Consider the following 49,110-nt stretch of genomic DNA (forward strand, 5'->3'; position numbering starts at 1 on the left):
GAGGCCGGTGACAGCGGCGGCCGCGCCGGTGGAGCCCACGGTGCGGGTTCCGGCGGCCACCTTCCAGGAATCTCGACCGGACACGCGTCCGACGTGACACACGGCGGAGCCACACGACCGCTGGGCGGGCATGCGCCCGGGACCGAAGCCGGCCATGGAACCGGAGCCGCGCACGACGGCGTCGGGCGAGGGCCGGTCGCGTACGACCGGGGCCACCGCCCTGCCGCCGAGGGGACAGACGGCGATGCGGCGGCCGCGGGCGACGGCGGTGGTAGCGGCCCGGCGCGCAGTGGCGGGACGCACACGCGAGGCGAGAGCGGGCCGCGCAAGCGCGGAATAGGGGCCTGGGCGCGGCGGCTGGCCGGGGCGCGCGGGGACGCGGCACCGGAGGACGCGGGCGAGCGCGGGGAGGTGGCGGTCGCCGCCGCTCCCCTCGTCGAGACGTGGCCCGATCCGGCCGGCGTGCTGCTCACCGCCCTCGGGCCCGGGCCGCGGCTGTGGGAGCGGGGGCCGGGGCACCCCGAGGAGCTCGCGGTTCGGCTCGGTACCGCGGACCGCGCGGACACGCTCGCCGTTCCCGTCACCGTAGGACTGCGCGAGGCCGGGTCGCTCGGGCTCGCCGGTCCCCGCTCGCGGCTCACCGGACTCGCCAGATCGGTCGTGGCGCAGCTCGCCGCGCTGCACCCGCCGGGCGATCTGGAGATCGTGCTGATCAGCACGGACCGCGCCAGGTCGCTGGAGGAGCGCAGGCGCGACTGGAGCTGGCTCGGCTGGCTGCCGCATCTGCGGCCCACGCACGGGCAGGACTGCCGGCTGCTCGTCGCCTACGACCGGGACCAGGCCACCGCCCGGGCCGCCGAGCTGACCCGGCGGCTGGACGAGGGTCCGCTCGGACCGGGCTGGCCGAGCTCCGGCCGCCGCATGATCGAGGACGCCGCGGCGCGCCACACGGGTCCGCGGACCGTGATGATCCTGGACGGCGACCCCGGCTCCGCGGCGCTCCGCGAGGCCACCGCCCGGCTGGCCGGCGCGGGCGCCGCAGGGGGCATCCATGTCGTCTGCCTGGCCGAGACCCCGGCGGCCTCACCGCTCTCCCCGGTCGCGGCGACGTACGAGGAGGCGTGCGCGGCATCGCTCGCGTTCCGGGAGTGCGGGGCGGTCGCGCTGCTGAGCGGCGATGTGGCGACGGCGCTGCGGCTGCTGCGTACGGCGTCGGGACGGCCCGCCGGGCACGGCACGGTCGGCGCGGTGGACGCGGTGTCCGCGGCGTGGGCCGAGCGGTTCGCCCGGGCGCTGGCACCGCTGCGCCCGGCGGACGCGGACGGCGCCCTGGCCGGTTCCGGGACCGGCCGCGCCCACGGCCGGGCGGCGACCGCGCCGCTGCCGCAGTCGGCACGGCTGCTGGACGAGTTGGGACTGGCCAGGGCCACGCCCGCGTCGCTGATGACCCGATGGGCTTCGGCCTCGGACGGTACGGCGGTGCTGGGCGCCGGTCCGCACGGCCCGGTCTCCGTCGATCTCACGGCCGACGGCCCGCATCTGCTCATCGAGGGCCCGGCGGGCAGCGGTCGTACGGAACTGCTCCGCGCCGTCGCCGCATCGCTCGCCTCGGCCGGGCGACCGGACCGGCTCGGGCTGCTGCTCGTCGACGGCGCGGGCGGCGAGCGGGGCGAAGGGCTCGCGGCCTGTACGGAACTTCCGCATGTCACCGAGCATCTGGTCGCATCGGATCCGGTCCGGATGCGCGAGTTCGCGCAGGCACTCGGGGCGGAGCTGAAGCGTCGGGCCGAGCTGCTGGGCCGGGAGAGCTTCTCCGAATGGCACACGCGGCGCGAGGTCTCCGAGCGGCTCGTCGGCCAGCGTTCGCCCAGCCCGGCCGAATCACGCGCGGATGCACGTGCGGACACCCGCACGGACACGCGCACGGATGGCCGTGCCGAAACGCGCACCGAGCTGCGTGCCGACGGGCGCGGCGTCTCCCACGGGGAGTCACCCGGAGACTCCCGCGGCGACATCGAAGCCCCGACAGGCGGCACGCTCCGGCTCCGTCCGGCCGGTGCGCGTACGACCGTGGACGCACCACGCCCGCTCCCCCGGCTCGTCGTCCTCGTCGACGACTACGACGCCCTGGTCGCCCCGGCGCTCGGCAGCCCGGGCCGCCCCGCGGCGGGTTCCGTCGTACGGGCCCTGGAGGCCGTGGCCAGGGACGGCGAGCGGCTCGGCGTCCATCTGGTCGCGACGTCCGCCCGGCCCGACCGCACCGCGGACACGGAGCTGGCCCACCATGCCCGGCTGCGCGTGGTGCTCGACGCCCCGTCCACGTCCACGGGACCGGAGGACCCGGCCCCCGGCCGCGGGCGCCTCGGGCATCCGAACGGGCGCGTGACGCCGTTCCAGGCGGGCCGGGTGACGGGCCGTATCCCGCGTACGGCGACACAGCGGCCCACCGTCGTGGAGCTGGAGTGGGAGCGGATGGGCGACCCGCCGACCCGCCGCCCGGTCCGCGAACTGGGCAACGGGCCCACGGACCTGGCCCTCCTCGCCAGCGCCCTCGACCGCGCGGCCCGCTCGGTCGACGCCACTCCCCTGCCGCCCCTCAGCCCGGCCCGGCCCTGATCCGTCCCGCCCTCAGCCGGCCCCGCCCTCAGAGTGCCGTCCCTGCCCCCCGCCACGGCCGGCCCAGCCCCCGACGGCCCCCGACGGCCCCTGACGGCACGTCACGAGGCCATCATGATCACCCAGTTGACAGCAGAGGCGGTATTGCCTCGCCTCCGCCCCAGGCGTAGACCTGACCCCACGGGACGGGAGCGGTGCTGCCTGCGTCACGGCCGGCTGCGCCCTCCGAAGGTGCACGAGAGACGGGGCAGTGATGCGGACAGCGCGTACGACTCGTACCACTCGCACGAGGGCCATCGCGGGGCTCGTCGCCATAGGCGCCCTCGTCGCACTCACCGGCTGCAGCGGCGACAAGGACGGCGGCGGCGGAAGCACGCCGGACAGCACCGACGGCAGCGACTCGGCCCCCACCGTCCAGCTGCCCAAGCTGAACGGCGAGAAGATCGAGGTCGCCGCGGTCTGGACGGGCCCCGAGCAGGAGAACTTCACCAAGGTCCTCGACGAGTTCGAGAAGCGCACCGGCGCCACCGTCACGTTCGTCCCCGCGCAGGACCCGATCGTCAACTTCCTCGGTACGAAGATCGCCGGCGGCAGCCCGCCCGATGTGGCGATGCTGCCGCAGGTCGGCGCGATCCAGCAGGCCGTCGCACAGAAGTGGGCCAAGCCCCTCGGCCCGGAGGCCAAGGCCGAGCTCGCGAAGAACTACGCCAAGGGCTGGCAGGACCTCGGCTCCGTCGACGGCACGCCGTACGGCGTCTACTTCAAGGCCGCCAACAAGTCCCTCATCTGGTACAACAACGCGGTCTTCGAGAACGCCGGCGCCACCGAGCCCAAGACCTGGAAGGACTTCCTGACGACGGCCGAGACGATCTCCGCGTCCGGCGTCACCCCGGTCTCGGTCGGCGGCGCGGACGGCTGGACGCTCACCGACTGGTTCGAGAACGTCTATCTCTCCCAGGCGGGTCCGGAGAAGTACGACCAGCTGGCCAAGCACGAGATCAAGTGGACCGATCCCTCGGTCAAGCAGGCGCTGACGACCCTCGCCGAACTGTTCGGCAAGCCCGCCCTGATCGCGGGCGGTGCGGACGGCGCCCTGCAGACCGAGTTCCCCAAGTCCGTCACCCAGACCTTCACCGGCGGCGACCAGCCCAAGGGCGCGATGGTCTTCGAGGGCGACTTCGTCACCGTCAACATCGCCCAGACCGAGGCCAAGATCGGTACGGACGCGAAGGTGTTCCCCTTCCCGGCGGTCGGCGCCGAGCCCCCGGTGGTCACCGGCGGCGACGCGGCCGTCGCGCTGAAGGACTCCAAGGGCGCGCAGGCGCTGCTGACGTTCCTGGCGTCGCCCGACGCGGCGAAGATCTGGGCCGGGTCCGGCGGTTTCATCTCCCCCAACAAGTCCCTGGACGTGGCCGCGTATCCGAACGACGTCCAGCGCGACATCGCGAAGGCGCTGATCGCCGCGGGCGACGACTTCCGCTTCGACATGTCGGACCAGATGCCGCAGTCGTTCGGCGGCACGCCCGGCAAGGGCGAGTGGAAGGCGCTCCAGGACTTCCTCAAGAACCCGAAGGACATCGCGGGCACACAGGCGCGGCTGGAGGCCGACGCGGCCAAGGCGTACAAGAGCTGACGCGGCGATGACGGCCCCCGGAGCGTCCGACCGAGCCTCCAACGGCACGTCCTCCGAAGCGGCGGAGGACCCCGTGCCCTCCGCCACCGGCGGCGTACGCAGGCGCAAGAGCGTGACCGGCACCCGCAGGCTCGTCGCCGCCGGCTTTCTGCTGCCCGCGCTGGTGCTGCTCGGCGCCCTCGTGGTCTACCCGATCGGGTACTCGCTCTACCGGTCCTTCTTCGACAAGTCCGGCAACGCCTTCGCCGGGCTCGACAACTACGTCGAGATCTTCACCGACGACACCATCCTCACGGCCGTCAAGAACAACGCGATCTGGGTGGTCGTCGCCCCGGCCGTCGCCACCGCCCTCGGTCTGATCTTCGCCGTGCTCACCGAGCGGGTCCGCTGGGGCACGGCGTTCAAACTCATCGTCTTCATGCCCATGGCGATCTCGATGCTGGCCGCGGGCATCATCTTCCGGCTGGTGTACGAGCAGGACCCGGAGCGCGGTGTCGCCAACGCGATCTGGGTCGGCGTGCACGACACCTTCGCCGAATCGGCCGGCTTCCCGAAGGCGCATCCGCTGCCCGTCCATCCGCTCGAGGCGGCGGGCGGCGGGGCCTTCATCACCAAGGAGCCGGTCACGGCGGGCACGGCCGTCCAGCTGCCCCTCGTCGGGGTGGCTCCCGGGAAGATGCCGGACGATGCGAAGCCCGCGAAGGCGCCCGCGACCGAGCCCGGCAGGATCACCGGCACGGCCTGGCTGGACTTCACCCGGGGCGGCGGCGGAAAGCCCAACACCATCGACGCCGAGGAGCTGGGCCTCAAGGGCATCAAGGTCGAGGCGGTCAAAGACGGCAAGGTCGTCGCCACCGCCACGGCGGCCGCCGACGGTACGTTCTCGCTCCCCGCGGAGGCGGAAGGAGCGCAACTCCGGCTCCCGGAGAGCAACTTCCGGGAGCCGTACAACGGAGTGAACTGGCTCGGCCCGTCGCTCGTGACCCCGGCGATCATCGGCTCGTACATCTGGATGTGGGCGGGCTTCGCGATGGTGCTGATCGCCGCTGGGCTGGCGGCCGTGCCGCGCGAGCTGCTGGAGGCGGCCCGGGTGGACGGGGCCAACGAGTGGCAGGTCTTCCGCAAGGTGACCGTCCCGCTGCTCGCGCCGGTCCTCGCGGTCGTCCTGGTCACGCTGATGATCAACGTCCTGAAGATCTTCGACCTGGTCTTCATCATCGCGCCCGGCTCGGCCCAGGACGACGCGAACGTGCTGGCACTGCAGCTCTACCGCTCGTCGTTCGGCACCGACGCCCATCTCGGCGTGGGCAGCGCGATCGCGGTGCTGCTCCTGCTGCTGGTGATCCCGGTGATGCTCTTCAACATCCGGCGGATGCGAAGGGAGACGCGCCGATGAGCACCGACTCCGCCGCAAGGGCGAAGGCGAAGCCGACGCTCGCCACCCGTGTCGCCGCCCGTACCGGCGGCGGGGCCATGCGGGTCCTCCTCGTCCTGGTCGGGCTGTTCTGGCTGATGCCGACCGTGGGGCTGCTGCTGTCCTCGCTCCGCTCGCCCGCCGACATCAACGCGAGCGGCTGGTGGGAGGTCTTCACCGAGCCCGCCCGGATCACGACCGAGAACTACTCCAGGCTGCTGGAGAACGACACCATCACCGACTCGCTGCTCTCCACGGTCCTGATCACCGTTCCGGCCACGGTCCTGGTCGTCGTGATCGGCTCGCTCGCGGGATACGCCTTCGCGTGGATGGAGTTCCCGGGCCGTGACTGGTGGTTCCTGGTCGTCGTCGGACTGCTCGTCGTCCCGGTCCAGGTCGCTCTCGTCCCCGTGTCGAAGCTCTTCGGCGACATCGGGATCTTCGAGACGACGGCCGGAGTCGTGATCTTCCACGTCGCTTTCGGCCTTCCCTTTGCGATCTTCCTCCTCCGGAACTTCTTCGCGGAGATTCCGCGGGAGCTGCTGGAGGCGGCCCGGCTGGACGGGGCGGGCGAAATCAGGCTGTTCACGCGGGTCGTGCTGCCGCTCGGCGGGCCGGCGATCGCCTCGCTCGGGATCTTCCAGTTCCTCTGGGTCTGGAACGACATGCTCGTCGCGCTGATCTTCGCGGACTCCGAGTCACCGCCGATCACCGTGGCGCTGCAGCAGCAGGTACGGCAGTTCGGCAACAACATCGACGTACTGGCGCCCGGCGCGTTCGTGTCGATGGTGATTCCGCTCGCCGTCTTCTTCGCGTTCCAGCGGCAGTTCGTGTCCGGCGTGATGGCGGGCGCGGTCAAGTAGCGCTCGCCGGCCGTCGCGGGGATCGCACGCTCGGTCGAGCCCTCGACCGAGCGTGCGTACACACGGGAGCACCCCACGAGAATCATCGGCACCTCACCCGCCCGCAAACCCTTCGACACCTTCGGGGAGTAGGACCGGGGCATGACTTTCGTCGACTCCCGCGACTCCCTCCAGGCGCCGGAGAAGTGGCGTACGCCGGCCTTCAGACGGATACCCGGCCACGCGTCGAGCGTCTGCGAGGCGGCCGCGCCGCGCACGTCCGACGCGCCCGCGACACGTGCCTGACATACGCCGCGCTGCGCGCCCGGCCCACCGCATCCCGCTCACGAACGCGAGTACCAGCCCTCAGCCGAAGCCCCATCCTCACCCTCAGCCTCAGCCTCAGCGTTCCCGCTCATCGCCGAGTCCCGAGAGAGAAGACATCCATGGCACAGACGAGTGCACCGGCGCAGTCCCCCGCCGAGTCCCGCGTCGAACTCCCCCAGCCCACCCGACTCGATGACGTCAAGGGCTGGTTCCGGCCGGTCGACCAGCTGCTCTTCGACTGGTTCCTGACCCGCCAACGTGACCAGGGCGAGGCGGGTGACCTGCTCGAACTCGGCGCGTACATGGGCAAGAGCGCGATCTTCCTGGGCATGTACCTGCGGGACGGCGAGGAGTTCACGGTCTGCGACCTCTGGGACTCGCCCGCCCCCGACGCCTCCAACAGCGCCGAGATGAACCGGTCGTACGCGACGCTCACCCGTCGCGCCTTCGAGGCCAACTACCTGTCCTTCCACGACGAGCTGCCGACTCTCGTCCAGGCGCCCACCTCCGTGATCTCCTCCCGGGTCCGCGCGGCAAGCTGCCGCTTCGTCCACATCGACGCCTCGCATCTGTACGAGCACGTCAAGAACGACATCGAGGCCGCCCGGGAGCTCCTCACCACGGACGGACTCGTGGTCCTCGACGACTTCCGGGCCGAGCACTGCCCGGGTGTCGCGGCCGCCGCCTGGGGAGCCGTCGCCACCTCGGGGCTGCGGCCGGTCTGCATCACCGCCACCAAGATGTACGGGACCTGGGGCGACCCGGAGAAGATGGGCGACGCGCTGCTCGCCTGGCTGAGGACGCGGACGGACCTCGTGCATGTGGTGGAGGAGGTGGCCGGGGCGCCGCTGATCCGTATCGACGGCAAGAAGTCGGCCAGTCCGGCGCAGCCGGAGTCCCGTCACCGGCCCGGGCCGGCGACCGGGGCCACGGCCGTGCCGGCGACCGGCGCGGCTCAGCGGCGGCGGGCCCCGCTCGCCCGCCGTGTCGCACGGGACCTGCTGCCGCCGATCCTGACCCGCGCCCTCAGGCGGGTCGTGCGCGGCCGCCGCTGAGCCGGCGCCCGGGCAGCCCGACGGGGGAGACGGCGACGACCAGCCCCCGGGTGCCGTCCGCGGCCACGTTCAGCCGGTACGGGCGCAGGCCGCGCAGACCGTGGGCGCGCCGGGGCGGGGCCCCGGCGGGCACGGCGGCCAGGTGCTCGGTACCGAGGAATGCCGTGCGCAGGCCGATCCGGGTGCGACCTGGCGGAAAAGCGTCGGCGGGGATGCGCACCTCGATCACCGTGCCGCCGCCGTCGGGGGCCGGGCGCAGCAGGATCCGGCCGGCCTGCGGGCCGGTGCCGGTGAGCCGGACCGGAGCCGGGTCGAGTGCGGCCAGGCGGGGCAGTGGGCTGCGGGCGGTGACGACGAGGGTGTGGCGGGCGGGGCCGGTGCGCCGCCAGTTCGCGGAGACGAGGTGGGTGCGCAGGGGCGGTACCCCGTGGCCGACCTCGTAGCGGATGACCGAGAGGAGTCCTGGCAGGTCGCCGGTGCGTACGTACGACAGGCGCAGGCGCAGTCCCGGCCGCAGCCGGGCGAGCACGGCGTCGCTGAGGTGGTCCGTGACGAGCCTGCGCAGCCCGGCGAAGACCCGCCGCCGCACCGGCTCGGCCGCCTCCAGGAGGCCGGGGCCGGTCAACCGGTCGGCCTCGTCGGCGAAGTGGCGGAGGTGGAAGCCGTCGCGGAGCGGGCCGGGCTCGGTGAACCGGGCCGTCACGGCCATCGCGGCGGCCGTCCCGCGCAGCAGGTCCTCGATCGCGGGCGCCTCGGGGCTCGGCTCGGCACCGAAGCAGTAGTCGTAGTCGGCCAGTACGGAGATGCCTCGTCCCCGGAAGAGGGCTTCGAGGGTGAACGCCTGCTCGGCGAGGGCGGCGGGGATGTCCTCGTGGAATCGCAGGCCGTGCGGCTCCACGGCCGCCTCCCGGCGGAACAGCTTGGTGCACGACAGCTCCCAGGGCAGCCCCGGGGCGTCGAACGGTACGCCGTGCTCGGTGCGGGCGAAGACGGCGCCCGACGCACCGCTCGCGCCCGCGGTCTTGGCGTACACGACGTCGGAGCCGTAGGCGTCCGCGGCGCCGACGAGACGGGCCAGCGCCTCCCGGCCGAGGAAGCCGTCGGCGCGGAGGAAGAACAGATGGCGGCCGCGCGCACGTGCGAGGGCCTGGTTGCGGGTGCCGGGGCGGGGGAGGACGGTGCACAGACCGGGATGGTCGGCGAAGAACCGTTCCAGCTCGGCCGGGCTGCCGTCGGCGATTCCGTCGTCCACGACGAACACCTCGATGCGGTCCTCGCCGATGGTCTGGCCGGTGAGTGACTCCAGGCACCGGTGGAGGTGCGGCTCCGCGTCACGGACCGCCTCGTGGAGCGTGACGATGACCGTGACGTCGGGGACGTCGGGGGCGTCGGGGACGTCGGGGACGTCGGCGACGGGGACGTCGGGGACATCGGGGGTGCCTGCCGTGCCCGGTGCGCTCATGGGGTGACCTCCACACGCCTCGGGCGTGCCGTCCGCCCGCTCGACACAGCAACGACGCTCCGCCCATTCGGGCTACGCACCCGCGGCGGCGGTTCGCCCACTCGGCCGAGCGCACACAGCGACCGTGCGCCGTGCCACATGCCGCCCGCATGCCGCCCGTACGCGGCACGCAGGCGGCCCGTAGGCGCGACCTCATCCGCGTCTCGGCAGGTCAGCGCGTCAGTGCCGCCACCGCGGAGGCCGCGAGGTCGTCGAGGTATCCCTTGGGCAGATCGCTGCGCACCACGACCAGTCGCCAGTACAGCGGTCCGATGATCACGTCCAGCGCGCGGTCCGGATCCGTCGACGCCGGAAGCTCGCCGCGCGCGACCGCGTCGCGCACCACCAGCGCGGCGACACCCTGCTGGCTGTCGAACAGGGCGGCTTTGATCGCGTCGGAGATCTCGGGATGGCGGGCGGCCTCGACCAGCAGATCGGGGATGACCTGGGACGCGACCGGGTGGCGCAGGGCGTGCGAGGCGACTTCGAGGAGCGCGCGGACGTCCCCGTACAGCGAGCCGGTCGCCGGCGCCGGCAGCCCCCGCGCGGCGAAGGCCGAGACCAGGTCGAGGACGAGGGACAGCTTGGACTTCCAGCGCCGGTAGACCGCGGTCTTGCCGACGCCCGCCCGGCGCGCGATGCCCTCGATCGACATCCGGGCGAAGCCGACCGCGGCCAGTTCCTCGAAGACGGCGGCGCGAATCGCTTCGGTCACGTCCTCCCGGAGCACAGCGGCTCCCGCGGGGGCGCGTCGTGGGGTTCCCGGGTCCGTGGCGGTCATGTCCAGAGCATACCCGTGACGACGAGACGGTTGCGTTGCGACGCCATTCCGTCCTACCCTCCCCGTAGCGACGATACGGGTCCGTTCCGTCGTGAACGATCCACTCCTCCCCTCCCTCCCCCTGTCTCCGGCGAAAGCGACCAGCGTGAGCAGCAGCCAGACGATGATCACGACCCGGCCACCCGCACCACCCACGGAGAGCCTCGGCGAGCTTGCCGCCCGGCACGGACTGACGGTCAGCGGGGCCCGGCCCTCGCTCGGCGCGTACATCGGACAGCTCTGGTCGCGCAGACACTTCGTCACCGCGTTCGCGACCGCCCGGCTCACCGCGCAGTACAGCCAGGCGAAGCTCGGCCAGGTCTGGCAGCTGATGACCCCACTGCTCAACGCCGCGGTCTACTACTTCATCTTCGGGATCCTGCTCAAGACCAGCCACCACGTCCCCGACTTCGTGCCGTTCCTGGTCACCGGCGTCTTCATCTGGACCTTCACCTCCAACTCGGTGATGGCGGGGACCAGGGCCATCTCCGGCAACATCGGGCTCGTACGGGCCCTGCACTTCCCGCGCGCCGCGCTCCCCATCGCGCTCTCGCTCCAGCAGCTCCAGCAGCTGCTGTTCTCCATGGGCGCGCTGACCGTCATCCTGATCGGCTTCGGGCAGTTCCCGCAGGCGTCCTGGCTGCTGGCGGTTCCGGCGCTGCTGCTCCAGGCCGTCTTCAACACCGGCCTGTCGATGGCCATGGCCCGCATCGCCGCCCGCACCCCCGACATCGCCCAGCTGATGCCCTTCCTGCTGCGCACCTGGATGTACACGTCCGGGGTGATGTTCAGCCTCTCGACGGTCCTCAGGGGCCGGGACCTGCCGCACTGGTTCGCCGTGGCCCTTCAGTGCAACCCGGCCGCCGTCTACATCGACCTGATGCGCTTCGCGCTCATCGACAGCTTCACCTCGGCCCAGCTGCCGCCGCACGTCTGGGCGGTCGCCCTCGGTTGGGCCGTGCTCTTCGGGGCGGGCGGATTCCTGTACTTCTGGAAGGCGGAGGAGCAGTACGGCCGTGGCTGATCACGTCAACCGCATCGAAGCGAGCGAGAAGACCCCCACCGTCGTCGCCGACGGCGTCCACATCACGTACACGGTCAACGGCGCGAAGACCGGCCGCGGCGCCGCCACCGCCGCCCTGGGCCGGCTTCTGTCCCGCAGACAGGACAGGAGCGGCGGCGGCCGCGAGGTCCACGCCGTCAAGGGCGTCAGCTTCGCCGCGTACAAGGGCGAGGCGATCGGTCTGATCGGCTCGAACGGCTCGGGCAAGTCCACGCTGCTGAAGGCGATCGCCGGCCTGCTGCCGACCGCCAAAGGCAGCATCTACACCCAGGGCCAGCCGTCCCTGCTCGGCGTGAACGCCGCCCTCATGAGCGATCTGACCGGCGAGCGCAACGTCATCCTCGGCGGGCTCGCGATGGGCATGACGCGCGAGCAGATCCACGACCGCTACCAGCAGATCGTCGACTTCTCCGGCATCAACGAGAAGGACGACTTCATCTCCCTGCCGATGCGGACGTACTCCTCCGGTATGGGGGCGAGGCTGCGGTTCTCGATCGCCGCCGCCAAGAGCCACGACGTCCTGCTCATCGACGAGGCGCTGGCGACGGGCGACGCGAAGTTCCAGCGCCGCAGCCGGCAGCGGATCGAAGAGCTGCGCGAGGAGGCCGGCACGGTCTTCCTGGTCAGCCACAGCAATTCGGCGATCACGTCGACGTGCGACCGAGCGCTCTGGCTGGAGTCCGGCACGCTGCGGATGGACGGCCCGGCGGAGGAGGTCGTCGCGGCGTACGAGGCCTTCACCAAGAAGAAATAGCAGGAAATCAGCGCATTACGGTCCAGGGTGCGGGTCGATGACGACCCAGCAGGTCCCCCAACAGGTCCCCCAGCAGTCCCTCACCCGGGTCACCACACGGACCCGCCACCGCCTCGCCCTCGCCGCCGTCCGGGCGGCCACCCGGTTCGCGATGATCGTCCTCCTCGTACGCGACGATCTCGGCACGGGCGGTGTCGCCCGCGAGGTGTACGTCCGCTACGCGGGCTGGTACGAGGAGCTCGTCCGGGGTTCCTTCCCCCTGGACGAAGCGACCTGGCAATACCCGCCGGGCGCGGGGGTGGTGCTGCTCGCTCCCGCGCTTCCCTGGCTCGGCTGCTTCCAGGCGTTCGTCGCCCTGACCCTGCTCGCCGACGCGGCCGTCACCTCGCCCTCGCGCGGGCCGGCGGCACCGGGCCCCGCAGCGCCTGGGCCTGGCTCTGGACCGGCGGCCTGCCGCTCCTCCTCCACATCCCGCTCGCCCGCTACGACGTCCAGGTCACCGCCCTCGCCGTCCTCGCCCTCCTCGCGCTGCGGCGCCGCCGCCCTGGTCGCCGGGTCGCTCGCGGGGCTCGGCGCGCTGGTGAAGGTATGGCCGGCGCTGACCCTGCTGGGCACGCCACGGGGGCCGTACGACCCGGGCGGCCTGGACCGCGGCGGCGGCATCGGCCACCGCGCTGCTCACCGTTCCGGCCCTCGGCTTCTCCCACACCCTGGACTTTCTGCGACAACAGGGCGGCCGCGGCGTGCAGATCGAGTCCCTGGGCGGCACGGCACTGCACCTGGCCGGGCTGCTGGGCCACCCGCACCGGGTCGCCTACCGGTACGGCTCCTTCGAGTTCCTCGGCCCCTACGCGGTGGGCGGGCCCGCCTCTCCCTCCTGCTGACCGCCGCCGCGTTCTGCCGGCTGCTGCTGTGGCGGGTGCGGGGCGCGGCGCTGGACCGCGGGGACGCCGTTGGACGCCACGCTCTGCGCCGTGCTCCTCTTCTTCACCGTCACCAGCCGCGTCATCAGCCCGCAGTATCTGATCCGGCTGCTCGGCCTGGCGGCGGTCTGCCTCACCTCACGCCGCACCACCCAGCGCCCGGTCGCGCTTCTGCTCCTGCCGGCGACGGCGCTCGGCTCGCTCGCCTGTCCGCTGCTGTACGAGCACGTCGTGGCCACCACCCCGCTGGGCGCTCTGCTCATGGTCGTACGGAACGGCCTGCTGCTGGCCGCGGCGCTGATCTCGGCCCGCCGGCTGTGGGCGGCCACGACGTAGGGGGCACGGCACAGGAAGGGGCGCCCACCACGACGGCGGGCGCCCCTCCTCCAGAACTCACCTGCTCAACTGTTCCGTTGCTCCGTTGAACAGTTGCTCCGTTGCTCCGTTGCTCCGTTCCTCAGCTGTGGGTACGCAGCAGCTGGCGCATCGTCCGCATCGCCACCGACAGGTTCGCCAGGTCGAACGTGTCCGAACCCTGGATCTCCTCCAGCGTCGTCCGCGCCCGCCCCAGGATGGCGATGTTCTTCTGCTCCCACGCCGTGAAGCGCTCCTCGGGCGACGACGAGCCGTTGCCCACGGACAGCACGTCGGCCGTGAGCGCGGCATGCGCGGCGTACAGCTCCTCGCGGATCGCGGCGCGGGCCATCGACTGCCAGCGGTCGGCCCGCGGCAGCTCGATGATCCGGTCCATCAGCGCGGTGATCCGCAGCCGGTCCGCCAGGTCGTAGTAGACCTCGGCGACGGCCAGCGGGTCCTTGCCCGTGCGGTCCGCGATCGCGACGACGTCGAGCGTCGGGAAGGCTGACGAGAACCCGGCGACACGCATGGCCAGGCCCTCCGGGACGCCGGCGGCCGTGAACTCCTCGAGCAGCCCCTGGTACCAATCCAGGTCGATACCACGGAGCATCTTCGGCAGCTCGGCCCACACCTGCTCGACGCCCGCCGCGAAGAAGTCGATCGTCTCCGTGAGTTCCAGCGGCTGCGGCCGGTTGCCGAGCAGCCAGCGTGTGCCGCGCTCGACCAGTCGGCGCGAATGCAGCCGGATCCGGGTCTGGACGTCGGCGGCGACCTTGTTGTCGAGCGCCTCGACGGCGTCCCACACGGCGCCGAGACCGAAGATCGCGCGGGCGGCGGTCTGCGCCCTGACGATCTCCTCGGTCGAGGCGCCGGTCTCCTCGCGGAGCCGGTGCAGGAAGGTCGAACCACCCGCGTTGACGGTGTCGTTGACCAGGACGGTGGTGACGATCTCGCGGCGCAGCGGGTGGCTGTCGACCGCCTCGGTGAACCTCTCCCGCAGCGGCTTCGGGAAGTACGCGTACAGCAGCTTGCGCAGATACGGGTCGTCCGGCAGCGCCGTCCCGATCAGCTCCTCCGCCACCGTGATCTTGGTGTAGGCGAGCAGGACGGCGAGCTCGGGCTGGGAGAGGCCCTTGCCGCTGTTCAGCAGCTCGCGGATCTGGCGGTCGTTGGGCAGGAACTCCAGCGCCCGGTCCAGCGCGCCGTCCCGGCCGAGCCGGCGCATGAAGCGCTGGTGGGCGTGGAGCAGGCTCGGCGACTGGGCGACGGCATTGGCCAGGGCCACGTTCTGCGCGTAATTGTTGCGCAGCACGAGCCTGCCGACCTCGTCGGTCATCTCGGCGAGCAGCTTGTTGCGCTGCTTGACGGTCATGTCGCCTTCCGCGACGAGCCCGTTGAGCAGGATCTTGATGTTCACCTCGTGGTCGGAGGTGTCCACGCCCGCGCTGTTGTCGATGGCGTCGGTGTTGATCTTGCCGCCGTTGCGGGCGAACTCGATCCGGCCGAGCTGGGTCAGGCCCAGGTTGCCGCCCTCGCCGACGACCTTGACCCGCAGGTCCGCGCCGTCGACGCGGATCGCGTCGTTGGCCTTGTCGCCGACATCGGCGTGCGTCTCGGTCGACGCCTTGACGTACGTACCGATGCCGCCGTTCCACAGCAGGTCCACCGGGGCCTTGAGGATCGACTTCATCAGCTCGGCCGGAGTCAGCTTGGTGACGCCGGGCTCGATGCCGAGGACCTGGCGGACGTGCGCGTTGACCGGGATCGACTTGGCCGTACGGGGGTGGATGCCGCCGCCGGGCGACAGCAGCGCCGTGTTGTAGTCCGCCCAGGACGAGCGGGGCAGCTCGAAGAGGCGGCGCCGCTCGGCGTAGGAGACGGCGCTGTCCGGGTCGGGGTCGATGAAGATGTGGCGGTGGTCGAAGGCCGCGACCAGCCGGATGTGCTCGGAGAGCAGCATGCCGTTGCCGAACACGTCACCGGACATGTCGCCGACGCCGACGACCGTGAAGTCCTCGGTCTGGGTGTCGTGGCCGAGCTCGCGGAAGTGCCGCTTGACGGACTCCCAGGCGCCGCGGGCCGTGATGCCCATGCCCTTGTGGTCGTAACCGGCCGAGCCGCCGGAGGCGAAGGCGTCGCCGAGCCAGAAGTTGTACGAGACGGCGACCTCGTTGGCGATGTCGGAGAACGTCGCGGTGCCCTTGTCGGCGGCGACGACGAGGTACGTGTCGTCCTCGTCGTGGCGGACCACGTCCTGGGGCGGCACGACCTCGCCCGCCACCAGGTTGTCGGTGATGTCGAGCAGCGCCGAGATGAAGGTCTTGTAGCAGGCGATGCCCTCGGCGAGCCAGGCGTCACGGTCCACGGACGGGTCCGGGAGCTGCTTGGCGACGAAGCCACCCTTCGCGCCGACCGGCACGATCACGGTGTTCTTCACCATCTGCGCCTTGACCAGGCCGAGGATCTCCGTGCGGAAGTCCTCACGCCGGTCGGACCAGCGCAGGCCTCCTCGCGCGACCTTGCCGAAGCGCAGGTGCACGCCCTCGACCCGCGGCGAGTACACCCAGATCTCGTAGGCCGGGCGGGGCGCCGGCAGGTCCGGGATGGCCTGCGGGTCGAACTTCATCGACACGTAGCCGTGCCACTCGAAGGCCTGCGCCTCCTGGAAGAAGTTGGTGCGCAGGGTGGCCTTGATGAGGGTGAGGAAGGAGCGGAGGATCCGGTCCTCGTCGAGCGAGGCGACCTGCTCCAGTGCGGCGTCCAGCTCCTCCAGCAGGGCGTCGGTCAGCTCGGTGCCGGCACGCTGGCGGTCCGGCGCCATCCGGGCCTCGAAGAGGTTGATCAGCAGCCGGGTGGTGTGGACGTTGTTGAGGAGCGTGTCCTCCATGTAGTCCTGGCTGAAGGTCGAACCGGCCTGGCGCAGGTACTTGGCGTACGCGCGCAGCACCATGGCCTCGCGCCAGGTGAGACCGGCGCGCAGCACGAGCGAGTTGAACGTGTCGTTCTCCGCGGCACCCGTCCACACGGCGGAGAAGGCTTCCTGGAAGCGCTCGCGCGCATCGTCGGCGAGGTAGTCGCCGTTGCCGCTCGGGACGGGCATGCGCAGACCGAAGTCGTAGATCCACGCGTGCGTACGGTCCGCGCAGCGCAGCTCGTACGGCCGCTCGTCGATGACCTCGACGCCGAGGCGGTTGAGGACGGGGAGCACGGCGGAGAGGGAGACCTGCTCGCCCGACCGGTAGATCTTGAAGCGGCGCTCGCCGGGGGCGGCGCCGACCGGCTCGTAGAGGGAGAGCGAGAAGTCCTTGTCGGAGCGGGCCAGCTGCTCCAGGTGGACCAGGTCGGCGACGGCGGCGCGCGGCGAGTGGTCGGCCTTGTAGCCCTCGGGGACGGCGTTGGCGTACTTGTGCAGCACCTCGGCGGCGCGCTCCTCGCCGAGCTCGGCATTGAGCGCCTCGGCGAAGCCGTCGGCCCAGGAGCGGGCGGCCTCGGCGAGCCGGGCCTCGATGCGCTCCTTGTCGACGTCGGTGAGGTGGGCCAGCTCGGTGCCGGACGCGACGCGCACGACGAAGTGCAGCCGGGTGAGCACCGACTCGGTGCTCATGAGGGTGAAGTCGACGCCGCTGCCGTTGAGCTCTTCCTTGAGGATGCCGGTCAGGCGCTCGCGGACGGTGGTGTTGAAGCGGTCGCGCGGCAGGTAGACGAGGGCCGAGTAGTAGCGCCCGTACTCCTCCTGGCGCAGGTACAGCCGCAGCCGGCGGCGCTCCTGCAGGTACAGGACGCTCGTCACGATCGACTGGAGCTCGTCGGCGGGCGTCTGGAACAGCTCGTCGCGCGGGTACGTCTCCAGGATCTGCAGCAGGTCGCGGCCGTCGTGGCTGTGCGGCGAGAAGCCGGCGCTGTCGAGGACCTCGGTGACCTTGCGGCGGATGACCGGGACCCGGCGCACGGACTCGGTGTACGCGGCCGAGGAGAAGAGACCGAGGAAACGGCGCTCGCCGATGACGTTCCCGTCGGCGTCGAACTTCTTCACGCCGACGTAGTCGAGGTAGCTGGGCCGGTGGACGGTGGAGCGGCTGTTGGCCTTGGTCAGGATCAGCAGCTTGTGCTCGCGGGCCTTGGCGCGGGCGTCGGCGGGCAGCCGGTTGAAGGAGGGGCTCACCGGGTGGCCGTGTGCGTCGTCGCCGCTGTGGTGCGGGTCGGAGCGGAGGATGCCGAGGCCGGTGCCGGGAACGGCCGCGAGCGCGTCACCGTCGACGAGGTTGTACTCGCGGTAGCCGAGGAAGGTGAAGTGGTCGTCGGCGAGCCAGCGCAGCAGCTCGCGGGCCTCGGCGACCTCCTCCTCACGGAGGTCGTCGGCGATGGGCTCGCCCGGCAGCTCGTCGGCGATGCGCAGCGCGGCGTCGCGCATCTTCTCCCAGTCCTCGACGGCCTCGCGGACGTCGGACAGGACGCGGAGCAGGTCGGTGGTGATCTGCTTCAGATCGGCGCGGTCGGTCTCGCGGTCGATCTCGACATGGATCCAGGACTCGACGAGGGCGTCGTGGGGGCGCTTGCCGCCGTTGGGCTCGCCCGGCAGCACCTCGATGAGCCTGCCGGTGACATCGCGGCGGACGACGACCTGGGGGTGGATCACGACATGGATGCCGCGGCCCTGACGGGAGAGCTCATTGGTGACCGAGTCGACCAGGAACGGCATGTCGTCGGTGACGACCTCGACCACGGAGTGGCTGGACGTCCAGCCGTTCTCCTCGACGGTCGGGGTGTGCACCCGGACGTTGGCCGTGCCCTGCGGGCGGTTCTCCGCCAGGCGGTAGTGCGAGACAGCAGCGCCGAAGATGTCGACGGGGTCGCGATCGGTGAGGTCCTCGGGGGCGGTGTGCAGGTAGTAGCGCTGGAGGTACGCGAGGACGGTGTCCTTGTCCGGACGCTCCCCGCTGTCGGACCCAGTCGGAAGTTGCCCCCCGCTTGGGCTGTGCTCAGCTACCCGGGCAGCCCTCTCGAGCAGCTCGGCCTTGGCTTCGTCCAGCTTGGTCTGCATGTCCTCTGGCTCCTGTCGCGCGCCGTTGCGTGACGTCGGTGGAAAAAATGGCACAACGCCACGACGCGGGGTGTCCGGTCGGGATCGACGCTATGCCGTGGTGAGGGATGTCCGGGCCGTTCTCGGCCATTTCCGGCAGCGGGCCCGGGCGGCGACCGCGACTGCGGCCGCGGAGAGGATCAGCTCGCACCCGGTCGCTGTGGCGTACCGGGCGCGGGCCGGGGGCTTCGCTGCCCCCACGGCATATCGCGCTGATCACGGGTCAAGGCTATCGCTCCGCACCCCTGCCCCGTCATGAGCCGTATGTGTACAAAAGCGGGGCCGGAAGTTTGACACTCTGGACAGCGACACGCATGGACTCTTGGCAAATGCCCCCCGGCGAGGCAGGTTGGCACCGTGACCTGAAGCCCAACAAATCGAGAACAAGCGGCGACAAGACGACAAATTGATACCGGGGAGCAGTAGCCATGACCGTGCAGATTCTGATCGTCACCGGCGACGCGGCCGAGTCCCTCGAGGTCCTCTACCCGTACCAGCGGCTCCGCGAGGAGGGATACGAGGTCCACATCGCCGCCCCCGCGCGCAAGAAGCTCCAGTTCGTCGTCCATGACTTCGAGCCGGGCTTCGACACGTACACGGAGAAGCCGGGCTACACCTGGCCCGCCGACCTGGCGTTCTCCGAGGTCGACCCCGGCGAGTACGCCGCGATCGTCATCCCGGGCGGCCGGGCGCCGGAGTACCTCCGGAACGATCCCGAGCTCCGCAAGATCCTGAAATCCTTCTTCGACGCGGACAAGCCCGTGGCACAGATCTGCCACGGCCCCCTGCTGACGGCCGCCATCGGCAGCCTCACGGGCCGCAGGGTCACGGCCTACCCCGCCCTCGAACTCGACATGCAGGCCGCCGGCGCCTCCTTCCGCGACACCGAGGCCGTGGTCGACGGCACCCTGGTCTCCTCCCGCGCCTGGCCGGACCACCCGGCCTGGATGCGCGAATTCCTCACGGTCCTGCGGGCCAAGGCCCCTCTGAGCTGACGCGCCCGGGCCTGCGCCCCCCGGTGGCCCGTGCCGGGGGCGCGCCGGCGCCCGCACCGCCGCCCACGGGGACGCAGCGGCCGACGGCATCGGCCGCAGGCCGGGCGCATCGCCCCGCGCGCCGCGTCCCGCAAGCGCGTCGCCCGCCGCGCGGACAGCGCGTACTACGCCACCAGCTCCTCCGCGACCGTCACGGCCTCCTGGAGGCTGTCCACCACCGGAACGCCCGCGGCCGCCAGGCTGGTCCTGCTGTGCGACCCGCCGGTGTAGAGCACCGCCCTCGCCCCCACGTGCGCCGCCGCCACCGCGTCGTCCACCGCATCCCCGATCACGACGACCCGCTCCGCCTCGACGGCCTCCAGCGCGGACAGATGGCGCACCATGTGCTCGGTCTTGCCCGCGTGCGACCCTCCGATCCGCCCGTCCACCCGCATGAAGCGCGCCTCGATGCCGTGCCGCCGCACGATCGGGATCAACTGCTCGTGCGGGGCCAGCGACAGCAGCGACTGCGTGCGCCCCGAGGACTGCCGTTCCGCGAGAAGCTCCGCCGCCCCCATGGTGAGCCCGCACGCGTCGGCCCGTACCCAGTAGTGCTTGTGGAACACCGCGTCCATGACCGCCCACTCGTCGTCCGTGGGCAGCCGGCCCATGAGTCGCTCGTAGAAGCGCGGCACGGGCACGCAGTACAGATCCCGGTACCGCTCGAGCGTGATCGGCTCCAGCCCTATCTCCGCGAAGGACGCGTTCGTCGCGTCGATGACCGCGTGGATGTCGTCGAGCAGTGTGCCGTTCCAGTCCCAGACCAGATGCGCGCTGTGCTTCCCCATGCCAAGAAACGGTACCGCCCGGGTGTGACAGCGAGGGACCGGCCGGAAACGGACGGTCGGCGCGGGCCCGGCGGGAGGTCAGCCGATCAGCCCGGGGATCTCCTGCACCCCGTACCAAAGCAGTTCATGGTCCTCCGCGCCGTCCACGACGAACTGCGCGTCGTCGTCCCCGTGATCCGCCGCCCCCAGCGCAGCCGCCGCGGCGGACACGTCGGCCTCCGCCTCGTCGGAGTCCACGTGCACCGACGCCGCCTTGGCCAGCGGCACCGCCGAGGCGATCCGTACCTCGCCGAGCGACGCGGATCCGAGCGCCTGCCCCGGGTCCGCGACCGCGGCCCCGTCCGGTACGTCGACAGCGACCACGACCCGGCGCCGCGAGGCGCCCGAGTTCCCGGCGAGCAGCCGGAGCGACGCCGCCGCGGCCCTGCTCAGCGCGGCGTACTCGAGCTCCTCGATGTCGTCGGAGACGTACCACTCGCGCAGCGCGGGAGTCACGGCGTACGCGGTCAGCGGGCCGGGGCCCAGCTCACCCGCCTTGTACGCCTCTGCGAGACCGGGGAGGGTCAGGGGTACGTAGACGCGCATGGCAGGCCGCTTTCGTCGTCGGGTGAGCACTTAAGGATACGTGCGGAGTACCCCATCGGGCTGCTTCCGGCCGCCCTTTCAGGCGTCGCCCCGGCGCGCCTCCGACTCGCCTCCGGCCCTCCTCCGACCCGCTTCCCGCAGGGCCCCGGACACCCGCCGGTCACCCGGATAGGTGATCTTCGGCGCACGCTCCCGCACGGCCCGACGGCGCTTGCGACGGCACCCGTCGCGCCCGTACAAGATCCCCACCGAAAGTTACCTGTGGGTATCGAAGGGGGCGTCAAGCCATGGACCACACCTCGGCCAGGACACGTACGAGGCCCGCCGGCCGCCACGACAGCCGCGGCCCGGGGCGCGCACCACACCGCAGCGCGCCGCCCACAGGCGGCAGGTCCCGCCTCCCCCGCTACTGGTTCGCCGAACGGCTGCTCTCGGTCCTCAGCGGCACCCGTCCGGTCCACTGGATGCTCGGCCACACCATCGGGGACGCGTACGAGCACCTCATCCGCCTCGCCCCGGGCGCCCCACTGGCGACGAACGGCCTGCGGCCGGTCGTCCGCCACTGCGACGAGTACGTCCCCCGCCCCGGCGTGATCGAGGCCTTCGCCCGCATCGGCGCAGGCGACCGCATCCGCGCCATGGCCTTCCGCCTCGAACAGGGCCCCGACCTCCGCTGGCGCTGCGCCGCAGTGGAACTGGGCGGCGAACGCCTCACCGTCGGCTCGTGACCACCTTCAGCCGCCGGCTGCCCTCAGGTGCGGCGCCCCCGGCCCATGAGGAGCCCCTCGGCGCCCCGGACGCGGCCCCGCGACGAGACCGCGCCCCCGAGCACCCACCGAGCACCCACCGAGCCCCGCAGACGGCCGTACAAGCGCAAACGAAACGGCCGTGGGGCCGGGACACCGTTACCGGTGTCCGGCCCCACGGCCGTCTGCGCCGCTCGCCACGAGGCGAAGGCGGCTCACTTCTTGCGGCGTCGCCCGCCGCTGCTCTTCTGCGCCTTGCGGCGCTCCGCGCGCGTCATCCCGTCCGATTCGGACCGCGCCGGCCCGTCACCGTTCGTGAAGTCTCCTTCCACGACGCCGCCCTCACCGTCGACGGTCGGGGCCGAGAAGTGCAGCCGGTCCGGCCGCTGCGGCGCGTCGAGGCCCTTGGCGCGGATCTCCGGACGGCCCGCACCCGCAGGCACCGCGTCCTCCTTCGCCAGCGAGGTCTTCTCGGCCGCGTCCTGCACCGGGATCTCCTCGACCTGCTGCTCGACCTGGACCTCCAGGTTGAACAGGTAGCCGACGGACTCCTCCTTGATGCCCTCCATCATCGCGGTGAACATGTCGAAGCCCTCGCGCTGGTACTCGACCAGCGGGTCCTTCTGGGCCATCGCACGCAGGCCGATGCCCTCCTGGAGGTAGTCCATCTCGTAGAGGTGCTCGCGCCACTTGCGGTCCAGGACGGACAGCACCACGCGCCGCTCCAGCTCACGCATGATGTCCGAGCCGAGCTGCTTCTCGCGCTCGTCGTACTGCTCGTGGATGTCGTCCTTGACGGTCTCGGCGATGAACTCGGCGGTGATCCCGGCCCGGTCGCCCGCCGCCTCCTCCAGCTCGTCGACGGTCACCTTGATCGGGTAGAGCTGCTTGAAGGCGCCCCACAGCCGGTCCAGGTCCCACTCCTCGGCGAAGCCCTCGACGGTCTCCGCCTGGATGTACGCGTCGATCGTGTCGTCCATGAAGTGGCGGATCTGCTCATGGAGGTCCTCGCCCTCCAGCACGCGGCGGCGCTCGGCGTAGATGACCTTGCGCTGCCGGTTCAGCACGTCGTCGTACTTCAGGACGTTCTTGCGCGTCTCGAAGTTCTGCTGCTCGACCTGGGACTGCGCCGACGCGATCGCCCGCGTCACCATCTTGTTCTCGATCGGGACATCGTCCGGAACGTTGGCCATGGCCATGACGCGCTCGACCATCTGGGCCTTGAACAGGCGCATCAGGTCGTCGCCGAGCGAGAGGTAGAAGCGGGACTCGCCCGGGTCGCCCTGACGGCCGGAACGACCGCGCAGCTGGTTGTCGATACGGCGCGACTCGTGCCGCTCGGTGCCCAGGACGTAGAGCCCGCCGAGGTCCTTGACCTCCTCGAACTCCGTCTTCACGGCCGCCTCGGCGCGCTTCAGCGCGGCGGGGAGGGCCGCGGCCCACTCCTCGACGTGCTCGACGGGGTCCAGGCCGCGCTGGCGCAGCTCCGCCTCCGCCAGGTCGTCGGGGTTGCCGCCGAGCTTGATGTCCGTACCACGGCCGGCCATGTTCGTGGCGACCGTGACCGCGCCCTTGCGGCCGGCCTGGGCGACGATGATCGCCTCACGGTCGTGCTGCTTGGCGTTGAGCACCTCGTGCTGGATGCCCCGCTTGTTGAGCTGCTGCGAGAGGTACTCGGACTTCTCGACCGACGTCGTACCGACGAGGATCGGCTGGCCCTGCTCGTGCTTCTCCGCGATGTCGTCCACGACGGCCGCGAACTTGGCGACCTCGGTCCGGTAGATCAGGTCCGACTGGTCCTTGCGGACCATCGGCCGGTTCGTCGGGATCGGGACGACGCCCAGCTTGTAGATCTGGTGGAACTCGGCGGCCTCGGTCATCGCCGTACCGGTCATGCCGGACAGCTTGTTGTAGAGGAGGAAGAAGTTCTGCAGGGTGATCGTGGCAAGGGTCTGGTTCTCGTCCTTGATGTCCACCCCTTCCTTCGCCTCGATCGCCTGGTGCATGCCCTCGTTGTAGCGGCGGCCGGCGAGAATACGGCCGGTGTGCTCGTCGACGATCATGACTTCGCCGTCGATGACGACGTAGTCCTTGTCGTTCTTGAAGAGCTCCTTGGCCTTGATGGCGTTGTTCAGGTAACCCACGAGCGGCGTGTTCACCGACTCGTAGAGGTTGTCGATGCCCAGCCAGTCCTCGACCTTGGAAACGCCGGACTCGTGGATGGCGACGGTCCGCTTCTTCTCGTCGACCTCGTAGTCGCCGGTCTCCTCGATGCCCTTCAGCGGGTTGCCCGGCTCGCCCCTGGTGAGGCGCGTCACCAGCTTGGCGAAGTCGCCGTACCACTTGGTGGCCTGGTCGGCGGGGCCGGAGATGATCAGCGGCGTACGGGCCTCGTCGACCAGGATCGAGTCGACCTCGTCGACGATCGCGAAGTTGTGGCCGCGCTGGACGAGCTCCTCCTTGGACCACGCCATGTTGTCGCGCAGATAGTCGAAGCCGAACTCGTTGTTCGTGCCGTACGTGATGTCGCACGCGTACTGCTCACGGCGCTGCGCGGGCGTCATGTTGGCCAGAATGCAGCCGACACTCAGGCCGAGGAACTTGTGCACCCGGCCCATCATCTCGGAGTCGCGCTCGGCCAGGTAGTCGTTGACCGTGATCAGGTGGACACCCTTGTCCGAGAGCGCGTTGAGGTACGCCGGGAGCGTGCCGACGAGGGTCTTGCCCTCACCGGTCTTCATTTCGGCGACATAGCCGAGGTGCAGCGCGGCGCCACCCATGAGCTGGACGTCGTAGTGACGCTGGCCGAGAACGCGCTTGGCGGCCTCGCGGACGGTCGCGAAGGCCTCGGGCAGCAGGTCGTCGAGGCTCTCACCGTCGGCGTAGCGCTCCTTGTACTCATCGGTGAGCGCGCGCAACTCGGCGTCGGAGAGGGTGACGAAGTCCTCCTCGATGGAGTTGACCTGGTCCGCGATGCGGTGCAGTTTGCGCAGGATCTTGCCTTCGCCTGCACGCATGAGCTTGTTGAAGACGGACACTGAGGTTGGTCTCCTTGCCGGTCGGGCCTGGCACTGGGTCGTGTGATGGACACTGGCGCGGGCACGGCAGGTGGGCCCCACCGCAACGGCCATGGTAAGCGAGGACCCCGCCAAGCCGGGAGGTCCTCCCCCACGGGGCTTCGCCCATGTGCGCCCCGGGCAAAGACCGACTGCCGCGCATCAGGACAACGTACGGAAAGCGCGGAAGGTGCCGCCGACCCCGAAAAGTGTTCGCACGCCGGACGGAGAGTCACCAGAATCCCTTTATGGAGCCCATCACTCTCACCACCGGGCGGCTCGCGCTGCGCACCTTCACGCCGGACGACGCGGAAGAGGTCCGTGCGGCTTGTCAGGATCCCGACATCCAGCGCTGGATCCCGGCGATTCCCGTGCCGTACGAGCGTCAGCACGCGGAGGAGTTCGTCGGCCTGATCGTTCCGGACGGCTGGCGCAACGACTCGGCGTACACCTTCTGCGTACGTCCCCGGGGAGGCGGTCCGCTCCTCGCCTCGACCAGCCTGCACCACCCGCGCGCGGGTGCGTGGGAGATCGGCTTCTGGACGGCCAAGGAGCACCGGGGCCACGGCTACGCGACGGAGACGGCGCTGGCGCTGGCCCGCTGGGCCTTCACCGAGCTGGGGTGCATCCGCCTGGAATGGCGTGCCGAGGTCGGCAACGTGGGGTCGCGTGCCGTCGCCGAGAAGGCCGGCTTCACGGTCGAGGGCATCCAGCGCGCGGGCCTGCAGAACCGGGAGACGCTCCGGGACAGCTGGGTCGCGTCGCTGCTGCCCTCGGACCTGGGGCTGGTGTCGGCGGTCCCGTATCTGCCCGCGAAGTCGTGACACAGGCAGCGCGGCGGCGCGTCGGCGCGGCGGCGGGTCGGCAACGGCGCGGGATGCCGGGCACCTGGCCATCGGGCGGCGGGCACCGGGCGCCGAGGGCCGAGGGCGGGTCCCGTCCTGATTTCGCTGGTCAGAGCACGCCTGTCAGTGCCGGCCTCTAAGGTGCGGGACATGACGACCGAGCCGCCCGCCGTTGCCGAACTGTCCGCCGACGACGCCCGCCGCATAGCGCTGCGCGCCCAGGGGTTCCTCGGTGCCCCCGACCGGCGGGGCGGCGTGCGCGGCGTGCTGCGCCACCTCGGTGCCGTTCAGCTGGACACGATCTCGGTGCTGGCCCGCTCGCACGAGCTGATCCCGTACGCGCGCCTGGGCGCGGTCGGCCGCAAAACGGTCGAAGACGCGTACTGGACGGAGACGCACGCCTTCGAGTACTGGTCGCACGCGGCCTGCATCCTCCCCGTCGAGGAGTGGCCGCACTTCGCCTTCCGCCGCCGCGCCTACCGCTCCCGTCCGCACTGGTACCACGACCTGCCTGACGGTGCCTACGACGCGGTGATCAAGCAGCTGCGTGCCGAAGGGCCGCTCACCGCCACCGAACTGGGCGGTGCGAAGAACGGTGGGGAGTGGTGGGACTGGTCCGAGTCTAAGGTCGCCGTCGAGCGGGCCCTGATGCACGGCGAGGTGGTGTGCACCGAGCGGCGCGGCTGGAAGCGGGTGTACGACCTCGCCGAGCGCGCGATCCCGGACGGGTTCCTCCACGACGAGCTGGACGACCGCGAGTGCATGCGGCGCCTGGTGCGGCTGGCCGGGCAGGCCCTCGGGGTGGGCACCCGCGCGGACATCGCCGACTACCACCGGCTCAAGGGCGAGCAGTTCGACGCGGTGATCGCCGACTCGGGGCTCGTGCCCGTCCGGGTCGAGGGCTGGGACAAGGCAGCCTGGGCCGACCCTGAGGCCCTGGCGAGCGAGCCGCGCGGACGTCACCGTACGACGCTGCTGTCGCCGTTCGACTCGCTGATCTGGGAGCGCGCACGCACCGAGCGGATCTTCGGCTTCACCCACCGCCTGGAGGCGTACGTCCCCAAGGCCAAGCGGGTGTACGGCTACTTCGCGATGCCGTTGCTCTCGGGCGGCAAGCTGCTGGGCCGCGTCGACCCGGCTCGCGAGGGCACGACCCTGGTCGCGCGGCAGGTCTCCCTGGACACCCCGAAGGCGGTCCGCCCCATGGCCCAGGCCTTGCTGGAAGCGGCGGAGTGGGTGGGCTGCGACTCGGTCCGGGTCGAACGAGTCGACCGCCCCGAGCTGACGGCCCCCCTGGTGGCGGCCCTCACCTGAGAAGGTTCGAGGATCTTCCCCCGCATCGCGCAGTGCTCTCCCCGGGGACGACCCCCGAACCCCCAGCCGGAGCCACGATCTCGCCGCCTACCGCCTACGGCTTACCGCTTACCGCTTACCGCTTACCGCTTACCGGCTGCCGACTACCGGATCTCGAGGATCTTCCCCCGCATCGCGCAGTGCTCTCCCGGGGGGACGCCCCCGAACCTCCAGCCGGAGCCACGATCTCGCCGCCGAGCGCCCACCGCCTACGGCTTGCCGCTTACCGGCTACCGGATCTCGAGGATCTTCTCCCGCATCGCATACACCACCGCCTCCATCCTGGAGTGCAACTGGAGCTTCTCCAGGATGTTGCGCACGTGGTTCTTCACCGTGTTCTCGGAGATGAACAGCTCCTTGGCGATGTCCCGGTTGTTCATCCCCGTGGCCACCAGCTTCAGGACCTCCAGCTCCCGGTCGGTCAACCGGGGCGCCGGCACCAGCCGGCGCTCGTCGGTGCGCTGGATCATCGACTTGAACTCGGTGAGCAGCTTCGACGCCATGGAGGGGCTGATCTGCGACTGACCGTCGGCCACGGCGCGGATCGCCGTGGCCACCTCGTCCGTGGAAATCTCCTTGAGGAGGTATCCCGTCGCCCCGGCCTTGATCGCGTCGTAGAGATCGGCCTCCTCGTCGCTGATCGTCAGCATGATGATCTTCGCGCTGGGGGCCACCTCCTTGATCGAGGTGCAGGCTTCGATCCCACCGCGCTTCGGCATCCGTACGTCCATCAGCACGATGTCCGGCAACAGATCGGCGGCCTTGTCGACGGCCTCCGCGCCGTCACCGGCCTCGCCGACCACCTGGATGTCCTCCTCCTGGGCAAGGACGATCTCCAGCCCGCGGCGGAAGAGCGCGTGGTCGTCCACCACGAGAACCCGGATCGGCTCCTTCCGGGAGACACTCGTCTCCGCACCGTCCGAGCTCCCTGCGTCGTCCGCGCCCTGCACCGGCCCGAAGCTGTCCGCCATCGTTCCTCCCCCTGAGGCCATGGCCCTCGTTGGTCTGCGGTCTGCCAACCGCAGTCCACGGCGCACCGGTTGGCTCGGGTCGCCATGATTCCATGCCTGCACGACAGCGCGGTGTTCCCGTGGCGGCACGGTGGTGCCCCTGGGGCGCAGAGGGCGCACCAGGGGCACCACGGAAAGGCGGGATCAGCCGCCGAGCGCCCCACCGGCGCCGCCCGACTCGTTCCCGGCGAGCGGGTCGGTCTGCAGGTGAATGACGCCGTAGTCATAGGCGTGTCGCCGGTAGACGACACTGGGCTCCTTGGTTTCGGAGTCGACGAACAGATAGAAGTCGTGCCCGACCAACTCCATCTCGTAGAGAGCCTGGTCGAGCGTCATCGGGGCGGCCACATGATGCTTCTCGCGGACCACGAGCGGTCCTTCGCCCTGCACTTCGAGCGAGCCCATCCTGGTGGTGGGAATGGCGTCGGATGCTTCCTCGGAGACGGGCTCACCGCTTCCGTTCAACTGGGCCACGCCAGGAACGACGTCCGCGACCTCCGCTGCCGACAGCCTGCCGTTGCCTCGGCGCGTGTGGCGCTTGTCGTGCTGCTTGCGCAGCCGAGCCTCCAGCTTGGCCGTGGCCAGGTCGAGCGCTGCGTACGGGTCGCCTGCCGCTGCTTCGGCCCGGATAACCGGGCCGCGTGAAAGAAGTGTGATCTCCACGCGGTCGGAACGGTCGGCCTGCCGCGGGTTGTGCTCCTTGGACACCTCGACGTCCAGGCTGATCACCTTGCCGTCGAGCTTCTGGATCTTGTCCAGCTTCAGCTTCTCGGCCACGTGCTTGCGGAACCGCTCGGGCACCTCGGTCTTGCGGCCCTTGACGACGATGTCCACGCAGAACTCCGTTCCCGGATTGCTCCGCACTCGTCGCGGAGCGTCTCCCTTTTGCACCAGGCCCCGGTGAGCACCGGAGCCTCGGACTTGGTGACTTTCACCTCCTCCTCCCCCATCGGCAAGATCCCCACCCCACCAATTTCGAGGTTCTGGGGTTCCTTCATGAACACCTGGCCTTAATCCGACCGTGCATTCGATGAGGGACAGAGTTCACCATTCCTCACAACCGAACATAGCTCGCCAGGACCGTTGTCGGCACCCGCTACCAGCGCGTACGTCCATTCAGGCGATTTCCCGCGCTCACTACCTGCAACGTTGCAAACTTCCCTGTCAGTTCCGGCTCACCCCGAAGGACAGAGGTGGTGCGGCGACCACGGCCGCACTCATCCCGGCGCATCCGGCGGTGGCGACACGCAGTGCCCGCGCCGCCTCCACCAGCGAGGCTCCGGTCGTCATCAGATCGTCCACCAGAACCGCTCTGCGGCCCTCCAGCAGCCGCTCGGCACCGGGCGCCACCTCCAGGGCCCCCGCCATGTTCGCCAGCCTCCGGCGGGCCGAGAGACCCGACTGGTCCGCCACCTCACGGCACTGCCGCAGTACCGGGAGCGCGCAGGCATGCGTCCCCGAGCGCCGGAGCACCCCGGCCGCGGCGCCCGCGACACGGCGTGCCGCGTCATGACCCCGTGCCCGCACCGCGCGCCGCGCCGACGGCATGGGCACGAGCACCAGCGGCTCCGGGCCGCCGAGCGCCTCCGGCACCGCCTCCCGTACGGCTCCCGCCAGCGCGGCGCCGAGCGGCCCTGCGAGCCCCAGCGCACCCCGCTCCTTGTGCGCCAGCAGCACGGCCCGTACGGCGTGCTCGTAGCGAGCGGCAGCGAAGACCACGGGCAGCCCCGCCGGCTCCGGACACGGCCGCACCCTCCGCGGCCCCCTGCCGGCCACCTGCCACGCGCACTCCTCGCACAAGGGCGTACGAGGACGGCCGCAGCCACTGCAGGCGACCGGCAGCACCAGCCCGGAGATCTCCCGCCACCAACCCCGCATGACGACCACTGTGCGGCGCGGGGGAACTCCCTGCCACCCCCTGTGGAAAACTCCCCCCGGCGATCCCCCGCGACTGTCGCCACGGCCGTCCACGGGCTGTGGAGAGCCGGCTCCTGAAGGCTCGCGCTACCCCGGGTAGACCGGGGACGAGCCCTTGTCGATCATCGTCTGCCAGTTCGTGGAAGGCGCGAGCCGCACCAGTCCGTCGTCGGAGACGGCCACCAGCGGCTGTTCCTCGTTCTCGGTGGCGGCGACCGCGGACACCTTGTTCAGGCCCGGCAGGCCACCTGCGGGTGACAGGGAGCCGTCGGTCTGGATGTAGCGCACCTGCTGCACGCCCCCGGCCTCCTTGCCGACCACGACGAGTCGGCTCGGACCGGCCCAGGAAACGGCCGTCACCGACTCCAGCCGGGGCGCCGCGGACTGCAGCTCCACCACGGAGGCGGTGCCCGCTCCCTCGGCGCCCACGTGCCGCTCGATCCGGCCGATCTTCAGGGTGCGCTTGCCGTCCTTGGAAAGCAGCAGCGCTATCCGTACGCCGTCTGCGGCCACCCGCAGCGACTCGATCCGGGCGCCGTCGAGCCCGTCGACCTTGACCTCCTGGGGCTCACCCTCACCGTCCTCGAGGCGCAGCAGCCTCGGGCGTGCCGGGTCGCGGTCGGCCACCCACAGATCGTTCCGGTCCCAGCTCGGCGTCGACAGCCGGTCCTGGGGCTTGCCGGCGCGGCTCTCCACCAGGGGGTCGGTGAGGCCCTCGTCGGACATGATCGAAGCCGTGTACAGGCGCAGCCCGTCGTGCGAGACGCCGGCCGCGCGCTGACCGTTGCGCGTCACGGCCACGGTGCTCAGTTGCAGCTCTCCGCTCCCGAACGGCCCGCGCACCGTGGTTTTGTCGACGGTCTTGGCCCCCGCCCCCACGACGGCCATCCGCCGGTTGTCGTCGACGAAGTACACGTTGTCCGGGCTCGGGCTCGCCGACGCCTGCTCCGGGGCCGACGCCTCCGCCTGGTCGGCGCTGAGCACGCACAGGGAGGAGCCGTCCGCACGCTGCAGCTCGACCTGCTCGACGCGGGGCGACGTCAGGTCACGCAGGGTGAGCAGCAGCTGGGTCGCCATCCGCTGGCACACCGTCCGCCCGATGTCGGACGCCTTGTCGTTGAGCGGCACCTTCAGCAGATTCTGGTCGTCGGGCGTCAGGGACGTGACGCCCTTCCTCAGTGCCGTGCCCGTGGGGAACGACGAGCCCACGACCGGCTTCAGCCAGTTCGTCGGGCCTTCGAACAGCGCCGACACCGTCTGCGCGACCGGGTCCATCCGCGTCACGGGATCCTGCCGCTGCCGGATGTACACCGGGTCCGCGACCACCGACTGCTGCCCGGACGCGAAGTAGTACTTGTTGACCGAACGGTAGTTGCGCTGGAAGTCGCTCTCCCCCAGCACAAGGCCCTGCGGGGCGGAATCGATCCGCCATTCCTTGCTCTTGCCGTCAGCCCCGTTCTGCTGCACCAGGCGCAGCGTCCCGCTGTACTGGGTGGGCGCCGCCGCCTGATACGCGTGCCGGTCCACCGTCGCGATCAGCTCACCGGACAGCGAGTAGCCGAGAGTGTCGTCCCCCGCCCCGGTTTCCGCATTCCCGGGGTCGGGCGCCTCGGTCAGCACCGTCGTCAGTTGCTCGGGCTTCCACTCCTTGGCGGCGCGCTTCGTCAGATACTTGCGTGCCGTCGCGAAGCTCGGATCGTCACTGGTCATGGCCTCCAGGAAGCCGACGACGATCTCATCGGGCACCGCACCCTCGCGGGGCGGTACGGCCAGGACGCGCACCTGCGAGTCCGCGCCCTTGGTGGCCTTCACCTGCTCCACGTCCCCGCTGTCGGGCATCGACGCACACCCTGCCAGCAGTACGGCGGCACAGGTGGGCAGCACGAGTGTCCGCGCCGCGCGCCCACCGCCGTAACCACGACGCTCAGCGCCCACGTGTCGTGTCCTCCCGCTCCGAGTTCCGTCCGGCCGTCTCGCCCTCACCCAGCCGCTCCCCGGCCTGACGTGCCACGACACGGGCCCCGCTGCCCGGCAGGGCCGTCGGGTCCACCCCCGCGGCGTGCGGGGGCACCGTTGCCCGGGCGGGCACCGGCATCGGCATCGGCATCGGCAGGCGATCGGCGCCTGGCTGCACCGGAACGGTCGTCAGCCGCTGCGCACCACTGTTCGCACCGCCGTTCGCCTCGTCGGCCGCAGCGCGCTCACGGGCGCTCCGGGAGTCCTCGGGCTCCAGCGGTATCGGCGACCCGCGCAGCGGTTCGTCCGCGGTGCGCGGCAGGGTCAGGCGGAACTGCGAGCCACCGCCCGGTTCGCCCCACGCCTGCAGCCAGCCGCCGTGCAGCCGTGCGTCCTCGACGGCGATGGACAGGCCGAGGCCCGTACCGCCCGTGGTGCGCGCCCGCGCCGGGTCGGCCCGCCAGAAGCGGTTGAACACGCGTGTCGCCTCCCCGGGCTTCAGTCCCACGCCGTAGTCACGCACGGCCACCGCGACCGCCCCGCCGGCCGAAGCCATGCGTACGACCACATCGCGTCCCTCGCCGTGCTCGACGGCGTTGACGACGAGGTTGCGCAGGACCCGCTCGATACGCCGCGCGTCGGCCTCGGCAACCACGGGCTGCTCGTCGCCGACCACGCGGATCCGGCTGCCCTTGCGCTCGGCCAGCGGCTCGGCCCCGCCGATCACCCGGCGCACGACCTCGCGGAGATCTATCGGCTCGGCCTCCAGCGCGGCCGCGCCCGCGTCGAAGCGGCTGATCTCCAGCAGATCGGACAGCAGCGACTCGAACCGGTCGAGCTGGTCCCCGAGCAGCTCCGCGGAGCGCGCCGTCACCGGGTCGAAGTCGCTCCGTGCCTCATGGATGACGTCGGCCGCCATCCGTACGGTCGTCAGCGGGGTGCGCAGCTCGTGCGACACGTCCGAGACGAAGCGCCGCTGCATCCTGGACAGGTCCTCGAGTTGCTGGATCTTGTGCTGGAGGTTCTGCGCCATCTTGTTGAAGGCCTCGCCCAACCTGGCGATGTCGTCCTCGCCGGTGACCTTCATGCGCTCCTGGAGCCGCCCGGCGGAAAGCCGCTCGGCGATCCCGGCGGCCATCCGAACGGGTGTGACGACCTGCCGCACGACCAGCCACGCGATCGCCCCGAGCAGCACGACCACGAACAGTCCGGCCGTCGCCAGCGTCCCCTTGACCAGGCTGAGCGACTCCTCCTCCTGCGTCAGCGGGAAGAGGTAGTACAGCTCGTACGCGTTGCCCGCGACGTCGTTGAGACGCTTGCCGACGACCAGCCCGGCCTCGGGCTCCTTCGGAACCGAGTACTTGATCTTGACGTACGTCTGGAACGTGCCCGTCCCCTGCGCGACCGAGCTGCGCAGGGCCTCGGGAATGCTCGTCACGTCCACGTCGCCGGACGCCCGCGGGCCCCGGCTCGTCCCGGCGTCCTCGGAGTCCGGGCTGAGCGCCACCACGTGGTAGGCGCCCTGGCCGCCACTGGCCAGCTGTTTCACGAGCTCGGACCGCCAGTTGACGGCTCCGCTGCCGGGCCTGCCGTCGGTGGCGTCACCGTCGGGGCCCCCGAGGGCGACCGCCTTGTCCTGCGCCGCCGCGAAACCGCCGGCGGCCTGGCTCAGCGCCGCCTGCTCCTTCGCGTCCAGCAGTCCGTTGCGAACCTGGCCGATGACCACGAGGCCGAGCAGCAGCACCACGCCGAGCGACATCAGCAGCGTGCTCGCGACCACGCGCAGCTGGATGTTCCGCCGCCACAGCCGCACGGCGGGCAGCAGCGGTCGCCGCACCAGGCGCACGGCCATGCGGAGCACCGGCCCACCCGGCGCCCCGTCCTGGAAAACCCGCCCCACACGTGAATGCCCACGCCCGGGCCCGGCAGCCCGCCCCGTACGGACTCCCGGCCCCCCGGGCTTCGGAGCAGTGCTGCCCACGGTCATGTCAGCTCGGTCCGGCCTTGTAACCGACGCCACGGACGGTCACCACGATCTCCGGCCGCTCCGGGTCCTTCTCGACCTTGGAGCGAAGCCGCTGCACATGCACGTTGACCAGCCGGGTGTCGGCGGCATGGCGGTAGCCCCACACCTGCTCGAGCAGCACCTCACGGGTGAACACCTGCCACGGCTTACGGGCCAGCGCGACGAGCAGATCGAACTCGAGCGGGGTCAGCGCGATCGACTGACCGTCCCGCTTCACGGAGTGGCCGGCCACATCGATGACCAGGTCCCCTATCGCGAGCTGCTCGGGAGCAGGCTCCTCCGACCTCCGCAACCTTGCCCGGATGCGGGCCACCAGCTCCTTCGGCTTGAACGGCTTCACGATGTAGTCATCGGCACCGGACTCCAGCCCGACGACCACGTCGACAGTGTCGCTCTTGGCCGTGAGCATGACGATCGGCACACCCGACTCGGCCCTGATGAGCCGGCACACCTCGATGCCGTCCCTACCGGGCAGCATGAGATCCAGCAGCACCAGATCCGGCTTGGCCTCCCGGAAAGCGGCAAGTGCCTTGTCGCCGTCCGCTACGAACGACGGCTCGAACCCTTCACCACGCAGCACAATCCCGAGCATCTCGGCCAGTGCGGTGTCGTCGTCGACGACAAGGACGCGTCCCTTCATAATCGACATCATCCCATTCTCATAACAGTGGCAGGGTCGCTGGTGGGAAAGGTCACTGGCCAGTGACGATAGTCGTACGCGGTCGTCACTGTCTGCCCCCGTCCACCGGCGTTGATGTCAGTAACGGATGTCAGCTCCCTCCCCCTGGTTGGAGGGACGCCATCGTCAGAGCGGCTTGCTACGGCCCGACACTGACCTGAAGGGATCAGAGCGTAGGCCATTGCTCGGCCCTGTGCTGACGCTGGTGGGTGTCCTTGCGGGGGCGCTGTTCGCTCCGCTGGCCACCACGCGGTTCGGCTGACAGACGTCTCGGCGAGAAGCCATCGATCACGCGATCGCGTGTGTGCGCCGAGCGCAACCCAATGGCAGACGCCTGAACTGGAGTACGCCAGCCTGCTTGGGCACCTGAAGAGGGCCCGCCGGCGGACCCTCCATCAGCTGCCGGATGCGTGGGCAAGGTCCGCCTCGGCCCAGACGACCTTGCCGCCCGGTGTCGGGCGGGTGCCCCATCGGCGGGACAGCTGGGAGACCAGGAGGAGGCCGCGGCCGTTCTCGTCGGATGTGCCCGCGTTACGCGGACGCGGGGAGAAGGCGTCGGTATCCGACACTTCGACGGTCAGGACCTGGTGCCGGGTCAGACGCAGATCGATCGGTCCGGTGCCGTGGCGGACGGCGTTGGTGACCAGTTCGCTGACGATCAGCTTCGTGGAGTCCTCAAGGCCTTCCAGTCCCCATTCGGCCAGCTGACCGGCTGCCAGGTTCCGGGCGCGGCGGACAGTGGTGTCGTCACTCGGCAGTGTCCAGGAGGCGACCTGGTTCGGGCTGAGTGTGCGGGTGCGGACCAGGAGCAGGCTGGCGTCGTCGCACGCCTCTTGACCTTGGGCGGGCTGCATCGCGCGGGTGCAGAGGTCTTCCAGAGAGGGATTCGGTTGTGCCAGGGCGGTACCCAGACGGCGCATTCCCTCCTCGATGTCGTCCTCGCGAGTCTCGACCAGACCGTCGGTGTACAGGGCGATAAGACTCCCCTCGGGCAGTTCCAGCTCTACGGCCTCGAAAGGGACCCCCAGCCCGATGCCGAGCGGGGCTCCAGTGGGAAGGTCGGGGAAGGTCACCCGGGCCTGTGGGTCGATGATCGCGGGCGGGAGGTGCCCGGCCGTTGCCATGGTGCACCTCCGGTTGACCGGGTCGTACACGGCATACAGACAGGTGGCGCCCACCACCGTGGCAGCCTGGTCCGGGTCATCGGTGTCCTCTTCCGCCAGTCGCTGGACCGTGTCGTCGAGACGGGCCAGCAGTTCGTCGGGAGGTAGCTCCATGTCCGCGAGCGTGCGGACCGCGGTGCGGAGCCTGCCCATGGCCACGGCGGCGTCGAGGCCGTGCCCGACCACATCGCCGACCACGAGGGCCACCCGGGCACCGGACAGCGGGATCACATCGAACCAGTCGCCCCCGACACCGCGGTCCACATCGGCGGGCAGGTAGCGCGAGACCGCCTCCACCGCCAAGCCTCCCCTGAGATGGTGTGGGAGCAGACTGCGTTGGACCGCGAGGGCCGCGGTGTGCTCGCGCGCGTACTGGCGCGCGTTGTCCAACGACACCGCAGCGCGGCCGACGAGCTCCTCGGCCAGGAGCAGATCGCACTCTTGGAACGGCATCGGGTTCTCGGTGCGGACGAACACCGCCGCGCCCAGTAGCGTGCGCCGGGCGCGGATGGGTACGACCATCGCGGAGTGCATGCCGGTCTCACGGATTTTCTGCGCCCGCACCGGGTCCCGGTCGATCCATGAGCCCGGAGCAGTGTTCAGGACCGGCACTATGTGTGACCTGCCGGCGCGCAGGACGTCGATGAAGGGCGAGGCGGGCGGTACGTGAACGGGCTCACCGCGCTCCCACGCGGACTCCGGCACCCCTGGGCGGATCGAAGCCAGACCGGCACGCTGGAGAACGGGGAGGCGCTCGCCGATCGAGCCGATGCAGACCGGGGGCCCCTCACCGAACGGGACCGACTGCTCCAGGTCCACGGCGACGTAGTCGGCGAACAGGGGCACGGCGAGATCGGCCAGTTCCTGACCGGTCTGCATCACATCCAGGGTCCTGCCAAGGCACGTGCCCGCCTCCCCGAGAACGGCGAGGCGCTCGCGCTCCTGCTGGCTCTCGGTGAGATCAACGCTGATGACGCACACCCCCAGTCCTCGGCCGTCGGCGCCCTGGAGACAGGAGAACGAAACCGCGAACGGGCGCTCCTCACCCCGACTCGTCGGCAGCCACGTCCGGTACTCGTGGACCTTGGTGCTACCGCTCCTCAGTACCCGCCGCATCACCGCCTCGGCCACTTCGGCCTCGATACCGGGCCACGTGTCGGTCATCCGGAATCCGAGCCGCCGGTCCCGGGAGATGCCGTTGTGGCTCTCCACCGCGTCGTTCACCCAGCTGCAACGCAGTTCCAGGTCACGGACGACGACGCCGATCGGCGCGCGGTCAAGAATCGATCCCTGTACGGATCCATTCACCACTTCCCCGGACAGCGTGCCCATGTCGGTCACGGACGCAAGCCACCGCACTGCTCCGTCCTGCCCCATCACCAACGAGATCCGCAGGCCGACGTCGAGCATGCGGCCGTCCCGGTGGCGCACCGCCGTCGCGCCCGACCAGCCGTTCCGGGCACGGCACCGCTCGACGAACGCCGACATCGCCGACGCTTCACTGAAGCATGGCAGCACGACCGCGGCAGACCGGCCGACCACCTCGCCGGCGGAGTACCCGACAAGGTGCTCGGCGGCCTGCGTCCACGCAACCACCGTCCCCTGCTCGTCGAGCAGCGCGAACGCCGAGTCGGATATGCCAGACGCGTGCATCTGCCTACCGAGTGTCACTCGGTCGGTCCTGATCGGGTTCTTAGTCATCGAACTGTCGTCCTCGGATGGCCGGAAATGGGCAACATGGGGCACAGGGGTTAATTTGCCTCTTACGTGGCAATTGACCGGATGGCGCTCTGCCCTGTGACAACGTCGCAGCCGTGGCTGATACCAGTTCGGTCGTGCAAGCCCGCTGACGGGCCGCGAGGCAGGCGCAGCGAGTGGACGGCATGCGTGCGGCAGCCCGGAAACGGCGCCCAGGAAGCGAGCACTCTCTGCGGCCACCCTCCGCGACGTTTCACCGGCAGTCGCCGCGGTCGGCTTTACCAGGTGCTTGATCTTGCCGTGGCACTGCTCGCCCGGAGATCGGCGGCCACCACTGGTCGCATACCCCTCCAACGCCGAACGGCAGGGGAGCAGACCGAGCCCTGGAGCACGTGATGTGGTCGGTGGAGTCTGATTCGAAAATCAGTCGCCTGCGCAGGTCAGACCGCTTCCGTTGATCGGAGGGAGACTTGATTAGCCGAGCATGTTGAGCTGGCTGACCAGGCGCCGTGTCTGCCGGGCCCTGCCGGTTCGCTGGACGAAGTAGTCGCCTCCGAGGTCGTGGTACTCGGTGTCGTTGGTGAGCATGTGCAGACCGAGGTCAGGATGGTGTGGCCGATGGCGACCAGGCGCGCTTCTTGCCGCGACGGACGGCGATGCGTTTGTAGCGGGCGGCTAGGTAGGTGTCCTTGCTGCGGGCGGCGGCGCTGGCGGCGAGCCCGAGTGCTCCCTTCAGCCACGGATCGCCGGGCCGGGACTTGCCGGAGGTGTGCTTGCCGGCGGATTCGTAGTTGCCCGGACACATCCCGGCCCACGAGGCCAGGTGGGCAGCGCTGGGAAAGCGGGCCATGTCCACGCCGATCTCGACCAGGATCACCTCGGCGGACTTGGTGCTGACGCCGGGGATCGTCGTCAGCAGCTCGACCTGGCGGCGAAAGGGGGCGAGCTGCCGGGCGATCTCCTCGCTGAGCCGGGTCTCGGTCGCGGTGGCAGCGTCGATGCGGTCCAGCATGGTGCGGGCGAGGAAGGCATGGTGGCTGGTGAACCGGCCGGTCAGCACCTGAGCCAGGATCTGCCGCTTGGTCCGCATGCTGGCCCGGGCCATCTCCGCCAGGACCTCCGGATCGCGTTCCCCGGCGATCAGGGCCTCCAGCATCGCGCGGGCGGACTTGCCCAGCAGGTCGGAGACCACCGCGGACAGTTTGATCCCGGCGTCTTCGAGGAGCTTCTCCAGTCGCTGGGCCTCGCGGGTGCGCTCGCGGATGACCTCGGTGCGGTAGCGGGTCAGATCCCGAAGCTGCCGGATCTCCGGCGGCGGGACGAACGAGGGCCGAACCAGGCCGTGTTCGACCATCTTGCAGATCCACTCGGAATCGGCGACGTCAGTCTTGCGGCCAGGGACGTTCTTCATGTGCCGGGCATTGAGCAGCCAGGTCTCGATGTCGTTCTCCAGCAGGTAGAACACCGGCTTCCAGTACGAACCGGTGGCCTCCATGCCCACCACCGTGATGCCCTCGGCCAGCAGCCAGTCCCGCATCTCCAGAAGATCGCGGGTCATGGTGGAGAACGTGCGAACCTCTTTCCGGCGCCGCTTTCCCGGCCCCGGAACGCGGACGCACACCTTCACGTCCGCCTTGCCGATATCGATTCCGGCGCATCGTTCGTGGACCACGTCCATGCCCCGGTCCTCCCCTCACGCGGTGTGCTGTTGTGCAGCAACCGTCCGGCGGGGACCGAGCAGGCAAAAGAATCTGATTCACATGCTCGAAGCAACACTTCCGGGTGCCTGACGAAGGGTCCCCAGCGTCCTACTCAATGTCGGGTTCCGGTGGCACCAAGACTCCGCGACGTCAGCCGGACGGCCGTGGCCCGATTTTCTCCCCTTCGGGGAGTCGCCGTCAGGAGATCGGATTACTCAATGGCCGAGTCAAGCCGTGAACGATCTTGAAAACCGTCGTGGCAGCGATGTCACCGTGGGTTCAAATCCCACACCCACCGCAGATGAACGGCCCCTGACCAGGCAAATCGGTCGGGGGCCGTTCTCATGTGCGCTGTCCGTCAATCACCGTGGTTCCCCGTCAGTTACCGGTCGAACGGGCACGGCAGGGGCACGGGCACCTTCTGATCCGTAGCTCTAAAAAGATCGGCCATTGAAGGTCGTACAGGCTTCCGGGAAGACCATGAGGGCCGATGTTGGGCGCCGCCGGTTGCTGGGGTCGCTGTAGTTCGCTGCTGTACCGCACCGCGTTCCACCGAGACCTCTTCACGGCCGGCCGTCCACCGTTTCCAGCGAGTTCCGTGCCGTCGTCACTCAACGTAACGACCAAACGCACCCTTGACCAAGACATCGCGGCAAAATGCGCGAAAATGGCTGAAGAGGCCGTTTTGGTACTTGCCAAGGAGTCTCGGATGGACGCCTCGGACGAACTCCTTCGAGGGGCTGCCCCGGCGGCTCTTCTGACGCTGGACGGTGCCATCCGCTGCCTCAACGCTGCGATGGCCACCGCGCTGGGCAGGTCGGCGGAGCAGTGCCTGGGACGTGACTTCGGTGATCTGTGGCCCGCAAGCCAGCGGATGTCGGCCGAGAGCCTCGTGGCCCACGCCGCCAGGACGAAGACGGTCGCGATGCGGGTGCTGGACTTCCCCGGGCGAGGCGGAGCACCCGTTGCCTGCTTGATCGAGGCGCGGCAAGTGAAGGATCCCGCAAGTGACGAGCGGCTGGTCTGGGTGCACGCCCTGGATGCGGGGAACGACCTGGCCAGCCTGTTGATCCCGTTCCGGCTGGCCACCACGGCCGCCGACCTCGGCCTGTGGATGTATTCGCCCCATGAGGAACAGTTGGAGTGGATCGGTGGCGCACCCGCCGTGTCCGCGCTCTTCCCGGATCCCACTGCGTCGCTGTCCAGGGTGATGTCGGCAGTGCACCCTGACGACCGGGAGGCCTTCCGGCAGCTGGTGCGCTCGGCCTCCCCTCAGTCCCCCTGGGTGAGGCTGCGGTACCTCACCCAGCACGATGGCTGGCACCAACTGGCCGCTTACACCCGGCGGATCCAGTTGGGCTATGGCGGCCCCGAGCGGATCTTCGGGGTGGTCCGCGACGACACCAGGCAGGAGAAACGAAGGGAGAAGGCGCAGGCGGCGCTTACTGCCGAGCGACAGCGTGCCAAAGACATCGCCGACTTCTCCTCCGCCTTGATCACTGCAGCCACGGAGCAGGAAATGCAGCAGGTCGTCCTGACCCGGCTCGCCGCAACCTTCGGCGCCGGCGGCGCCCTGCTCGCGCTCGTCGACGACGGCCGCCTGCGTGTCTCCACCGATGCCGGGATAGCCATGTGGGAGGTCGACGTCCTGCACGGCATGTCGCTGGACCATCCGACCCCGCTGACTGAAGCGATCCGCACCGGCAAGTCCTACTTCATCCTCGACCGGGGCGATTACATCCGCCGTTGGCCGCACGCGGTTGAATTTCGGCGGCTCGCCCGGCTCGGCTCCGACTACGCCGTCTCGGTCATGCCCCTCACCGAGCCTGGCAATCAGCCGCTCGGGGGATGGCTGGTGTTCTACGGCAGCGGACACCGGCCGTCCTTGGACGAGCAGACCCTCGTGGGTGCGCTGGCCGACCTGGCGGGCCAGGCATTGAGGCGCATCAGGTTGCAGCAGGCACGCGTCGAGCTGGCCACGGCGCTGCAGCAGGCCATGCTCCCCAGGCTGCCCGAGCACCTCGCGGGCCTGGAGGTCGCCGCCCGCTACCGACCGAGCCGGGACGGGTTGGACATCGGCGGAGACTGGTACGACGCCTTTGCCATGCCCGACGGCGCGGTCGCCATGGAGATCGGCGACGCCCAGGGGCATGACGTGGACGCTGCCGCAGCCATGGGACAGGTGCGCGCCTCCATACGTGCGATCGCCGCCCACGAGCCGGATCCCGCGACCGTGCTGACGCGCATCAACGAGTTGCTCGTCACGATGGGCGCGGATCGATTCGCCAGCTGCACCATGCTGCATCTCGACCCGCGCGACGGACGGGTCACCGGCGCAAGCGCCGGCCACGTGCCGCTGCTGTACGCGCGCAAGGACGGCAGCCACAGCATCCGCGAGCTGCCGGGCGGGCCGGTCCTGGGAGTCGTGCCCGGTACCGAGTACCGCGAGGAGACCTTCACCCTGGACGAGGACAGCGCGCTGGTCATGGTCACCGACGGCTTGGTCGAAGGACCGGGCCTCACCTTGGAAGCCGGACTGGAACGGGCCGGAACACTGGCCGGCGCGGCACTCCACGACGGACTGAACGCCGAGGAGACCGCCGACCGCATCCTCGACGCCGCGGTCGCGGTGGACCACCTCGACGACGTCGCCGTACTGGTCATCCGACGCACATGACTGCCTCAAGCTGGCGCGGGCGCCATCAATCGGTCGATGACGACGCCCACGCTGGCACAGGCTTTGAGATCTGGCCTCATCTTTATCAGGTCGGTCCGGGATCCCCGTATCGCCATGGGATGCAGTCGATACCTGCGGACCACGGCAGTGAAGTGTTCGCAGGAGAACGCTCGGATTCGCCGCCGTTGGTGTCAGTCATTGATGTCACCCGCAGTTCAGCAGGAGCCGCCTGCGGTCCGCCGTTGCGTCGGCAGTCACGGGAGCCAAGCCGCCTCTGGGTCACTGAAGAGCGTGTCAGGTGAGGCAAGGAGCACGGTACGGCGTGATGCGTCCATCCAGGCGGGATCGACTGATACCCCCATCGTGCGTTCCATCAGCGCAAAGGATACCGGACGTGATCGCGGCGGTGGGACAGCTCGATCGGCTGTTGCGGCAGCCTGCCCGCATCCGGCAGCTGGAGGCCGCTCGACCGGACTCCGAGGTCACGTGATGCAGCCGTTGATGTAGCCGTTGGATGTCACGGCCCCTCTCCCTGCGAATCGCCGCAGGTGGGAGGGGTCGCTTTCGTCGATCGGATCGACATCATCCCATTAGCTGATCGTTACCTGGCGTGACCTGGCACACACAGCTCCGCTATTCCGCCCCCGGTGACCGGGGACACGACTCCTTCTTCGGTGACGACCGCCGTCACGAGTTCCGGCGGCGTGACGTCGAACGCAGGGTTGTACGCAAGGGTTCCCAGCGGGGCGACCGGAAGCCCGCCGCCGGGCTCGGCACCCGCACTCTGCGGCGTCATGACCTCCGTCACCTCCTGCCCCGGTCGCTGTTCCACCTCTATCGACGCTCCGTCCGCGGTCCGCAGATCCACCGTGGTGGTCGGCGCCACCACGATGAACGGCACATGGTGGTACTTGGCGAGGACCGCCAGTGGATAGCTCCCCACCTTGTTCGCCACGGATCCGTCCGCGGCGATCCGGTCGGCCCCGATCAATACCGCATCCACCTGCCCCGCCGCGAACAGCGAACCCGCCGCATTGTCCGTGAGCAAGGTGTACGGCATCCCGCTCCCGGCCGCCTCGTACGCGGTGAGCCTGGCGCCCTGGAGCAGCGGTCGCGTCTCGTCCACCCACAGCGTGCGCAACCGCCCCGCCCGATGCGCGGCGAGCGCCACCGCAAAAGCCGTGCCCTCGCCTCCGGAGACCAGCCGCCCCGTGTTGCAGTGCGTCAGAATCCGGTGGCCACCGCCCGGCAGCAGCTCATCGAGCAGCGCGAGCCCATGGCCTGCCATCCGCGCACTCGCCTCGGCGTCCTCGCGGTGCAGTGCCTTCGCCTCGGCGAGCGCGGCCGCAGCCGCCTCTTCGACGCCGACGCCCCTGCCGACCGCCTCCCGGTACGCGCCGGCCACCCGCCGCACCCCGTACCCGAGGTTGACCGCGGTGGGCCGCGCCCGCTCCAGCATGGCCGCAGCCTCCGCGACGTCGTACCCACGCGCGGCAGCCAGGGCCACTCCGTACGCACCGGCGATACCGAGCAACGGCGCCCCTCGCACGGCCAGTGTCCGGATCGCCCGCACCAGCGCCGGGATGTCCGTGCAGACCAGCTCGACCTCATCGGCCGGCAGCCGGGTCTGGTCGAGAAGGACCAGTACAGGGCCTTCGGGCGGCTCGTCCCAGCGCAGCGAGGGCGGAGGCGCAGGGTCCTCGCCGACGGGTATATGAACGTGCTGATCAGCCATCCGCCCAGTCTGCCCGCTACGGCAGCGACAATGAAGGTGAGAAGGAGATCCAGAGCCCGGTCCACCGGCGGGCGGCGCGTGGCACGATGGCTGCCGGCCTTCCGCCACGCCGTGCGGACAGGCGCCGAGCCAGCACCGGCTCTCCGAGCCGGGCGCATGACCAATCCACGAGGTGGACGACTGTGAACGACACTCCGGGCTGGGCCTCGCCCGGATCCGCGCGCTCCGACGGCCAGGGCGACGGAGTGCCGCGGCCCGACGAGCCCGCCGACGCGGCCGGGCCCTCCTCGAAGTGGTCCGAGCAGCAGCCGCCGGCCGGTCAGTGGGCTCCACCGACCGCGCCCGGTGGCGGGCCTGTGCCCCCGGTCCAGGCGGGCTGGGGCGGAGGGCAGCGGAGCGGTTGGGGCGGCCCGCCGCCGGCCGCCAAGCCGGGAGTCATCCCGCTCCGGCCCCTCGGCGTCGGCGAGATTCTGGACGGCGCGGTGTCGACGCTGCGCGCACACTGGCGGCCGGTGCTGGCTGTCACGATCACGGTGTCCGTCATCTCCCAGATCGCCGACATCCTCGTCCAGCGCTACGTGCTCCCGAAGGCTCCGAGCATGGATCCGGACGCGGGCCCCGAGGAAGCCCTCAACCAGACTGTCGACGCCATGCAGTTCAGCATGCTCTCCATGGTGCCGACCCTGATCATCGCCTTGATCGCCACTCTCTTCGTCACGGCCATGCTGACCATCGTGGTCAGCCGCTCGGTGCTGGGGCGCCCGGTGACCCTCTCCGAGGCCTGGAGCGAGGCCCGGCCCCGGCTCCTCAGCCTCCTGGGGCTGACGCTGGCGATCGTGCTCATGTGCACGGCAGCGATCGCTGTGGGCGCCCTTCCCGGGATACTCCTCGGCTCCGGCGCCCTCGGCGCTCTGGGGGGCCTCACCGGCGTCGTCGTCGCCATCTGGCTCTGGGTCCGCTACGCCCTCGCCTCGCCCGCGCTCATGCTGGAGCGCCAAGGCATCGCACCGTCCATGCGCCGCTCCGCCAAGCTGGTCCACGGCGCCTGGTGGCGGACCTTCGGCATCCTGCTGCTGGTCCTGGTGCTCACCATCATCGTCTCGATGATCATCGCTATGCCGTTCGGCCTGCTCGCCTACATGGCCGACGGCGACGGACTCAGCGGACTCTTCAGCGGCACCACCCCCGAGTTCGGCTGGCCGTTCCTGATCATCACGGGCATCGGCGCGGTGATCGCCTCGGCCATCACCTACCCGATCTCGGCCGGCGTGACGGTCCTCCTCTACGTGGACCAGCGCATCCGCCGGGAGGCCCTCGACCTCGAACTGGCCCGCGCCGCAGGCGTCGCGGGCACCGGTTCCTCCGCCCCGGGCGACGACACCTCCAGGAGTTGATGCGGTGTCCATCACGGGGGGCACGATCACCGCGCGGACGCTGATCCGCGCGAACGACGACGTACCGGTGGACATCCCGCGCGTCCCCGCCCGCGAGGCGGCCGAGCGGGAACTGTCCAGGCCGATGTACCACGAGAACGATCCGAACCTCCTCGAGCGAGGCCTCGACCGCTTCTGGGAGTGGGTCGACGGCATCTTCAACTCCGCGTCCGGCGCCGCACCGGGCGGAGTGGTCGGGCTCGTCATGATCGTTCTGATCGTCATCGCCCTGGCCGCCGCGCTGTGGTGGCGGCTGGGCACCCCGCAGCGGAGCCTCACCACCGGCGACGCCCTCTTCGATGACGGTCCGCGCAGCGCCGCGGAACACCGCACCGCTGCCGAGGCGCACGCCGCCGCCGGGCGCTTCAACCAGGCTGTCCAGGAGCGGATGCGCGCCATCGTCCGCTCCCTGGAGGAACGGGCCCTCCTCGACCCGCGCCCGGGACGCACCGCCGACGAAGCCGCAGCCGAAGCCGGCCGGCCCCTGCCCGACGAGGCCGGCGCACTCCGCGCCGCTGCGCGGGCCTTCGACGACGTCACATACGGCGGCCGCACCGCCGACCAGCAGACGTATCTGCGCCTCAGGGATCTCGACAGCCGGGTGGAACGCGCCAAACCCCAACTGAGCGCCGCGGCCCGAGGAGCAGCCGAATGACCGCGGCCACCACCGGCACGACATCCACGGCCCTCACGTCCCGTCAGATCTGGACGCGAAGCCGGGGAGTGCTGCTCGCACTGGTCATCCTCGTCGGCGCCGGGATCGCCATCGCCGCCGTACGCTCCGGTGAACAGCACGGGCGCCTCGACCCCCGCTCCGCTGACGCCCAGGGCAGCCGAGCCGTGGCCGAACTCCTCAAGTCCCGGGGGGTCGACACCCGCGTGGTCACCACCCTCGACGAGGCCACCACGGCCACCGGCCCCGACACCACGCTCCTGGTCGTCACCCCGGACCTGTTGACGGGGCGCCAGCAGGAGGCCCTGCGCGCGGCCATGGTTCCTTCGGGCGGCCGCACGGTCCTGGTCGCCCCCGGCCCGCCGTCTGTCGACACCCTGGCCCCCGGCGTACGGCCGGACTCGCGTACGTCCGTCTCCGCTCGCGATCCCCAGTGCACCTTCCCCGCCGCCGAGCGCGCGGGAAAGGCCGACACCGGCGGTGAGCGGTACGCCACGGACGACGTCCCCGACGCGGACGCCTGTTACCTCAGCGACGGTCTGCCGACGCTGCTCAGGATCAGCGACCCGGGCGGCGGCGACACCGTCCTGCTCGGGTCCCCCGACATCCTGCTCAACGAGCGCCTCGACAAGGAGGGCAACGCCTCCCTCGCGCTCCAACTCCTCGGCTCCCGGCCTCATCTCGTCTGGTACCTCCCTTCGCTCAGTGATGAATCCGCCGTCGCCGAGGGCAACGGCGACGAGGCCGGCGAGAGCGGCATCGGAGAACTGATCCCGTCCGGCTGGCTGTGGGGCACGCTCCAGCTCTTCCTCGCCGCATTGCTCGCCGCCGTCTGGCGCGCCCGCAGGCTCGGACCGCTCGTGACCGAACGGCTGCCCGTGGCCATCCGCGCATCGGAGGCCACCGAGGGCCGTGCCCGCCTCTACCGCAAGGCCAACGCCCGCGACCGCGCCGCCGCCGCACTCCGCTCCGCCACCCGCACCCGGCTTGCTCCCCTCCTGGGCGTCGCCCCGGCAGACGCCCACTCCCCGGATGCCCTGCTTCCCGCCGTGTCCGCACGACTCGTCGACGGGGACCGGGACGTCAAGGCCCTCCTTTTCGGCCCGGCACCCGCCGACGACGCCGCTCTCATCCGCCTGGCTGACCAACTCGACGCCCTCGAAAGAGAGGTACGCACTTCATGAGCGCCCCGACCCCCGAGACCCCCGAGAACTCGGACAGCGCACGCGCCTCCCTGGAGGCCCTGCGAGCCGAGATCGCGAAGGCCGTGGTCGGCCAGGACTCTGCCGTCACCGGACTCGTCGTGGCCCTGCTCTGCCGAGGTCACGTGCTCCTCGAAGGCGTCCCCGGTGTCGCCAAGACGCTCCTCGTCCGCGCCCTCGCCGCGTCCCTCGAACTCGACACCAAGCGCGTCCAGTTCACCCCCGACCTGATGCCCAGCGACGTCACCGGCTCGCTGGTCTACGACGCGCGGACCGCGCAGTTCTCCTTCCAGCCGGGCCCCGTCTTCACCAATCTGCTGCTCGCCGACGAGATCAACCGGACGCCCCCGAAGACCCAGTCGTCTCTGCTCGAAGCCATGGAGGAGCGCCAGGTCACGGTCGACGGCACCCCGCGCCCCCTCCCCGACCCGTTCCTGGTCGCCGCGACCCAGAACCCGGTCGAGTACGAAGGCACGTACCCCCTCCCCGAGGCCCAGCTCGACCGCTTCCTCCTCAAGCTGACGGTGCCGCTGCCCTCACGCCAGGACGAGATCAACGTCCTCTCCCGGCACGCCGAGGGCTTCAACCCGCGCGACCTTCAGGCCGCCGGAATCCGCCCCGTCGCCGGACCGGCCGATCTGGAGGCCGCCCGCGCCGCCGTGGCGAAGACTTCCGTCTCCCCCGAAATCGCCGGCTACGTCGTCGATATCTGCCGTGCCACGCGTGAATCCCCCTCACTCACCCTCGGCGTCTCTCCCCGAGGCGCCACCGCACTGCTGTCCACCGCCCGAGCCTGGGCCTGGCTCACCGGCAGGGACTATGTCATTCCGGATGACGTGAAGGCCCTGGCCCTTCCCACCCTCCGGCACCGCATCCAACTGCGCCCCGAGGCGGAGATGGAAGGAGTCACCCCAGACTCCGTCATCACCGCGATCCTCACCCACGTCCCCGTCCCCCGCTGAGGCGGTACACCGTGGCCCTCACCGGACGAACAGCTCTCCTCGCCGCCCTAGGCTCCATCCCCGTCGGCGTCTTCGCACCCAGTTGGGCGGGAATCCTCGCCGTCAACGCACCACTCTCAGTAGCAATTCTGTGCGACTACGCCCTGGCCGCACCAGTGCGAAAGCTCCAATTCACCCGAAGCGGTGACACGTCCGTTCGACTCGGCGACAGTGCGGAAGTCCAGCTCACCGTCACCAACCCGACTGCCCGCCGTCTGCGTGCCCATCTCCGGGACGCCTGGCCGCCCAGCAGCTGGGTCCCTGGAACGGAGCAGGCCGCGTCCCGCCACAGGCTGACGGTCCCGGCCGGTGAACGCCGCCGCATCTCCACGATCCTCCGCCCCACCCGTCGCGGTGACCGCCGGGCAGAGCGTGTCACCGTCCGTTCGTACGGCCCGCTCGGCCTCGCGGCACGCCAGGGAAACCATGACGTGCCATGGACCGTGCGCGTCCTGCCACCCTTCACCAGCCGCAAGCATCTGCCCTCCCGCCTTGCCCGACTCCGCGAGCTCGACGGCCGGACCAGCGTGCTGACCCGCGGCCAAGGCACCGAGTTCGACAGCCTCCGCGAGTACGTCCCCGGCGACGACACCCGCTCGATCGACTGGCGCGCCACTGCCCGCCAGACCACCGTCGCGGTACGGACCTGGCGGCCCGAACGGGACCGTCACATCCTCATCGTGCTCGACACCGGCCGCACCTCGGCCGGCCGCGTCGGCGACGTCCCACGCCTTGACGCAGCCATGGACGCCGCGCTTCTCCTCACTGCGCTCGCTACGCGCGCCGGAGATCGCGTGGACCTCCTCGCATACGACCGCCGCACCCGAGCCCAGGTTCAGGGCCGAGCGGCCGGAGAAGTACTCCCCGCGATGGTCAACGCACTTGCTCCGCTCGAGCCGGAGCTTGTGGAGACCGATGCCCGAGGACTCAGTGCCACCGCACTCAAGTACGCCCCGCGCCGCTCCCTCATCGTTCTGCTGACCAGTCTGGACGCTGCTCCGATCGAGGAGGGCCTGCTGCCGGTGCTCCCTCAACTCACCCAGCGCCACACTGTGGTTCTGGCATCTGTCGCTGACCCCCACATCGCGGAAATGGCCAATGACCGCGGCACCCTGGACGCGGTGTACAACGCCGCCGCCGGTACGCAGGCCCAGGCCCAACGCCGACGCATCGCCGAGCAACTCCAGCGGCACGGGGTCACCGTCGTCGATGCCACCCCGGACAACCTGGCTCCCGCTCTGGCAGACGCCTATCTGGCTCTGAAGGCTGCCGGGCGCCTGTAGGAGCAGTTGCAGGAGGACCAGGACCACTCTTCTGGGGGAGGTGGAAGGGTGGTCCTTTCCGATTCCGCCCCTGAACGCAGAAAAGCCCCGGACCACAAGGTCCGGGGCTTCCCCAATAATTGTTCGGCGGCGTCCTACTCTCCCACAGGGTCCCCCCTGCAGTAC

General features: G+C 70.5%; 31 protein-coding genes and 3 pseudogenes (1 of these 34 cut by a window edge). 19 read left to right on the forward strand and 15 right to left on the reverse strand.

Features of this window, described 5'->3' with window-relative positions:
* The 6 genes from ACWCP0_RS31645 to ACWCP0_RS31670 form a co-directional block, all read left to right on the forward strand.
* Window positions 1-2,616, forward strand: partial view of an FHA domain-containing protein gene (locus ACWCP0_RS31645; RefSeq protein WP_451082186.1) — the 3' portion only. The gene continues 1,008 nt to the left of window position 1, outside the view; 2,616 of the gene's 3,624 nt are visible here — the last part of the coding sequence; the start codon falls outside the window, past its left edge; the stop codon is at window positions 2,614-2,616.
* A gap of 253 nt (window positions 2,617-2,869) precedes the next feature.
* Window positions 2,870-4,249 (forward strand): ABC transporter substrate-binding protein, encoded by a 1,380-nt coding sequence (locus tag ACWCP0_RS31650; protein WP_451082187.1) that lies wholly within the window; start codon window positions 2,870-2,872, stop codon window positions 4,247-4,249.
* Window positions 4,250-4,256: 7 nt separating this feature from the next.
* A complete protein-coding gene (locus ACWCP0_RS31655; RefSeq protein WP_451082188.1) occupies window positions 4,257-5,645 on the forward strand; it encodes a carbohydrate ABC transporter permease in 1,389 nt (462 codons plus the stop codon).
* Complete coding sequence (locus ACWCP0_RS31660) at window positions 5,642-6,526, forward strand: carbohydrate ABC transporter permease (protein ID WP_451082189.1); 885 nt, start codon at window positions 5,642-5,644, stop codon at window positions 6,524-6,526. The genes ACWCP0_RS31655 and ACWCP0_RS31660 overlap by 4 nt, the downstream gene beginning before the upstream one ends.
* Before the next feature lie 141 nt (window positions 6,527-6,667).
* Window positions 6,668-6,811, forward strand: a complete 144-nt coding sequence (locus ACWCP0_RS31665) for a hypothetical protein (RefSeq protein WP_451082190.1) — start codon at window positions 6,668-6,670, stop codon at window positions 6,809-6,811.
* Between the two features lie 140 nt (window positions 6,812-6,951).
* Window positions 6,952-7,887 (forward strand): class I SAM-dependent methyltransferase, encoded by a 936-nt coding sequence (locus ACWCP0_RS31670; protein ID WP_451082191.1) that lies wholly within the window; start codon window positions 6,952-6,954, stop codon window positions 7,885-7,887.
* Here ACWCP0_RS31670 and ACWCP0_RS31675 read toward each other — a convergent pair.
* Window positions 7,859-9,349, reverse strand: a complete 1,491-nt coding sequence (locus tag ACWCP0_RS31675; RefSeq protein WP_451082192.1) for a glycosyltransferase — start codon at window positions 9,347-9,349, stop codon at window positions 7,859-7,861. The genes ACWCP0_RS31670 and ACWCP0_RS31675 overlap by 29 nt on opposite strands.
* A 211-nt stretch (window positions 9,350-9,560) precedes the next feature.
* The gene (locus tag ACWCP0_RS31680) at window positions 9,561-10,169 is read right to left on the reverse strand and encodes a TetR/AcrR family transcriptional regulator (protein ID WP_451082193.1); all 609 of its coding nucleotides are present in this window, start codon (window positions 10,167-10,169) and stop codon (window positions 9,561-9,563) included.
* A gap of 163 nt (window positions 10,170-10,332) precedes the next feature.
* On the opposite strand from ACWCP0_RS31680, the gene ACWCP0_RS31685 reads away from it, so the two are divergent.
* The 3 genes and pseudogenes from ACWCP0_RS31685 to ACWCP0_RS31695 all read left to right on the forward strand — a co-directional run bounded on the left by ACWCP0_RS31685 (window position 10,333) and on the right by ACWCP0_RS31695 (window position 13,284).
* On the forward strand, window positions 10,333-11,232 hold the full coding sequence (locus tag ACWCP0_RS31685) for an ABC transporter permease (RefSeq protein WP_451082219.1): 900 nt from the start codon (window positions 10,333-10,335) through the stop codon (window positions 11,230-11,232).
* On the forward strand, window positions 11,225-12,025 hold the full coding sequence (locus tag ACWCP0_RS31690) for an ABC transporter ATP-binding protein (protein ID WP_451082194.1): 801 nt from the start codon (window positions 11,225-11,227) through the stop codon (window positions 12,023-12,025). The genes ACWCP0_RS31685 and ACWCP0_RS31690 overlap by 8 nt, the downstream gene beginning before the upstream one ends.
* 37 nt (window positions 12,026-12,062) lie before the next feature.
* Window positions 12,063-13,284: pseudogene (locus tag ACWCP0_RS31695) on the forward strand (glycosyltransferase 87 family protein).
* Window positions 13,285-13,405: 121 nt separating this feature from the next.
* Here the strand turns inward: ACWCP0_RS31695 and ACWCP0_RS31700 are convergent.
* A complete protein-coding gene (locus ACWCP0_RS31700) occupies window positions 13,406-18,346 on the reverse strand; it encodes an NAD-glutamate dehydrogenase (RefSeq protein ID WP_451082195.1) in 4,941 nt (1,646 codons plus the stop codon).
* Between the two features lie 467 nt (window positions 18,347-18,813).
* Between ACWCP0_RS31700 and ACWCP0_RS31705 the strand changes: the two genes are divergently transcribed.
* On the forward strand, window positions 18,814-19,380 hold the full coding sequence (locus tag ACWCP0_RS31705) for a DJ-1/PfpI family protein (protein WP_451082196.1): 567 nt from the start codon (window positions 18,814-18,816) through the stop codon (window positions 19,378-19,380).
* Window positions 19,381-19,544: 164 nt separating this feature from the next.
* Here ACWCP0_RS31705 and ACWCP0_RS31710 read toward each other — a convergent pair whose 3' ends face one another.
* Both ACWCP0_RS31710 and ACWCP0_RS31715 read right to left on the reverse strand, forming a co-directional pair.
* Complete coding sequence (locus ACWCP0_RS31710; protein ID WP_451082197.1) at window positions 19,545-20,207, reverse strand: HAD family hydrolase; 663 nt, start codon at window positions 20,205-20,207, stop codon at window positions 19,545-19,547.
* 78 nt (window positions 20,208-20,285) lie between these two features.
* Entirely contained in the window at window positions 20,286-20,792 is a 507-nt protein-coding gene (locus ACWCP0_RS31715; protein WP_451082198.1) for a DUF6912 family protein, read from the reverse strand.
* A gap of 287 nt (window positions 20,793-21,079) precedes the next feature.
* Here ACWCP0_RS31715 and ACWCP0_RS31720 point away from each other — a divergent pair, with 287 nt between their 5' ends.
* Window positions 21,080-21,520, forward strand: coding sequence for an Rv3235 family protein (locus tag ACWCP0_RS31720; RefSeq protein WP_451082199.1), 441 nt, complete (start codon window positions 21,080-21,082; stop codon window positions 21,518-21,520).
* A gap of 233 nt (window positions 21,521-21,753) precedes the next feature.
* Here the strand turns inward: ACWCP0_RS31720 and secA are convergent, their stop codons facing one another.
* Window positions 21,754-24,576 carry a preprotein translocase subunit SecA gene (gene secA / locus ACWCP0_RS31725; protein ID WP_451082200.1) on the reverse strand — a complete coding sequence of 941 codons (2,823 nt, stop codon included), beginning with the start codon at window positions 24,574-24,576 and terminating at the stop codon, window positions 21,754-21,756.
* Between the two features lie 266 nt (window positions 24,577-24,842).
* On the opposite strand from secA, the gene ACWCP0_RS31730 reads away from it, so the two are divergent.
* Window positions 24,843-25,418 carry a GNAT family N-acetyltransferase gene (locus tag ACWCP0_RS31730; protein ID WP_451082201.1) on the forward strand — a complete coding sequence of 192 codons (576 nt, stop codon included), beginning with the start codon at window positions 24,843-24,845 and terminating at the stop codon, window positions 25,416-25,418.
* Window positions 25,419-25,589: 171 nt separating this feature from the next.
* Window positions 25,590-26,753 (forward strand): winged helix-turn-helix domain-containing protein, encoded by a 1,164-nt coding sequence (locus ACWCP0_RS31735; RefSeq protein ID WP_451082202.1) that lies wholly within the window; start codon window positions 25,590-25,592, stop codon window positions 26,751-26,753.
* A gap of 269 nt (window positions 26,754-27,022) precedes the next feature.
* Here ACWCP0_RS31735 and ACWCP0_RS31740 read toward each other — a convergent pair whose 3' ends face one another.
* The 8 genes and pseudogenes from ACWCP0_RS31740 to ACWCP0_RS31775 form a co-directional block, all read right to left on the reverse strand.
* Complete coding sequence (locus ACWCP0_RS31740) at window positions 27,023-27,763, reverse strand: response regulator (RefSeq protein WP_451082203.1); 741 nt, start codon at window positions 27,761-27,763, stop codon at window positions 27,023-27,025.
* Window positions 27,764-27,946: 183 nt separating this feature from the next.
* Entirely contained in the window at window positions 27,947-28,636 is a 690-nt protein-coding gene (hpf, locus tag ACWCP0_RS31745; RefSeq protein ID WP_451082204.1) for a ribosome hibernation-promoting factor, HPF/YfiA family, read from the reverse strand.
* Window positions 28,637-28,966: 330 nt separating this feature from the next.
* Complete coding sequence (locus ACWCP0_RS31750; RefSeq protein WP_451082205.1) at window positions 28,967-29,521, reverse strand: ComF family protein; 555 nt, start codon at window positions 29,519-29,521, stop codon at window positions 28,967-28,969.
* Window positions 29,522-29,806: 285 nt separating this feature from the next.
* Entirely contained in the window at window positions 29,807-31,654 is a 1,848-nt protein-coding gene (locus tag ACWCP0_RS31755; RefSeq protein ID WP_451082206.1) for an LpqB family beta-propeller domain-containing protein, read from the reverse strand.
* Entirely contained in the window at window positions 31,644-33,662 is a 2,019-nt protein-coding gene (gene mtrB / locus ACWCP0_RS31760; protein ID WP_451082207.1) for an MtrAB system histidine kinase MtrB, read from the reverse strand. The genes ACWCP0_RS31755 and mtrB overlap by 11 nt, the downstream gene beginning before the upstream one ends.
* A gap of 1 nt (window position 33,663) precedes the next feature.
* Window positions 33,664-34,353 carry an MtrAB system response regulator MtrA gene (gene mtrA, locus ACWCP0_RS31765; protein WP_205375139.1) on the reverse strand — a complete coding sequence of 230 codons (690 nt, stop codon included), beginning with the start codon at window positions 34,351-34,353 and terminating at the stop codon, window positions 33,664-33,666.
* A gap of 422 nt (window positions 34,354-34,775) precedes the next feature.
* Window positions 34,776-37,196 (reverse strand): SpoIIE family protein phosphatase, encoded by a 2,421-nt coding sequence (locus tag ACWCP0_RS31770; RefSeq protein ID WP_451082208.1) that lies wholly within the window; start codon window positions 37,194-37,196, stop codon window positions 34,776-34,778.
* A gap of 485 nt (window positions 37,197-37,681) precedes the next feature.
* Window positions 37,682-38,919 (reverse strand): annotated as a pseudogene (locus tag ACWCP0_RS31775) (IS110 family transposase).
* Between the two features lie 731 nt (window positions 38,920-39,650).
* Between ACWCP0_RS31775 and ACWCP0_RS31780 the strand changes: the two are divergent.
* Complete coding sequence (locus ACWCP0_RS31780) at window positions 39,651-41,618, forward strand: SpoIIE family protein phosphatase (RefSeq protein WP_451082209.1); 1,968 nt, start codon at window positions 39,651-39,653, stop codon at window positions 41,616-41,618.
* 590 nt (window positions 41,619-42,208) lie between these two features.
* Here ACWCP0_RS31780 and mtnA read toward each other — a convergent pair.
* Window positions 42,209-43,353 (reverse strand): annotated as a pseudogene (mtnA, locus tag ACWCP0_RS31785) (S-methyl-5-thioribose-1-phosphate isomerase).
* Window positions 43,354-43,535: 182 nt separating this feature from the next.
* On the opposite strand from mtnA, the gene ACWCP0_RS31790 reads away from it, so the two are divergent.
* The 5 genes from ACWCP0_RS31790 to ACWCP0_RS31810 are packed head-to-tail and all read left to right on the forward strand — an operon-like array spanning window position 43,536 to window position 48,945.
* Window positions 43,536-44,747, forward strand: coding sequence for a DUF7544 domain-containing protein (locus tag ACWCP0_RS31790; protein WP_451082210.1), 1,212 nt, complete (start codon window positions 43,536-43,538; stop codon window positions 44,745-44,747).
* Between the two features lie 4 nt (window positions 44,748-44,751).
* Window positions 44,752-45,441, forward strand: a complete 690-nt coding sequence (locus ACWCP0_RS31795; protein WP_451082211.1) for a DUF4129 domain-containing protein — start codon at window positions 44,752-44,754, stop codon at window positions 45,439-45,441.
* A complete protein-coding gene (locus ACWCP0_RS31800) occupies window positions 45,438-46,643 on the forward strand; it encodes a DUF4350 domain-containing protein (RefSeq protein WP_451082212.1) in 1,206 nt (401 codons plus the stop codon). Before ACWCP0_RS31795 ends, ACWCP0_RS31800 begins: the two co-directional genes overlap by 4 nt.
* Window positions 46,640-47,623, forward strand: coding sequence for an AAA family ATPase (locus ACWCP0_RS31805; RefSeq protein ID WP_451082213.1), 984 nt, complete (start codon window positions 46,640-46,642; stop codon window positions 47,621-47,623). Before ACWCP0_RS31800 ends, ACWCP0_RS31805 begins: the two co-directional genes overlap by 4 nt.
* A gap of 11 nt (window positions 47,624-47,634) precedes the next feature.
* Window positions 47,635-48,945, forward strand: a complete 1,311-nt coding sequence (locus ACWCP0_RS31810) for a DUF58 domain-containing protein (protein WP_451082214.1) — start codon at window positions 47,635-47,637, stop codon at window positions 48,943-48,945.
* Window positions 48,946-49,110: the final 165 nt, after the last annotated feature.

The sequence above is a fragment of the Streptomyces sp. NPDC001970 genome (genome assembly GCF_053594115.1).

What these genes read in the sequence shown, in the direction of transcription:
- ACWCP0_RS31650 (WP_451082187.1), top strand. Translation starts at nt 2,870, where the DNA reads ATGCGGACAGCGCGTACGACTCGTACCACTCGCACGAGGGCCATCGCG.
- ACWCP0_RS31655 (WP_451082188.1), top strand. Translation starts at nt 4,257, where the DNA reads ATGACGGCCCCCGGAGCGTCCGACCGAGCCTCCAACGGCACGTCCTCC.
- ACWCP0_RS31660 (WP_451082189.1), top strand. Translation starts at nt 5,642, where the DNA reads ATGAGCACCGACTCCGCCGCAAGGGCGAAGGCGAAGCCGACGCTCGCC.
- ACWCP0_RS31665 (WP_451082190.1), top strand. Translation starts at nt 6,668, where the DNA reads ATGACTTTCGTCGACTCCCGCGACTCCCTCCAGGCGCCGGAGAAGTGG.
- ACWCP0_RS31670 (WP_451082191.1), top strand. Translation starts at nt 6,952, where the DNA reads ATGGCACAGACGAGTGCACCGGCGCAGTCCCCCGCCGAGTCCCGCGTC.
- ACWCP0_RS31675 (WP_451082192.1), bottom strand. Translation starts at nt 9,349, where the DNA reads ATGAGCGCACCGGGCACGGCAGGCACCCCCGATGTCCCCGACGTCCCC.
- ACWCP0_RS31680 (WP_451082193.1), bottom strand. Translation starts at nt 10,169, where the DNA reads ATGACCGCCACGGACCCGGGAACCCCACGACGCGCCCCCGCGGGAGCC.
- ACWCP0_RS31685 (WP_451082219.1), top strand. Translation starts at nt 10,333, where the DNA reads ATGATCACGACCCGGCCACCCGCACCACCCACGGAGAGCCTCGGCGAG.
- ACWCP0_RS31700 (WP_451082195.1), bottom strand. Translation starts at nt 18,346, where the DNA reads ATGCAGACCAAGCTGGACGAAGCCAAGGCCGAGCTGCTCGAGAGGGCT.
- ACWCP0_RS31705 (WP_451082196.1), top strand. Translation starts at nt 18,814, where the DNA reads ATGACCGTGCAGATTCTGATCGTCACCGGCGACGCGGCCGAGTCCCTC.
- ACWCP0_RS31710 (WP_451082197.1), bottom strand. Translation starts at nt 20,207, where the DNA reads ATGGGGAAGCACAGCGCGCATCTGGTCTGGGACTGGAACGGCACACTG.
- ACWCP0_RS31715 (WP_451082198.1), bottom strand. Translation starts at nt 20,792, where the DNA reads ATGCGCGTCTACGTACCCCTGACCCTCCCCGGTCTCGCAGAGGCGTAC.
- ACWCP0_RS31720 (WP_451082199.1), top strand. Translation starts at nt 21,080, where the DNA reads ATGGACCACACCTCGGCCAGGACACGTACGAGGCCCGCCGGCCGCCAC.
- ACWCP0_RS31730 (WP_451082201.1), top strand. Translation starts at nt 24,843, where the DNA reads ATGGAGCCCATCACTCTCACCACCGGGCGGCTCGCGCTGCGCACCTTC.
- ACWCP0_RS31735 (WP_451082202.1), top strand. Translation starts at nt 25,590, where the DNA reads ATGACGACCGAGCCGCCCGCCGTTGCCGAACTGTCCGCCGACGACGCC.
- ACWCP0_RS31740 (WP_451082203.1), bottom strand. Translation starts at nt 27,763, where the DNA reads ATGGCGGACAGCTTCGGGCCGGTGCAGGGCGCGGACGACGCAGGGAGC.
- mtrB (WP_451082207.1), bottom strand. Translation starts at nt 33,662, where the DNA reads ATGACCGTGGGCAGCACTGCTCCGAAGCCCGGGGGGCCGGGAGTCCGT.
- mtrA (WP_205375139.1), bottom strand. Translation starts at nt 34,353, where the DNA reads ATGATGTCGATTATGAAGGGACGCGTCCTTGTCGTCGACGACGACACC.
- ACWCP0_RS31770 (WP_451082208.1), bottom strand. Translation starts at nt 37,196, where the DNA reads ATGCACGCGTCTGGCATATCCGACTCGGCGTTCGCGCTGCTCGACGAG.
- ACWCP0_RS31780 (WP_451082209.1), top strand. Translation starts at nt 39,651, where the DNA reads ATGGACGCCTCGGACGAACTCCTTCGAGGGGCTGCCCCGGCGGCTCTT.
- ACWCP0_RS31800 (WP_451082212.1), top strand. Translation starts at nt 45,438, where the DNA reads ATGACCGCGGCCACCACCGGCACGACATCCACGGCCCTCACGTCCCGT.
- ACWCP0_RS31805 (WP_451082213.1), top strand. Translation starts at nt 46,640, where the DNA reads ATGAGCGCCCCGACCCCCGAGACCCCCGAGAACTCGGACAGCGCACGC.